The organism is Serratia sp. G204Y, from assembly GCF_051172435.1.
In the GTDB taxonomy this organism is placed as follows: domain Bacteria; phylum Pseudomonadota; class Gammaproteobacteria; order Enterobacterales; family Enterobacteriaceae; genus Serratia; species Serratia sarumanii.
In genome coordinates this window covers 165,779-223,449 of sequence record NZ_JBPIZA010000005.1, presented here as the reverse complement: position 1 = coordinate 223,449, position 57,671 = coordinate 165,779, and the positions used below count along the sequence as shown (strand labels likewise).

The 57,671-nt window shown below is 61.7% G+C and carries 48 protein-coding genes (2 of these 48 running past the window's edge); 25 read left to right on the top strand and 23 right to left on the bottom strand.

What is annotated here, in order from left to right:
* Both ACSBQQ_RS20675 and ACSBQQ_RS20670 read left to right on the top strand, forming a co-directional pair.
* On the top strand, positions 1 to 660 hold the 3' portion of the coding sequence (locus tag ACSBQQ_RS20675) for an ABC transporter substrate-binding protein (RefSeq protein ID WP_060428887.1). 477 nt of this gene lie to the left of the window's left edge; the window shows 660 of its 1,137 coding nt (coding positions 478-1,137); its start codon lies beyond the left edge, outside the window; the stop codon is at positions 658 to 660.
* Positions 661 to 820: 160 nt separating this feature from the next.
* Positions 821 to 2,944 (top strand): TonB-dependent receptor family protein, encoded by a 2,124-nt coding sequence (locus ACSBQQ_RS20670; protein ID WP_060428885.1) that lies wholly within the window; start codon positions 821 to 823, stop codon positions 2,942 to 2,944.
* Positions 2,945 to 2,971: 27 nt separating this feature from the next.
* On the opposite strand, the gene ACSBQQ_RS20665 is transcribed toward ACSBQQ_RS20670, so the two are convergent.
* Positions 2,972 to 3,868, bottom strand: coding sequence for a LysR family transcriptional regulator (locus ACSBQQ_RS20665; protein WP_025304273.1), 897 nt, complete (start codon positions 3,866 to 3,868; stop codon positions 2,972 to 2,974).
* Positions 3,869 to 4,140: 272 nt separating this feature from the next.
* Here ACSBQQ_RS20665 and ACSBQQ_RS20660 point away from each other — a divergent pair, with 272 nt between their 5' ends.
* The 8 genes from ACSBQQ_RS20660 to ACSBQQ_RS20625 all read left to right on the top strand — a co-directional run bounded on the left by ACSBQQ_RS20660 (position 4,141) and on the right by ACSBQQ_RS20625 (position 15,148).
* Positions 4,141 to 5,457 carry a M20 family metallo-hydrolase gene (locus tag ACSBQQ_RS20660; protein ID WP_033649088.1) on the top strand — a complete coding sequence of 439 codons (1,317 nt, stop codon included), beginning with the start codon at positions 4,141 to 4,143 and terminating at the stop codon, positions 5,455 to 5,457.
* Entirely contained in the window at positions 5,454 to 6,905 is a 1,452-nt protein-coding gene (locus tag ACSBQQ_RS20655; protein WP_060428883.1) for a M20 family metallopeptidase, read from the top strand. The genes ACSBQQ_RS20660 and ACSBQQ_RS20655 overlap by 4 nt, the downstream gene beginning before the upstream one ends.
* A 100-nt stretch (positions 6,906 to 7,005) precedes the next feature.
* Positions 7,006 to 8,532, top strand: a complete 1,527-nt coding sequence (gene abgT / locus ACSBQQ_RS20650; protein WP_060428881.1) for a p-aminobenzoyl-glutamate transporter — start codon at positions 7,006 to 7,008, stop codon at positions 8,530 to 8,532.
* Positions 8,533 to 8,710: 178 nt separating this feature from the next.
* Positions 8,711 to 9,637, top strand: coding sequence for an aminoimidazole riboside kinase (locus ACSBQQ_RS20645; RefSeq protein ID WP_060428879.1), 927 nt, complete (start codon positions 8,711 to 8,713; stop codon positions 9,635 to 9,637).
* Between the two features lie 193 nt (positions 9,638 to 9,830).
* Positions 9,831 to 11,240 (top strand): carbohydrate porin, encoded by a 1,410-nt coding sequence (locus ACSBQQ_RS20640; protein WP_060428908.1) that lies wholly within the window; start codon positions 9,831 to 9,833, stop codon positions 11,238 to 11,240.
* Between the two features lie 63 nt (positions 11,241 to 11,303).
* Positions 11,304 to 12,674 carry a sucrose-specific PTS transporter subunit IIBC gene (locus ACSBQQ_RS20635; RefSeq protein ID WP_033649084.1) on the top strand — a complete coding sequence of 457 codons (1,371 nt, stop codon included), beginning with the start codon at positions 11,304 to 11,306 and terminating at the stop codon, positions 12,672 to 12,674.
* Positions 12,674 to 14,083: a sucrose-6-phosphate hydrolase gene (locus tag ACSBQQ_RS20630; protein WP_060388263.1), complete on the top strand. Its 1,410-nt coding sequence runs from the start codon at positions 12,674 to 12,676 to the stop codon at positions 14,081 to 14,083. The genes ACSBQQ_RS20635 and ACSBQQ_RS20630 overlap by 1 nt, the downstream gene beginning before the upstream one ends.
* Positions 14,084 to 14,104: 21 nt before the next feature.
* Positions 14,105 to 15,148, top strand: coding sequence for a LacI family DNA-binding transcriptional regulator (locus tag ACSBQQ_RS20625; protein WP_039567170.1), 1,044 nt, complete (start codon positions 14,105 to 14,107; stop codon positions 15,146 to 15,148).
* Between the two features lie 55 nt (positions 15,149 to 15,203).
* Here the strand turns inward: ACSBQQ_RS20625 and exbD are convergent, their stop codons facing one another.
* Entirely contained in the window at positions 15,204 to 15,626 is a 423-nt protein-coding gene (gene exbD, locus ACSBQQ_RS20620) for a TonB system transport protein ExbD (RefSeq protein WP_004937307.1), read from the bottom strand.
* A gap of 3 nt (positions 15,627 to 15,629) precedes the next feature.
* Positions 15,630 to 16,607: a tol-pal system-associated acyl-CoA thioesterase gene (exbB, locus tag ACSBQQ_RS20615; protein ID WP_072264955.1), complete on the bottom strand. Its 978-nt coding sequence runs from the start codon at positions 16,605 to 16,607 to the stop codon at positions 15,630 to 15,632.
* A gap of 431 nt (positions 16,608 to 17,038) precedes the next feature.
* Between exbB and metC the strand changes: the two genes are divergently transcribed.
* Both metC and ACSBQQ_RS20605 read left to right on the top strand, forming a co-directional pair.
* Positions 17,039 to 18,250, top strand: coding sequence for a cystathionine beta-lyase (gene metC, locus ACSBQQ_RS20610; RefSeq protein WP_033649082.1), 1,212 nt, complete (start codon positions 17,039 to 17,041; stop codon positions 18,248 to 18,250).
* Between the two features lie 130 nt (positions 18,251 to 18,380).
* Complete coding sequence (locus ACSBQQ_RS20605) at positions 18,381 to 19,043, top strand: DedA family protein (RefSeq protein ID WP_033636044.1); 663 nt, start codon at positions 18,381 to 18,383, stop codon at positions 19,041 to 19,043.
* Positions 19,044 to 19,110: 67 nt separating this feature from the next.
* Here the strand turns inward: ACSBQQ_RS20605 and ACSBQQ_RS20600 are convergent, their stop codons facing one another.
* On the bottom strand, positions 19,111 to 19,998 hold the full coding sequence (locus ACSBQQ_RS20600; RefSeq protein ID WP_194243347.1) for an AraC family transcriptional regulator: 888 nt from the start codon (positions 19,996 to 19,998) through the stop codon (positions 19,111 to 19,113).
* Between the two features lie 226 nt (positions 19,999 to 20,224).
* Between ACSBQQ_RS20600 and yqhD the strand changes: the two genes are divergently transcribed.
* The 3 genes from yqhD (at position 20,225) to ACSBQQ_RS20585 (ending at position 23,248) form a co-directional block, all read left to right on the top strand.
* A complete protein-coding gene (yqhD, locus tag ACSBQQ_RS20595; protein WP_060419750.1) occupies positions 20,225 to 21,388 on the top strand; it encodes an alcohol dehydrogenase in 1,164 nt (387 codons plus the stop codon).
* A 287-nt stretch (positions 21,389 to 21,675) separates the two neighbouring features.
* On the top strand, positions 21,676 to 22,500 hold the full coding sequence (dkgA, locus tag ACSBQQ_RS20590; protein ID WP_060428876.1) for a 2,5-didehydrogluconate reductase DkgA: 825 nt from the start codon (positions 21,676 to 21,678) through the stop codon (positions 22,498 to 22,500).
* Positions 22,501 to 22,642: 142 nt separating this feature from the next.
* A complete protein-coding gene (locus ACSBQQ_RS20585) occupies positions 22,643 to 23,248 on the top strand; it encodes a transglycosylase SLT domain-containing protein (RefSeq protein ID WP_033649078.1) in 606 nt (201 codons plus the stop codon).
* Between the two features lie 63 nt (positions 23,249 to 23,311).
* Here ACSBQQ_RS20585 and ACSBQQ_RS20580 read toward each other — a convergent pair whose 3' ends face one another.
* Both ACSBQQ_RS20580 and ACSBQQ_RS20575 read right to left on the bottom strand, forming a co-directional pair.
* A complete protein-coding gene (locus ACSBQQ_RS20580) occupies positions 23,312 to 25,480 on the bottom strand; it encodes a YgiQ family radical SAM protein (RefSeq protein WP_060428874.1) in 2,169 nt (722 codons plus the stop codon).
* An 80-nt stretch (positions 25,481 to 25,560) separates the two neighbouring features.
* A complete protein-coding gene (locus ACSBQQ_RS20575; RefSeq protein WP_033636050.1) occupies positions 25,561 to 26,295 on the bottom strand; it encodes a GntR family transcriptional regulator in 735 nt (244 codons plus the stop codon).
* A gap of 658 nt (positions 26,296 to 26,953) precedes the next feature.
* Here ACSBQQ_RS20575 and ACSBQQ_RS20570 point away from each other — a divergent pair.
* The gene (locus ACSBQQ_RS20570; RefSeq protein ID WP_039569297.1) at positions 26,954 to 28,351 is read left to right on the top strand and encodes a purine-cytosine permease family protein; all 1,398 of its coding nucleotides are present in this window, start codon (positions 26,954 to 26,956) and stop codon (positions 28,349 to 28,351) included.
* The gene (locus tag ACSBQQ_RS20565; RefSeq protein ID WP_039569299.1) at positions 28,348 to 29,280 is read left to right on the top strand and encodes a PfkB family carbohydrate kinase; all 933 of its coding nucleotides are present in this window, start codon (positions 28,348 to 28,350) and stop codon (positions 29,278 to 29,280) included. Before ACSBQQ_RS20570 ends, ACSBQQ_RS20565 begins: the two co-directional genes overlap by 4 nt.
* A 33-nt stretch (positions 29,281 to 29,313) precedes the next feature.
* Here the strand turns inward: ACSBQQ_RS20565 and ACSBQQ_RS20560 are convergent, their stop codons facing one another.
* Together ACSBQQ_RS20560 and xapA are read right to left on the bottom strand one after the other, a co-directional pair.
* Positions 29,314 to 30,564: a nucleoside permease gene (locus ACSBQQ_RS20560; RefSeq protein ID WP_033636053.1), complete on the bottom strand. Its 1,251-nt coding sequence runs from the start codon at positions 30,562 to 30,564 to the stop codon at positions 29,314 to 29,316.
* Between the two features lie 81 nt (positions 30,565 to 30,645).
* The gene (gene xapA, locus ACSBQQ_RS20555) at positions 30,646 to 31,467 is read right to left on the bottom strand and encodes a xanthosine phosphorylase (protein ID WP_041036721.1); all 822 of its coding nucleotides are present in this window, start codon (positions 31,465 to 31,467) and stop codon (positions 30,646 to 30,648) included.
* 137 nt (positions 31,468 to 31,604) lie between these two features.
* Here xapA and ACSBQQ_RS20550 point away from each other — a divergent pair, with 137 nt between their 5' ends.
* Entirely contained in the window at positions 31,605 to 32,516 is a 912-nt protein-coding gene (locus ACSBQQ_RS20550) for a LysR family transcriptional regulator (protein ID WP_033654828.1), read from the top strand.
* Positions 32,517 to 32,533: 17 nt separating this feature from the next.
* On the opposite strand, the gene ftsP is transcribed toward ACSBQQ_RS20550, so the two are convergent.
* The 3 genes from ftsP to parC form a co-directional block, all read right to left on the bottom strand.
* Entirely contained in the window at positions 32,534 to 33,949 is a 1,416-nt protein-coding gene (ftsP, locus tag ACSBQQ_RS20545) for a cell division protein FtsP (protein ID WP_039569305.1), read from the bottom strand.
* A 132-nt stretch (positions 33,950 to 34,081) separates the two neighbouring features.
* Positions 34,082 to 34,816 (bottom strand): 1-acylglycerol-3-phosphate O-acyltransferase, encoded by a 735-nt coding sequence (locus tag ACSBQQ_RS20540; protein WP_004937266.1) that lies wholly within the window; start codon positions 34,814 to 34,816, stop codon positions 34,082 to 34,084.
* A 246-nt stretch (positions 34,817 to 35,062) separates the two neighbouring features.
* Positions 35,063 to 37,336: a DNA topoisomerase IV subunit A gene (gene parC / locus ACSBQQ_RS20535; RefSeq protein ID WP_060428872.1), complete on the bottom strand. Its 2,274-nt coding sequence runs from the start codon at positions 37,334 to 37,336 to the stop codon at positions 35,063 to 35,065.
* A gap of 315 nt (positions 37,337 to 37,651) precedes the next feature.
* Between parC and ACSBQQ_RS20530 the strand changes: the two genes are divergently transcribed.
* Complete coding sequence (locus ACSBQQ_RS20530; RefSeq protein WP_060428870.1) at positions 37,652 to 38,233, top strand: NAD(P)H-dependent oxidoreductase; 582 nt, start codon at positions 37,652 to 37,654, stop codon at positions 38,231 to 38,233.
* Between the two features lie 33 nt (positions 38,234 to 38,266).
* Positions 38,267 to 38,575: a putative quinol monooxygenase gene (locus tag ACSBQQ_RS20525; protein ID WP_033638602.1), complete on the top strand. Its 309-nt coding sequence runs from the start codon at positions 38,267 to 38,269 to the stop codon at positions 38,573 to 38,575.
* Between the two features lie 5 nt (positions 38,576 to 38,580).
* On the opposite strand, the gene ACSBQQ_RS20520 is transcribed toward ACSBQQ_RS20525, so the two are convergent.
* From ACSBQQ_RS20520 to nudF, 6 genes are all read right to left on the bottom strand, one after another.
* Complete coding sequence (locus ACSBQQ_RS20520) at positions 38,581 to 39,495, bottom strand: LysR substrate-binding domain-containing protein (RefSeq protein ID WP_060428868.1); 915 nt, start codon at positions 39,493 to 39,495, stop codon at positions 38,581 to 38,583.
* An 83-nt stretch (positions 39,496 to 39,578) separates the two neighbouring features.
* Positions 39,579 to 41,474, bottom strand: a complete 1,896-nt coding sequence (gene parE, locus ACSBQQ_RS20515; protein WP_025304305.1) for a DNA topoisomerase IV subunit B — start codon at positions 41,472 to 41,474, stop codon at positions 39,579 to 39,581.
* Positions 41,475 to 41,520: 46 nt separating this feature from the next.
* Positions 41,521 to 42,105: an esterase YqiA gene (gene yqiA, locus ACSBQQ_RS20510; RefSeq protein ID WP_015379081.1), complete on the bottom strand. Its 585-nt coding sequence runs from the start codon at positions 42,103 to 42,105 to the stop codon at positions 41,521 to 41,523.
* Positions 42,105 to 42,932: a 3',5'-cyclic-AMP phosphodiesterase gene (cpdA, locus tag ACSBQQ_RS20505; protein WP_033636061.1), complete on the bottom strand. Its 828-nt coding sequence runs from the start codon at positions 42,930 to 42,932 to the stop codon at positions 42,105 to 42,107. Before cpdA ends, yqiA begins: the two co-directional genes overlap by 1 nt.
* A 27-nt stretch (positions 42,933 to 42,959) precedes the next feature.
* Positions 42,960 to 43,385, bottom strand: coding sequence for a DUF1249 family protein (locus ACSBQQ_RS20500; protein WP_004937244.1), 426 nt, complete (start codon positions 43,383 to 43,385; stop codon positions 42,960 to 42,962).
* Positions 43,385 to 44,017: an ADP-ribose diphosphatase gene (gene nudF, locus ACSBQQ_RS20495; RefSeq protein ID WP_060428866.1), complete on the bottom strand. Its 633-nt coding sequence runs from the start codon at positions 44,015 to 44,017 to the stop codon at positions 43,385 to 43,387. The genes ACSBQQ_RS20500 and nudF overlap by 1 nt, the downstream gene beginning before the upstream one ends.
* A 347-nt stretch (positions 44,018 to 44,364) precedes the next feature.
* Here nudF and hasF point away from each other — a divergent pair, with 347 nt between their 5' ends.
* Positions 44,365 to 45,882 (top strand): multidrug efflux transporter outer membrane subunit HasF, encoded by a 1,518-nt coding sequence (gene hasF / locus ACSBQQ_RS20490; RefSeq protein ID WP_033649067.1) that lies wholly within the window; start codon positions 44,365 to 44,367, stop codon positions 45,880 to 45,882.
* Positions 45,883 to 46,032: 150 nt separating this feature from the next.
* Complete coding sequence (gene dhaR / locus ACSBQQ_RS20485; RefSeq protein WP_033649066.1) at positions 46,033 to 47,982, top strand: dihydroxyacetone kinase operon transcriptional regulator DhaR; 1,950 nt, start codon at positions 46,033 to 46,035, stop codon at positions 47,980 to 47,982.
* A gap of 4 nt (positions 47,983 to 47,986) precedes the next feature.
* On the opposite strand, the gene dhaM is transcribed toward dhaR, so the two are convergent.
* Genes dhaM through ACSBQQ_RS20465 form a run of 4 tightly spaced genes read right to left on the bottom strand, consistent with a single transcriptional unit; the run spans position 47,987 to position 52,293 of the window.
* Positions 47,987 to 49,417, bottom strand: a complete 1,431-nt coding sequence (gene dhaM / locus ACSBQQ_RS20480) for a dihydroxyacetone kinase phosphoryl donor subunit DhaM (RefSeq protein ID WP_039569326.1) — start codon at positions 49,415 to 49,417, stop codon at positions 47,987 to 47,989.
* An 11-nt stretch (positions 49,418 to 49,428) separates the two neighbouring features.
* Positions 49,429 to 50,061: a dihydroxyacetone kinase subunit DhaL gene (dhaL, locus tag ACSBQQ_RS20475; RefSeq protein ID WP_033636066.1), complete on the bottom strand. Its 633-nt coding sequence runs from the start codon at positions 50,059 to 50,061 to the stop codon at positions 49,429 to 49,431.
* Between the two features lie 9 nt (positions 50,062 to 50,070).
* Positions 50,071 to 51,141, bottom strand: coding sequence for a dihydroxyacetone kinase subunit DhaK (gene dhaK / locus ACSBQQ_RS20470; protein WP_033649064.1), 1,071 nt, complete (start codon positions 51,139 to 51,141; stop codon positions 50,071 to 50,073).
* 51 nt (positions 51,142 to 51,192) lie between these two features.
* Complete coding sequence (locus ACSBQQ_RS20465; RefSeq protein ID WP_033649063.1) at positions 51,193 to 52,293, bottom strand: glycerol dehydrogenase; 1,101 nt, start codon at positions 52,291 to 52,293, stop codon at positions 51,193 to 51,195.
* Positions 52,294 to 52,646: 353 nt separating this feature from the next.
* Between ACSBQQ_RS20465 and ACSBQQ_RS20460 the strand changes: the two genes are divergently transcribed.
* A complete protein-coding gene (locus tag ACSBQQ_RS20460) occupies positions 52,647 to 53,309 on the top strand; it encodes a DUF1190 family protein (protein WP_015379087.1) in 663 nt (220 codons plus the stop codon).
* Between the two features lie 3 nt (positions 53,310 to 53,312).
* Complete coding sequence (locus tag ACSBQQ_RS20455) at positions 53,313 to 54,473, top strand: glutathionylspermidine synthase family protein (RefSeq protein ID WP_033649062.1); 1,161 nt, start codon at positions 53,313 to 53,315, stop codon at positions 54,471 to 54,473.
* Positions 54,474 to 54,520: 47 nt separating this feature from the next.
* Here ACSBQQ_RS20455 and ygiD read toward each other — a convergent pair whose 3' ends face one another.
* Positions 54,521 to 55,303 carry a 4,5-DOPA dioxygenase extradiol gene (ygiD, locus tag ACSBQQ_RS20450; protein ID WP_033649061.1) on the bottom strand — a complete coding sequence of 261 codons (783 nt, stop codon included), beginning with the start codon at positions 55,301 to 55,303 and terminating at the stop codon, positions 54,521 to 54,523.
* Positions 55,304 to 55,626: 323 nt separating this feature from the next.
* On the opposite strand from ygiD, the gene ACSBQQ_RS20445 reads away from it, so the two are divergent.
* The gene (locus tag ACSBQQ_RS20445) at positions 55,627 to 57,159 is read left to right on the top strand and encodes an alkaline phosphatase (protein ID WP_043148023.1); all 1,533 of its coding nucleotides are present in this window, start codon (positions 55,627 to 55,629) and stop codon (positions 57,157 to 57,159) included.
* Between the two features lie 53 nt (positions 57,160 to 57,212).
* On the opposite strand, the gene ribB is transcribed toward ACSBQQ_RS20445, so the two are convergent.
* Positions 57,213 to 57,671 carry the 3' portion of a 3,4-dihydroxy-2-butanone-4-phosphate synthase gene (gene ribB / locus ACSBQQ_RS20440; RefSeq protein ID WP_033636071.1) on the bottom strand. 195 nt of this gene lie beyond the right edge of the window, so the window shows 459 of its 654 coding nt (coding positions 196-654); the start codon falls outside the window, past its right edge; it ends in the stop codon at positions 57,213 to 57,215.

Here is a 57,671-nt window from a genome sequence, read left to right as displayed (position 1 = left end):
ACCAACACCGTCGCCAGCATGGCGCTGTTGGGTAAAGTGTTTGACGAGCAGCCCAACGCCGACGCCTTTATTCGCCTCTATCAGCAGCGCCTCGAGCTGGTGCGCCAGCGCGTCGCCACGCTGAAACCGGAGCAGCGCCCCAGCGTCTTCATCGAGCGCAGCGCCGGCATCAAAGGCGAGCAGTGCTGCAACACCTTCGGCAAAGGCAGCTTCGGGCAGTTCATCGATACCGCCGGCGGCAACAATATCGGCAGCAAGCTGTTTTCAGACATGGGCGGTGAAGTGAACGTCGAGCAGGTGATCAGCAGCAACCCGGATTTCTATCTGCTGACCGGCGCCGACTGGAGCCGCGGGCATCGCGGCACGCTGGCGGTGCCGCTGGGTTACGCTACCGATATGGCCACCAGCCAAAAGAAACTGGCGCATTTGCTGGATCGCACCGGCATTAACGTGCTGAAAGCGGTGAAAGAAAAACGCGTGATGGCGATTTACCATCAATTTTACGACACGCCGCTCAACTTTATCGCGGTTGAGGCGATCGCCAAATTCCTGCACCCGACGCTGTTTAAAGATATTGATCCGCAAGCGGATATCGAAATGGTGCATCAGAAATTCACCGCGCTGGATTACAGCGGCGTCTTCTGGCTTACGCCGCAATAACCCCCGCCAGGGCCCGCCAGCCGGGCCCTGTTTCCCGCATTCATTATTTAGTTACCCACTTAACTATCCCGTAACAATTCTATTTACTTGCCAATAATTATCATTAAGATTGTCTTTTCTAAAAAAACACATCCGGGTCTGAAACTCTTAAGGCATTATTATGTCACCTCTTTTTCGGCTTTCCCTGCTGACGGCTGCCATCGCCGTCGCGTTCCCTGTCCTTGCTACTGATAATTCATCTCAGAACGATACCGATACCGTGACCGTCGTCGGCAACTGGCTGGACAACCCTGATACCAGTTCGGTGCTGCTCAACCATCCGGGCGCGCGTTCCATCGTCACCCAGCAGCAGATGCACGAACAGGGCGACCAAACCATCGCCGACAGCCTGCGCGGCGTACCCGGCGTGCAGGTGCGCGACAGCAACGGCACCGGCGGCAGCGACATCTCGCTCAACGTCGGCGTGCGCGGCCTGACTTCGCGTCTTTCTCCGCGCTCCACCATTTTGATGGACGGCGTCCCGCTGGCGGTCGCGCCTTACGGCCAGCCGCAGCTGTCGATGGCCCCGCTGTCTATCGGTAATCTGCAATCGGTGGACGTGGTGCGCGGCGGCGGCGCGGTGCGCTACGGGCCGCAGAACGTCGGCGGCGTGATCAACTTCGTTACCCGAGACATTCCCAAAACGTTTGGCGGCACCGCCAGCGTACAAACCCAGGGCGCCAGCCACGGCGGCCTGAAGACCCTGACCAGCGCCTCCGTGGGCGGCACCGCAGACAACGGCCTCGGCGCCGAGCTGCTCTACTCCGGCCTGCACGGCCAGGGCTACCGCGACAACAACGACAACACCGACATCGACGATTTCATGCTGAAAACGCGTTATGCGTTCAGCGATCGCGACGAGCTGCTGGCCAATTTCCACTACTACGACGCCAAAGCCGGCATGCCGGGCGGGCTGAGTGCCGCGCAATACGCGCAAAACCCGTTCCAATCCACGCGGCCGTGGGACCAGTTCGAAGGCCGCCGCAAGGATATGTCGTTCAAGTATAAACATCAGGAAGACGACAAACAGTTCGAAGTGTTGACCTACTTCACCGACAGTTATCGCGGCAGCAACATCGAATCGGAAGGCACCGGCAAAAACGCGGGCCAGCGGCGCATGGTCTCCTATCCGCGTCACTATTCAACCTGGGCTATCGAACCAAGCTATTCGCAGGTCTTCCGCTTCTGGGATATGGCGCACGAGATCACCCTCGGTTACCGTTACCTGAATGAAACCATGGACGAAAAGGCGTCGCGTTCGGCCTGGTATAACCCGGCGGATATCGGCTCGACGCCGGAGACCCCGGACTATTACCAGCACACCTCCGGCGGCACCGCGGCCAACGCGTTCTATATCGACGACACCATCAACGTCGGCAACTGGACGGTCACGCCGGGCCTGCGTTATGAAAGCATCCGCACCCACGTGGACGATGCCTTCAACAACATCAGCCGCGAGAAAAGCTACAGCGAACCGCTGCCGTCCTTGAACGTGATGTACCACCTGTCCGATTCCTGGAAGCTGTTCGCCAACGCCAACACCTCGTTCGGCAGCATGCAGTATTTCCAGCTGACCAAAGGCGGCAACGGCAACCAGCCGGCGCCGGGGCTGACGGCAGAGAAAGCGCATACCTATGAATTCGGCACCCGCTACGACGATACCGTGGTCAAAGCCGAAGCCACGCTGTTCTATATCGACTTCGATAATCAGCTGCAATACATCAGCAACGACGTGGGCTGGACCAATATGGGCGCCACCAAGCACAAAGGTATCGAGCTGGCGCTCAGCTACGATCTCAGCGAGCTGAACCGGGCGCTCGACGGCGCCAGCGTCTATACCAGCTATACCTACACCAAGGCCAGCACCGATAAGGGCGACTTCGCCGGTAAAGACCTGCCGTTCTACTCGCGCCAGGTCTATACCGTCGGCACGCGCTACGCCACCGGCAGCTGGGTATGGAATCTGGACGGCTACGCGCAGTCCAAACAGCATTCGCCGGGCACCGGGCCGGAGTACGTCACGCAGGAAAGCGCCGATGGTCAGTTCGGCGATATCGCCGGCTACATGGTGTGGAATATGCGCGGGGAATATAACTTCGGGCCTCAGCTGTCGAACCTGACGCTGGGCGCCGGGGTGAAAAACCTGTTCGATCAGCGTTACTTCACCCGCTCCAACGACAATAACTTCGGCAAGTACGTCGGCGAACCGCGCACCTTCTTCGTGCAGGGGGCGATCGCCTTCTGATACCGAGGCCCCGCCGGGGCCTCGGTATCACCGACAGTAAAGGCGAAACAGGCGCGCCAGGTGCGCGCCCATCGGCGTCAAAGTGGTGTCCTTGCGTTGGATAAGATAAAACGTCGCTTTCGGCAGACTCTCTTCCAGCTCGAGCGGCACCAAATGCTTGCCCAGAATCGGATCCGAAATCACGTCCACCGACAGAATGCTAACAAAATCGCTCTGCGCCACCAGGCTGGTACAAGCCATAAAGGTCTCGCAGGTCACGCTGATCGACGGCGCCATGCCCAAGTCCCCGAACAGATCGTGCAATAACCGGTAATAACTGCCTTTCGGTGTCGGCATGGTCCAGTCGCAGTGCTGCAGCTGTTTCAGCGAGGTCGCCCCCTCCATCGGATGCCCTTTGCGCACCACCACCCGATACTCTTTTTCCATCAGCCGTTCGTACTGCAACTCGTTGTCGAGGCTGCTGGGATAGTAGGTATTGACGGTAAAATCCAGCTCGCCCTGGCGCAGTTCAGGGATCATCGACACCAGCTGCCCCTCGACGATGCGCACCTTCACGTTGGGATACTCACGATGAAACTGCGTGACCACCTGCGGCATCACGGTGCGCGCAATGCTGCCACCAACGCCGATATTCACCGTGCCGCCCGCCAACCCCAGCCGCTGCTGGATATCTTCCTGCGCCACCCGCAGCTCTTCAAGGATCAGGCTGGCATGCTGGAAAAAGTTATCGCCGCAGTCGGTCAAGACCACACCCTGGCTACGGCGAATAAACAGCTTGGCGCCCAGCACCTCTTCCAGCTCCTGAATGGCCTTGGTCAGTGCAGGCTGGGAAAGGCGTGAGGTGCGGCTGGCGGCGCGGATGCTGCCCTGGCGGCTAACGTCCACAAATGCACGCAATTGGTGCAATTTTATCGAGGCTGGCATAGGCGAAAGGCGATAACCGTTATTTATCAATAGCAAGATATTGGCATCTTATTTAGCCAGATTCCATTGTGTACATTCGGAAAAAACATAATAAATAACCAAATTCTTATTTCGCTTAATTAAGCGCATTTTCTGCGCCAATAAGCGCCATTCACGGCAGTTAGTAACCAAATACACCTTTTTCTTTGCAATAGCTTCACCGTCTGATTTCAGTTCAGAGCATAACTGCTGCCTGGAGCGATCCAGCGCGCGATAACTTATGAGATATCACTATGACTAATTCGCTTTCGATGTTGGTGGCCGATTTGTACCCGCAATTGCAGGCCTGGCGCCGCGACTTCCATCGCTATGCCGAGTCCGGCTGGTTTGAGTTCCGTACCGCTACCCTGGTGGCGGAAGAACTCGATCGGCTGGGTTATCGCCTGCAGCTGGGCCGCGAGGTCATCAAGGCAGAGTCTCGCATGGGGCTGCCTTCGTCCGATGAGCTGGAAGCGCAGGAACAGCGCGCCCGCAATCAGGGGGCGTTGGAAAAATGGTTGCCGCACTTTTCCGGCGGCTTCGCCGGCATCGTCGCAACGCTCGATACCGGCCGCCCCGGCCCAACCATCGCCTACCGCGTGGATATGGACGCCCTCGATCTCAACGAGTTGCTGGAACCCGAACACCTGCCGTTCCGTGAAGGCTTCGCCTCTTGCAACAGCGGCATGATGCATGCATGCGGTCATGACGGCCATACCACCATCGGCCTAGGGCTGGCGCACGTCTTCAAAAGCCTGGAGCCCCAGCTTAGCGGCACCGTCAAACTGATCTTCCAGCCGGCGGAAGAAGGCACCCGCGGCGCAAAATCGATGGTGGAGGCCGGCGTGGTGGACGACGTCGATTTCTTCACCGCGGTGCATATCGGCACCGGCGTGCCGGCCGGTGAGCTGGTGTGCGGCAGCGACAGCTTTATGGCCACCAGCAAGCTGGACGTCACCTTCCGCGGCGTCGCCTCCCACGCCGGCGCCAGGCCGGAAGACGGTCGCAACGCTCTGCTGGCAGCGGCCCAGGCTGCGCTGGGGCTTTACGCCATCCCGCGCCACAGCGAAGGCAGCTCGCGCATCAATGTCGGCGTGCTGCAGGCCGGCACCGGCCGCAACGTGATCGCCGATCGGGCGTTTATGAAGGTGGAAACACGCGGCGCCACCAATGAGATCAACGCGTTCGTCTATCAGCAGGCGCTGAACGCCATCGAAGGCGCAGCCAAGATGCACGGCGTCGCCTGCGACATCGCGCTGATGGGCGCTGCGCAGAGCAGCAAACCGACCCAACCGTGGGTGGATTACATCCGCCACCAGGCACAGCAGGTAACCGAGCTGACCTCGGTGGTCGATCGCCGCGAACAGGCTGCGGGTTCAGAAGACGCCACCTACATGATGGAGCGGGTGAAATCCCGCGGCGGCCAGGCCTCATACGTCATTTTCGGCACCGAGCTGAGCGCCGGGCACCATAACGAAAAATTCGACTTCAACGAGCAGGTGATGGCGGTGGCGGTGAAAACGCTGGCGTCGCTGGCGCTGAACCTGCCGACATTCGGGAGCGAAGCATGAGCAACTCAGCACTGCAGGCATTTATCGACGACTACATTGACCAGCGCCGGCTCCGCTTCAGCGCGCTGAGCGACGCGATTTGGGACCACCCGGAAACGCGCTTCAACGAGACCTATTCCGCCACGTTACTGGCCGATGCGCTGGAGCAGGAAGGCTTCTCGGTCGAGCGTGGCGTAGGCGACATCGAGACGGCGTTTATCGCCAGCTACGGCAGCGGCCACCCGGTCATCGCGCTGCTGGGCGAGTACGACGCGCTGGCCGGGCTGAGCCAGCAGGCGGGCTGCGCCACGCCGCAGCCACTGGTGGAAAACGGCAACGGCCATGGCTGTGGCCACAACCTGCTGGGCACCGCGGCGCTGGCGGGCGCCTTCGCCGCCAAGGCGTGGATGCAGCAAAACCGGCTGACCGGCACCCTGCGCTTCTACGGTTGTCCGGGCGAAGAAGGCGGCTCCGGCAAAACCTTTATGGTGCGCGAAGGCCTGTTTGACGACGTCGACGCCGCCCTCACCTGGCACCCGGAAGGCTTCAGCGGCATGTTCAATACCAGTACGCTGGCCAACATTCAGGCGGCGTTTCACTTCAAGGGCGTCGCCGCCCATGCCGCCAACTCGCCGCACCTGGGGCGCAGCGCGCTGGACGCGGTGACGCTGATGAATACCGGCGCCAACTTCCTGCGCGAACATATCGTGCAAGAAGCGCGGCTGCACTACGCGGTCACCAGCACCGGCGGCAGCTCCCCCAACGTGGTACAGGCCGACGCCGAGGTGTTGTACCTGATCCGCGCGCCGCAGCTCGACCAGGCGCAGGACATTTACCAACGGGTGATTAACATCGCCAAGGGCGCAGCGCTGATGACTGACACCCAGATGGAGGTGCGCTTCGACAAAGCCTGCTCCAACTATGTGCCGAACCGCAGCCTGGAACACGCGATGTATCAAAACCTGTGTGATTTCGGTCTGCCCGAGTACAGCGACGCCGAACGCCGCTTCGCCGAGGAAATCCGCCAGACGCTGAGCCGCGACGATCTGCGCAACGCCAAACTCAACATTGCCCGCACCGGCGGCGCGGCCGGACGCGAGTGGGTGCAGCATTTGGGAGATAAGGTGCTGATGGACGAGGTCGCTCCTTATGTGGAATCCGACGACCTGCTGTACGGTTCTACCGACGTTGGCGACGTAAGCTGGGTGGCGCCGACTGCACAATGCTTTAGCCCCTGTTTCGCACTCGGCACCCCTCTGCACACCTGGCAACTGGTGGCGCAGGGCCGCACCGCTATCGCCCATAAGGGCATGTGCCTGGCCGGCAAGGTGATGGCGGCGACCGCCATCGATCTGCTGAGCGACAGCGCTCTGCTGGCGCGCTGCCGCAGCGAGTTTGAACGCCGGCGCGCCGAACAGCCGTACCGCTGCCCAATCCCGCAGGGGGTGAAACCCTCCCCATTGAAATAGCATGAACAGACAGGGCCCGGAGAACCGGGCCACTAAGCATAATTATAAATAAATCAAATAATAACAATCACACAACAGAGCAAACACAGAGGGTAAAATCATGAGTGAGGCCACAACGCCAATCAATAAAAGCCCCGGACGCGTTTTTTACTGGGTGGAACGCATCGGCAATAAGATCCCCAATCCGTTTTTACTGTTCGTCTATTTGATCCTGGTGCTTATGCTGGCCACCGCGCTGTTTTCCTGGCTCGACGTGGCGGTGAAAAATCCGGCCACCGGCAAGCTCATCAAGGTGAATAACCTGATGAGCGTGGCGGGCATGCAGTGGATATTTCCCAACATCATCCATAACTTCAGCAGCTTTGCGCCGCTGGGGGCTATTTTGGCGCTGGTGATAGGCGCCGGCCTGGCGGAAAAGGTCGGCCTGCTGCAGGCGCTGATGTATAAAATGGCCTCACGCGTCAGCGCCCGCTACGCCAGTTATATGGTGCTGTTTATCGCCTTCTTCAGCCATATCTCGTCGGACGCCGCGCTGGTGGTGATGCCGCCCCTTGGCGCGCTGATGTTTGTGGCGGTGGGCCGCCACCCGATAGCCGGACTGCTGGCGGCGATCGCCGGCGTCGCCTCCGGCTTTACCGCCAACCTGTTGATCGTCACCACCGACGTATTGCTTTCCGGCATCAGTACCGAAGCCACCAAAGCGGTGGATGGCGCGGTTCACGTTAGCGTAATCGACAACTGGTACTTTATGGCCACCTCCGTGATCGTGCTGACCATCGCCGGCGCGCTGCTCACCGACAAGTTTATCGAGCCCCGCCTGCCGAAGTGGCAAGGCGGCGCCGAAGACAAAATCGCAGCGCTGACCCCGTTGCAAAACCGGGGACTGATGATGAGCGGCATCGCCGCGCTGGTGTTTATCGCCATCATCGCCGCTCTGGTGGTGCCGGAGGCCGCGCCGCTGCGTGACCCGAACACCGGTTCGGTGATCCCTTCTCCGTTCATCAAGGGCATTGTGCCGATCATCATCCTGTTCTTCTTCACCGTCGCCATTACCTATGGCGTGGTCACCAAACAGATCCGGCGGCCGGATGACATTCCCCACCACTTGCTCGATCCGATGAAAAGCATGGCGGGTTTTATCGTGATGGTGTTTCCGCTGTCGCAGTTCGTGGCGTTCTTTAACTGGAGCAACATGGGCAAGTTTATGGCCGTCGGCCTGACCGATATGCTGGAAGCCGCCGGCATGAGTGGCGCGCCGGCATTTCTCGGCCTGATGTTCCTCTCCGCCTTCCTGTGCATGTTCATCGCCAGCGGCTCGGCGATCTGGTCAATTTTGGCGCCGATCTTCGTGCCGATGTTTATGCTGCTCGGTTTCCACCCGGCGTTCGCCCAGATGATCTTTCGCATCGCCGACTCTGCGGTGCTGCCGCTGGCGCCGATGTCGCCGTTCCTGCCGCTGTTCCTCGGCTTCCTGCAGCGCTACCGCAAAGACGCGCAGCTCGGCACTTATTACGTGCTGATCCTGCCCTATCCTGTGGTGTTCTTCAGCGTGTGGATTTTGCTGCTGCTGGTCTGGTATGCGCTTGGGTTGCCAATCGGCCCGGGCGTGTATCCGAAACTGGGCTAAACCGCCCCGCGACCTCGCCCCCGAGCCGGCTCGCGGGGCGGGTTCTCTTCCCCCGATCCCCGAAAAAAATTGATCTTCCTCACCCTCCCAACGCCCCAGCGCATTATTTCATTGCCTTGCTAAACCGGTTCTTCTATTTTAGCACCCCATCTGACAAGGACAAAAACAGGGATTAAGCATGATGAATCGCGTATGGGTACTGGGCGACGCCGTGATCGACCTGGTGCCGGAAAATGCCAACGGTTATCTCAAATGCCCCGGCGGCGCGCCGGCTAACGTGGCGGTGGGTATCGCCCGGCTCGGTGGCGACAGCGCTTTTATCGGGCGAGTGGGGCAAGACAGCTTCGGCGCCTTTTTGCAGCGGGTGCTGAGCGATGAAGGGGTGGATATCGGCCATATGCGGCCGGATCCCGAACACCACACCTCCACGGTCGTGGTGGATCTCGATCTGCAGGGTGAGCGCTCATTCACGTTTATGGTGCAGCCCAGCGCCGATCTGTTTTTGCAGCCCAACGATCTGCCGGCTTTCCAACGGGGCGAATGGCTGCACCTCTGCTCCATCGCGCTCTCGCAGGAGCCCAGCCGCAGCGCGGCCTTTACCGCGATGGAGCGCATTCGGGCGGCCGGTGGCCGGGTCAGTTTCGATCCCAACATCCGCGAAGAGGTCTGGCGCCAGCCGGAAGCGCTGCGCCCCTGCCTGCAAAAAGCGCTGCTGCTGGCGGACGTGGTGAAACTGTCGCGCGAAGAGCTGGCTTTCATCAGCCATCTTGACGATCTGGAGAACGCCATTCGCTGGATGATGCAAACCTATCCGCTGCGCCTGCTGCTGGTGACGCTGGGCGGCGACGGCGTCTGCGTACACGATGGGCAGCGTCTGCGCCATTTCCACGCGCCATCGATCGTGCCGGTCGATACCACCGGCGCCGGCGACGCCTTCGTCGCCGGGCTGTTAGCGGCGCTGGCGCGCCTTCACGAATTGCCGCAGGAAGCGCAATGGCCGGCGGTTATCGCCCAGGCCCAGGCCTGCGGCGCGCTGGCCACCACCGCCAAAGGCGCCATGACCGCCCTGCCCCGCGCCGACGAGCTGGCCGCTTTCCTGCGTTGATCTTCAGCATTCACGGCGATCCGCAGGTTCGCCGTGCTTTTACCCACGATTTGCGCGCTCGATCACAATAGCTGAATCGGGTTAGCTAACTGAGTTGCCAGCTCGCTTCGCTCTCGTTATCTTTCGCCATGAAAAACCGGTTTAGCAATTTAGCAAACAATAATAACAACCCTTACCCGGATGATAGACGATGATGAAAAAACTCAGCTATTTGGCGATAACAACAGGGCTTTTCCTCTCCGCTTCCAGCGCAGCGGCCTCGGGCAGCGGCAGCATCGAGGCGCGTCTCAACGCGCTGGAACAACGTCTGGCGCAGGCGGAACGGCGCGCCGCACAGGCTGAAACCCGCGCGACGGCGGCGGAACGTCGGGCGCAACAGCTGGAACAACGCACCACCAACACCGAACGGCAAACCGCGCAGATTGCACAGCATGCCGCCACGCCGGAAACGCCGGTTGCCAACTCCAGCGTGCTGAAACTTAGCGGATTCAATGACCTGAAGCTGTACGGGGATGTGGAGTTCAATCTGGACGGCGCCAGCCGCAGCGGCCAACTGACGTCGCTGAAAGGCAGCGACCACAAGGACTGGAAGCCCGGCAACAAAGAACGTTGGGATATCAACGGCCGTATTCTGGTCGGGTTGGACGGCTACCGCCGCAATCAGGACGGCAACTTCTCCGGCTTCAGCGTGCAGCCGCTGGCGGACATGACCGGCAAAATGAACCTGGACGACGCCGCCTTCTTCTTCGGCAATGAAAAGAACTGGCAAACCAAAATCGGCCGCTTTGAAGCCTACGACATGTTCCCGCTGAATCAGGACACCTTCATTCAATACTCCGGCAATACCGCCAACGATCTGTACGCCGACGGCTTCGGCTATATCTACATGATGAAAGAGGGCCGCGGCCGCAGCAGCAGCGGCGGCAACCTGATGCTGAGCAAATACGCCGGTGATGTCTATTTCGAACTGAACACGCTGGTGGAGGACGGCACTTCGCTGTTCCAGGACAACAGCTACCACGGCAACGCCCTGGACAATAAGAAAAACGTCGCCTATTTACGGCCGGTGATCGCCTGGAAAAAAGACGCCTTCAGCATCGCGGCGGCGATGGAAAGCAACGTGGTGAATAACGCCTACGGCTATCGGGACAGCCAGGGCCGTTTCGTCGATCAGTCCAAGCGCAACGGCTACGGCATGACGATGAGCTGGAACAACAGCGCCGCCGATCCGGACAGCGGCGTGGTGGCCAACCTGAGCACCGCCTATCTGGATGCCTCAGGCGAGCAAGACTTCACCGCCGGCGTCAACGTGCTGTGGCGGCGCTTCGAACTGGGTTATATCTATGCTCATAACAATATCAAAGAGTTCAATACCGCCGGGATCGCCGCCGATATCCACAACCCGCTCAGCGAACCGGGCAACTACGACATCCACACCGTTCACGCGTCGTATCAGATACCTAACATTATGAATATGAAGAATTTCAATTTGTATTTGGGCGCCTATGTGTCGCTGCTGGAAGCCAACGCCGACAACAAGATAGCCAACGGCGACAGCGATCAACGTTACGGCATGCGCGCCAGATTCAAGTATTTCTTCTGACATCGATTCACGTCGCTGCGCCGCAAACGGCGCGGCGGCATTTTTATTTAGCAAGGGGACAACATGGACATTACCGCAACCGCCAACGCGCTGTTGCCGCTGCTCGGCGGTAAAGAAAACATCGCCAGCGCCGCCCACTGCGCCACGCGCCTGCGCCTGGTGCTGGTGGACGACAGCAAGGTGGACAAAGAGGCCATCGGCAAACTGGACGGCGTCAAAGGCTGCTTCAGCAACGCCGGTCAGATCCAGGTGATCTTCGGCACCGGGCTGGTCAACAAGGTGCATGCGGAATTCATCAAGGCGGCGGGCGTCAGCGAATCCAGCAAGGCCGAAGCCGCCGATATTGCGGCGAAAAAGCTCAACCCGCTGCAGCGCATCGCCCGCCTGCTGTCGAACATCTTCGTGCCGATCATTCCGGCGATCGTCGCTTCCGGCCTGCTGATGGGGCTGCTCGGCATGGTGAAAACCTACGGCTGGGCCGATGCCAACAGCGCGCTGTTCATCATGCTGGATATGTTCAGCTCGGCGGCGTTCATTATCCTGCCGATTCTGATCGGCTTCACCGCCGCACGCGAATTCGGCGGCAATCCCTACCTGGGCGCCACGCTCGGCGGCATTTTGACGCATCCGGCGCTGACCAACGCCTGGGGCGTCGCCGGAGGGTTCCACACCATGAACTTCTTCGGTCTGGACATCGCCATGATCGGCTATCAGGGCACCGTGTTCCCGGTGCTGCTGACGGTGTGGTTCATGAGCGTGCTGGAAAAACGGCTGCGCAAGGTGATCCCCAACGCGCTCGATCTGATCCTGACGCCGTTCCTGACGGTGGTCATCTCAGGCTTTGTCGCTCTGCTGTTTATCGGCCCCGCCGGCCGCGCGCTGGGCGACGGCATCTCCTTCGTGCTCAGCACGCTGATTGCCCATGCGGGCTGGTTCGCCGGGCTGCTGTTCGGCGGTCTCTATTCCGCTATCGTCATCACCGGCATTCACCACAGTTTCCATGCGGTAGAGGCCGGGCTGCTCGGCAATCCCAATATCGGCGTCAACTTCCTGCTGCCGATCTGGTCGATGGCCAACATCGCGCAGGGCGGCGCCTGCCTGGCGGTGTATTTCAAAACCCGCGACGCCAAAATCAAAGCCATCGCGGTGCCGTCGGCCTTTTCCGCCATGCTCGGCATCACCGAAGCGGCGCTGTTCGGCATCAACCTGCGCTTCGTGAAGCCTTTCCTGGCGGCGCTGGCGGGCGGCGCGCTCGGCGGCGCCTGGGTGGTGGCCAACCACGTCGGCATGAATGCGGTCGGGCTGACGGCGATCCCCGGCATGGCGATCGTGCAGGCCAGTTCGCTGGTCAGCTATATCATCGGCCTGGCGATCGCTTTTGGCAGCGCCTTCGCGCTCTCCCTGCTGCTGAAATATAAAACGGACGCGCAATGATGGAAGAACTCAGCTTAATCAAACAGGCGCTGCGGGCGGTCATGAACGGCCAGCCACGCGCGCTGCGCGATCCGCACCGCCCGGCCTGGCATCTGGCGCCCAGCGTTGGCCTGCTGAACGATCCCAATGGCTTTATCCAGCACAATGGCGTTTATCACCTGTTCTATCAGTGGAACCCGCTGGGCTGCGATCATCGCAACAAGTGCTGGGGACACTGGCAATCGACCGATTTATTGCGTTGGGAACATCAGCCGATCGCTCTGGCGCCGGGCGCCTGTTACGACAGCCACGGCTGTTACTCCGGCTCGGCGGTGGTGGCGGAAGACAAAATCACGCTGATCTACACCGGCAACGTGAAATTCCCCGACGGCTCGCGCACCGCTTACCAATGCCTGGCTCAGGAAAGCGATCGGGGCGAATACCGCAAACTCGGGCCGGTGCTGCCGCTGCCGGAGGGCTACAGCGGCCACGTACGCGATCCGAAAGTGTGGCGTCATCAGGATGCCTGGTACATGGTGCTCGGCGCGCGTGACTTGCAGGATCGCGGCAAGGTGCTGCTGCTGCGTTCCTGCGATCTGCGCGACTGGCAAGCGCTGGGGGAGATCGCCGGTTCCGGCCTGAACGACCTGGGTGAATTCGGCTACATGTGGGAGTGCCCGGATCTGTTCTCGCTGGACGGCGACGACGTGTTGATCTGCTGCCCGCAGGGGCTGGCGCCGCAGCCGGAACGCTATCTCAACCGTTATCAGGCCGGCTATCTGCTCGGTAAGCTGGATTACCGGCAGGCGGCCTTCAGCCACGGCGAATTTCGCGAGCTGGACGCCGGCTTCGAGTTCTACGCGCCCCAGACGACGCAGGCGGAAGATGGCCGCCGCCTGCTGTTCGGCTGGATGGGCGTGCCCGAGCAAGATGAAGAAGCCCACCCGACGCGCCGTTACGGCTGGATCCACACCATGACCTGCCCGCGCGAGCTGTCGCTGCAGCATGGCCGCCTCTACCAGCGCCCGGCGCGCGAGCTGCAACAGCTGCGCGGCGAGCGGGCTGGCTGGCAAGGCCACGCCGATGACGCCCCCGCCTATGCGCTGGGCGCCGCGGAGCTGCAGCTGACGCCGCAGGGCGCGTTCAGCGCCGCCTTTGGCGACGCCATGACGCTGAGCTGGGACGGCGAACGGCTGCAGCTGACGCGTGCTTCCCTGGCCGACGGTAGGCCGGAGCACCGTTACTGGCACGGCCCGGTCACGCATCTGCAGCTGCTGTTCGATCGTTCCAGCGTGGAGATTTTCATCAACCACGGCGAGGCGGTGATGAGCGCGCGCTACTTCCCGGCAGCTGAACCGCAATTGCGGCTGAACGGGAGCGCGCCGCTGGCGTTGGAATACTGGCCGCTGACGCCATGCATGCTAGAATGACGCATCCTCCGATGACTTCAGATGGCGTCAGTGAAAAAAAATAAACGCATTACCATCAGTGACATCGCCACGCTGGCCGGGGTGTCGAAATCGACCGCCAGCCTGGTGCTGAACGGCCGCAGCAAGGAATACCGGGTGTCCGACGACACCCGCGATCGCATTCTGGCGCTGGCGCACGAACACCATTATCAGCCCAGCATCCACGCCCGCTCTTTGCGCTCCAACCGCAGCCACACGCTGGGGCTGGTGGTGCCGGAGATGACCAACTACGGCTTTGCGGTGATCTCGCGCGAGCTGGAAACGCTGTGCCGCGAGGCCGGTCTGCAGCTGTTGATCGCCTGTACCGATGAAAACCCAGCGCAGGAGATGATGGCGGTGAACAGTCTGGTGCAGCGGCAGGTCGACGGCCTGATCGTCGCTTCCAGCCAGCTGAACGACGCGGAATACCAGAAGATCAACGCCGGGCTGCCGGTGGTGCAGATGGATCGCCTGATCGCCGGTTCCGAACTGCCGCTGGTGATCACCGATTCGGTCAATTCGACCGCCGACCTGGTGGAGAAGGTCGCGCGCCAGCATCCGGATGAGATCTATTTTCTCGGCGGGCAGCCGCGCATTTCACCGACTCGCGATCGGCTAGCCGGCTTCCAGCTTGGCCTGGAGCGCGCCGGCGTATCGTGCAAACCGGAATGGATCATCAACGGCAGCTATCACCCCAGCTCGGGTTACGAGATGTTCGCTCAGCTGTGCGCGCAGCTGGGGCGTCCGCCCCAAGCGCTGTTCACCGCCGCCTGCGGCCTGTTGGAAGGGGTATTGCGTTATCTGACTCAGCATCAGCTGATGGAAAGCGACATCCACCTGTGCAGCTTCGACGATCACTACCTGTTCGATTGCATGACGTTGAAGATAGACACGGTGGCGCAGGACTGCCGGGCGCTGGCGCAACATAGCTTCAGCCAGGTCACCGCGCTCATCGACGAGCGGCCGCTGGAACAGAACGCGCTTTATCTGCCGGGCCGTATCCACTGGCGCCATGCCGGTTCGCGGGCGTTGTTGGCCGGGGAGTGATATTTCTGAATCAATAAAAAAGGGCGCCTGAGCGCCCTTTATCGTTTTTCTGCCGCTACTTGGCGGCGCCTTCCATGCCCACCAGCCCCACTTTCAGGTAGCCGGCTTTACGCAGGGTGTCCATCACGCTCATCAGCGTTTCATAGTCCACGCTCTTGTCCGCCTGGAAGAAGATGGTGGTTTCTTTGTTGGCCTGAGTGCGTTGATCCAGCACCGAAGTCAGCTGATCGGCATTCACCGGCTGATCGCCAACGTAGAGCTGCTTGTCGGCCTTCACCGACAGGAACACCGGTTTTTCCGGCCGCGGCTGCGGTTTGGCGGAAGAAGCCGGCAGATCGACGCGGATATCTACCGTTGCCAGCGGCGCGGCCACCATAAAGATGATCAACAGCACCAACATGACGTCGATAAACGGCGTCACGTTGATTTCATGCAGTTCGCCGCTGTCGTCCAGATCTTCATTTAAGCGCATCGCCATGACTCACCCCGCCCGCAGTTGGTGTGCGTGCTGTGAGCGCTTGGCTTCCGCCGTCGCGGCCAGATCCAGATCGCGGCCCTGCAGCAGCAAGACCTGCGCCGCCACGTCGCCTACCTGGGCGCGATGGCCGCTGATGACGCGGGCAAAGATGTTGTAGATAACGACGGCAGGGATCGCCGCGACCAGGCCCAGCGCGGTCGCCAGCAGCGCTTCCGCGATGCCCGGCGCCACGACCGCCAGGTTGGTGGTCTGCGAATGGGCGATGCCGATGAAGCTGTTCATGATGCCCCACACGGTGCCGAACAGGCCGACGAACGGCGAGATGGCGCCGATGGTGGCCAGGAAACCGTTGCCGCGGCCCATGTTGCGGCTGTAGGCCGCCACGCGGCGCTCGAGGCGGAAGCCGGTACGCTCTTTGATGCCGTTGTTGTCGCTGGACTCTGCGGACAGCTCCAGCTCATTTTGCGCGTCGTTCAGCAAGACAGCGCTGACGCTCTGCGAGCCGAAGTTTTGCGCCAGCTCGGAAGCTTCATCCAGCGAGCGCGCGTCGGCCAGCGCCAGCTGTTCGCGGCGCAGGCGGCGTTTGGCGCGCAGCAATTCACTGCCTTTGGAGAACAGAATGGTCCAGGTCACGATCGAGGCCAGCACCAGGCCGATCATTACCGCTTTCACCACCGCGTCGGCGTGCTGATACATGCCCCAAACGGACAGATCCATGCCGCGGGTTTCCGGTGGCTGGATCGTTGGCGCCGGGTTCACCGGCGTGATGCTCTCCGGCGCGGCGGCTGCAGGTGCAGGCGCGGTGGTCGGCGCAACGCTTTCGGTAACGGCCGGATTGGCCGCCGGCGCCGCCTGCGCGCTGCCGGCCAGCCCCACGACCAACACCATTGAAGCCATCAGGCTGCGGCCAAAGGCCTTGCCCCACTGCGCCCGGCCCTGGCCGAACGATCCTTGATTTAAATTCTTGCCAGCCGTTTTCACGCTGTGCCTCCACCCATTACCGATCAAAATTAAGGAATAATTCAGCGTGCGATCATATCAAACCAACCGGGGATTGATAGTAGTTCTCATTATTATTTACCAAATAAACGAGAAAATTTTAGCCAACCCCGCGGCAAAGCGCCAATCCGCGTCCGTTCACCGCCAAACGCCCCTTTTATGGGGTTATTTCGTTACTTTTCCCCCACAACGGCGCAACAAGGCCACGCTGCCGAACGGCATCTCGACCGATGAATGGGCTTCTCTCTCGCCGCTCGGCAGAAGGATGAGGCGAGAAATGCGCGGTCGGCAGCCAATTATAGCCGTTTCTGTATCTGGAAGTTAAAACGTCTGGATGGCTATATTAACTCATGATAACGTAAGGGCTATCGCAAACCGGCACGTGCAGAGCAACCAGAGGTGAGCCAGGTACCATGACGTCAAAACATATCGAAACCACGCTGATCGGCGCCGGCCGCGGCAAGCGCTACACCCAGGGCTCCGTCAATCCCGTCACGCAACGCGCCTCTTCTTTGGTCTTCGACTCCGTCGCCGCCAAAAAACACGCCACCGCGCAACGCGCCCACGGAGAACTGTTTTACGGCCGACGCGGCACCCTGACCCACTTCGCGCTGCAGGATGCGATGGTGGAGCTGGAGGGCGGCGCCGGCTGCGTGCTGTACCCCTGCGGCGCGGCGGCGGTAGCCAATGCGATCCTGTCGTTCGTCGGCGCCGGCGATCACCTGCTGGTCACCGGCTCGGCGTACGAACCGACCCAGGATTTCTGCACCCATATCCTCGGCCGCATGAACGTCAGCACCACCTATTTCGATCCATTAATTGGCGCCGATATCGCCACGCTGATCCAGCCCAATACCCGCGTGGTGTTCCTGGAATCCCCCGGCTCCATCACCCTGGAAGTGCAGGATATCCCGGCGATGGTGCAGGCCATCCGCGCCGTGGCGCCGGAGGTGGTGATCATGATCGACAACACCTGGGCGGCGGGCGTGCTGTTCAAGGCGCTGGATTTCGACATCGACATTTCGATTCAGGCCGGCACCAAATACCTGATCGGCCATTCCGATTACATGCTCGGCACCGCCGTCGCCAACGCGCGCTGTTGGGATCGGCTGCGCGAGTACTCCTACCTGATGGGGCAGATGGTGGATGCCGACACCGCCTACATGGCGAGCCGCGGCCTGCGCACCCTGAGCGTGCGCCTGAAGCAGCACGAGCGCAGCAGCATCGAAGTCGCCCACTGGCTGGCGGCACGGCCGGAGGTGGCGACGGTCAATCACCCGGCCCTGCCCAGCTGCAAGGGCCACGAGTTCTACCGCCGCGACTTCAGCGGCTGCAACGGGCTGTTCTCCTTCGTGCTGAAAGAGCGGCTGGATGATGCGCAGCTGGCCGCCTACCTGGACAACTTCAGCCATTTCAGCATGGCCTACTCCTGGGGCGGCTTCGAGTCGCTGATCCTGGCCAACCAGCCGGAAGAGCTGGAAGCGATCCGTCCGGCGGGCGGCGTCGATTTCTCCGGCACGCTGGTGCGCCTGCACATCGGCCTGGAGAACGTCGAAGACCTGATCGCCGATCTGGCGGCCGGCTTCGATCGCCTCAACGGCGTGCGCCAAGACGGATTCCGGTAATTTTCTTCGCCTTGTTTAATGTCGGCTTAAGCTATTAGCGGTACACTAATCGGGTAACTGTCAGATACGGTAACCGCCGCATCCTGGAGAACGTGACCCCGGGCGCAACCGGCATGCAACAGGACATAAAATGGATGTATTACGAGAGATTATTCATGCGCTTTGGCAGCAGGACTTTATCGCCCTCGCCGATCCAAGCGTAATTTGGGTGGTTTACGCCGTACTTTTCACCACCCTGTTTTTGGAAAACGGACTGCTGCCCGCCTCCTTCCTCCCCGGCGACAGCCTGCTGCTGCTGTCGGGCGCGCTGATCGCCAAAGGCGTGATGGGCTTTGCCCCCACCCTGCTGATTCTGACCGCCGCCGCCGGCCTCGGCTGCTGGCTGAGCTATATCCAGGGCCGCTGGCTGGGCCACACCGGCCTGGTGAAGAGCTGGCTGCTGCAGCTGCCGGCGCAGTACCACCAGCGCGCGCACAACCTGTTCAATCGCCACGGGCTGACGGCGCTGCTGATCGGCCGCTTCCTCGGCTTCGTGCGCACGCTGCTGCCGACCATGGCCGGCATTTCCGGGCTCAACAGCTCGCGCTTCCAGGTGTTCAACTGGCTGAGCGCGGCGATCTGGGTCTGTGCGCTGGTGGGCCTCGGCTACGCTTTCAGTCAAATCCCTCTGGTAAAACGCTACGAAAGCCAGGTGATGACCGGCCTGATGCTGCTGCCGCTGCTGCTGCTGTTCGTCGGCCTGCTGGGCGCCATGCTGGTGATCTGGCGCAAAAAGCGCGCTTCCTCTTCCTAAATCCGGCGCGCTACAGCGCCTTCTCGACCAGCGCCCGGCAAGATCGCACTGCCCCCGTAAACGCGGCTCAGCCCTCCAGCAGCAGCGGGTTGGCCTCGCGCAGCCGGGCGACTTCATCGCTCGGCGTCATGCCGAACAGCCGCTTGAATTCACGGCTGAACTGCGACGCGCTCTCGTAGCCGACGCGGATCGCCGCGGTGCTGGCCTTCAGGCCGTCATGCACCATCAGCAGGCGCGCCTTATGCAGCCGGTACGACTTCACGTACTGCAGCGGCGAGGTGTTGGTCACCGCTTTGAAATTGTGGTGGAACGCCGAGACGCTCATGTTGACCTCGCCGGCCAACTGCTCGACGTTGAGGTTGTCGGCATACTGATGTTCGATGCGCCGCAGCGCCTTGGCGATCTGGCTGAAGTGGGTATGGCGATTGACCAACTCCTGCAGCGACGCGCCGCAGGTGCCGCGCAGCACGTAGTAAAGGATCTCGCGCACGATCTGCGGCCCCAGCACCCGGGCGTCGAGCGGCTTGGCCATCACGTCCAGCAGGCGTTCGGTGGCGCACAGCAGCGCTTCCGTCAGCTCGGCCAGGTTCACCCCGTTGCTCTCCGCCCGCGGTTGCATCAGGTAGTCGTCGTCGCCGATGTCGATCAGCAAATCCTGCAGCATTTGGGTATCGATATTGACCGCCAATCCAACCAGCGGCAGTTCCGGGCTGGCGAAGGTTTCGCATTCGAACGGCAGCGGCACCGTCATCAGCAGGTAGTTGCGCGGATCGTACTGGAACACCTTACTGCCGCAATAGCCGACCTTGTGCCCCTGAAAGATGATGACGATCCCCGGTTCGTACATCACCGGTTGGCGCGGGCAGTGGCGATCGACATACAGGATCTTCACCCGCGGCACCGGCGACGGCGTGTAGCCGTTGCCGGTGGCGATAGCCATCGCCTGGCGCGCCATGCGGCTGCGCTGCGCATCGATTTCAATCACGGAAACACCCTCTTACAGTCAGAACGATTCGGCATAAATCATAATTTAGAATTCACCATTCCTACAGAGGATTGTAGAAATAGGCAAGAACCAAACAGGAATGTGCATTGTGCGCTGCCGGCAGGTTGCTGACAATACGGGCCAGAAACCTTTGCGCCGCGTTGGCGCCCGCCTGACAGAAAGAGAGAAATCAACCATGCAAAACTTCATTCTGCATACCCCAACCAAAATCCTGTTCGGCAAGGACCAAATTGCCGAAGTGGCCGGCCAGATCCCGGCGGACGCACGCATCCTGATCACCTACGGTGGCGGCAGCGTGAAGAAAAACGGCGTGCTGGATCAGGTGTATAGCGCGCTGGCCGGCCGCGACGTGCGGGAGTTCTCCGGCATCGAGCCGAACCCGACCTACGAAACGCTGATGAAAGCGGTCGAGGTGGTGAAGGCGGAAAACATCGATTTCCTGCTGGCGGTCGGCGGCGGGTCGGTGGTTGACGGCACCAAGTTCATCGCCGCCGCCGCCCGTTATACCGCCAACGGCGACGCCTGGCATATCCTGCAGACCGTCGGCAGCCACATCGCCGACGCGGTGCCGATGGGCTGCGTGCTGACGCTGCCGGCCACCGGCTCCGAATCCAACAGCGGCGCGGTGATCACCCGTAAAAGCAGCGGCGACAAGCAGCACTTCTTCTCGCCGCTGGTGCAGCCGCGCTTCGCCGTGCTGGATCCGGTGGTGACCTATTCGCTGCCGCCGCGCCAGATCGCCAATGGCGTGGTCGACGCCTTCGTACACACCCTGGAGCAGTATCTGACCTACCCGGTCGACGCCAAGGTGCAGGATCGCTTCGCCGAAGGCCTGCTGCTGACCCTGCTGGAGGACGGCCCGCGCGCGCTGGCCGAACCGGAAAACTATGCGGTGCGCGCCAACGTGATGTGGAGCGCCACCATGGCGCTGAACGGCCTGATCGGCGCCGGGGTGCCGCAGGACTGGGCAACCCACATGCTGGGCCACGAGCTGACCGCCATGCACGATCTCGACCACGCGCAAACGCTGGCCATCGTGCTGCCGGCGCTGCTGCACGAGAAGAAAACGCAGAAGCGCGCAAAACTGCTGCAGTACGCTGACCGCGTTTGGGGCCTGCGCGAAGGCAGCGAAGACAGCCGCATCGACGGCGCCATCGCCGCCACTCGCGCCTTCTTCGAGCAGATGGGCGTACCGACCCGCATGGCGGATTATCAGCTCGACGGCAGCAGCATTCCGGCGCTGCTCGACAAGCTGCATCAGCACGGCATGACCGCCCTGGGCGAGCATCAGGACATCACCCTGGACGTCAGCCGCCGCATTTACGAAGCGGCGCGTTAATCGCAAAACGGCGATTTTTTGCTAGGCTTTAGTCTCCGCCAGCCATTTTTCGCCGCATCCGGCGCCCGGCCGATCACCGGGCGCCGTCAGGCGCCTCAGCGCGCCGCCGATCGTTTCGCACCACCCGTCTTACCGCTCATTCGCAGGGAGAGCGGCGAGAAGATCGCCCTCCCGCCACCGCTGAAATTAGGCTGGCAAACCCGGCAACCGCCCACTTTGCCAACTAGAATTTATCTATAGCCATTTCGGTGCCGCAGGCGCCGCAATCCGTACACAAGGAGATGCGCATGACAACGCAACAACCCATCATCAAACTCCACGATGGTAATCTGATGCCGCAGTTGGGTCTCGGCGTTTGGCAGGCGAGTATTGAAGAGACCACCCGCGCGGTGAGCAAAGCGCTGGAGATCGGTTACCGCTCCATCGACACCGCCGCGATCTACAAGAACGAGGAAGGCGTCGGCGCCGCGCTGCAGTCCAGCTCGCTGCCGCGCAGCGACCTGTTCATCACCACCAAGCTGTGGAACGACGATCAGGGCGATCCGCTGGCGGCGCTGGAAACCAGTTTGGAAAAACTCAAGCTGGACTATGTGGATCTGTACCTGATCCACTGGCCGCGCCCGCAGCAGGATCAATACGTCTCCGCCTGGCGCGAACTGATCAACCTGCGCGATCAAGGCCTGGTGAAAAGCATCGGCGTATGCAACTTCCATACGCCGCACCTGCAGCGCCTGCTGGATGAAACCAACGTGGCGCCGGTCGTCAACCAGATAGAGCTGCATCCGCTGCTGCAACAGCGCCAGCTGCGCGCCTGGAACGCCACGCACCACATCGCCACCGAATCCTGGAGCCCGCTGGCGCAGGGCGGTGAAGGGGTGTTCGACCAGCCGCTGATCAAGGCGCTGGCCGAAAAATACGAGAAAACCCCGGCGCAGATCGTGGTGCGCTGGCACTTGGACAGCGGCCTTATCGTGATCCCGAAATCGGTCACGCCGTCGCGCATCCGCGAAAACTTCGAGGTGTTTGATTTCAAACTCGATAAGGACGAACTGGGCGAGATCGCCAAGCTGGACGTCGGCAACCGCCTCGGGCCGGATCCGGATACCCTGTAATTCCTCCCCAAGCCCTCTCCCGCCGGAGGGGGCTTTTCCTTTCCGCACATTGCTCCCTTGCGCCGCCTGACGTTATGATGACGACGCCGGAGGCTCCGCCCGCCGGTTAATACCGTTAAAAAACAGACAAGCACGGAGCACCATGAAATTCTCTTTCTCACACGGGTCACGGCTGGGCATGCTTTGCATCATGCTGGTGCTGGCGGGTTGCGCCGGCAAGAAACAGCGCGTCAGCTACGATCGCCACGCCTTCGACAGCGCCATTAAAGACGCCGCCAGCGAATACGGCGTAGACGCCAAGCTGATCACCGCCATGATCCAGGTGGAGTCCGGTTTCAACCCCGCCGCAGTGAGCAGATCCAATGCGATCGGCCTGATGCAGCTGAAAGCCGATACCGCCGGCTGCGACGCCTATCGTTACAAAGGCAAACGCGGTTGCCCGGACGATGACGATCTGCTGGATCCCGACACCAATATCGATCTCGGCGCCGCCTATCTGGCCACCTTGCAAAAACAACAGCTTAAAGGGATCGCCAATCCCGTTACGCTGCGCTACGCCACCATCATCGCCTACGTCAACGGCACCGGCGCGCTGCTGCGCACCTTCTCCAGCAACCGCCAGCAGGCCATCGCGATGATCAACAACCTGTCGCCGGAAGCCTTTAACTGGCACGTGCGCAAATACCATCCCGCTCCGCAGGCGCCGCGCCATTTGATGAAAGTGGAAGCCGCCTACGATCGGCTGTGATGAGTAAAAGTAAAAAGGAGAACCCGAGGGTTCTCCTTTTTGTTTGCGCCCGCGGCGTGGCCGTTACGGCTTGGCTTTGCGAATCGGTTTGCGCGGCGGCCGGTTGGACGGCGTGCGCTGCCGATTGATATCGGTATGTTTGGTCAGCGCCGGCCGGGTATGGCGCTGCAGGCGTTTCGCTTCGCGCTGCTCGTCGATGCTCGGCGCCGGCACCAGACACTCGCGGCGGCTGCCGATCAGGTGCTTCAGCCCCATCTCTTCCAGCGCGGCGCGGATCAGCGCCCAGTTGGCCGGATCGTGGTAACGCAGCAGCGCCTTGTGCAGGCGGCGCTGGCGATCGCCGCGCGGCACCACCACGTCTTCGCTCTTGTACCCCACCTTGCTCAGCGGGTTTTTGCCGCTGTAATACATGGTGGTGGAATTGGCCATCGGCGAAGGATAGAAGTTCTGCACCTGATCGAGGCGGAAACGGTTCTTCTTCAGCCACAGCGCCAGGTTCACCATGTCTTCGTCGCGGGTGCCCGGATGCGACGAGATGAAGTACGGGATCAGGTACTGCTCTTTGCCCGCCTGCTTCGAATAGTGATCAAACAGCTGCTTGAAGCGATCGTAGCTGCCCATGCCCGGCTTCATCATCTTCGACAGCGGCCCTTCTTCGGTGTGCTCCGGCGCGATCTTCAGGTAGCCGCCGACGTGGTGGGTCGCCAGCTCCTTGATATAACGCGGATCTTCCACCGCCAGATCGTAACGTACCCCGGAGGCGATCAGGATCTTCTTGATGCCCTCCAGCGAACGCGCGCGGCGATACAGCTTGATGGTCGGCTCGTGGTTGGTGTCCATGTAGGTGCAGATCTCCGGATACACGCACGAGGCGCGGCGGCAGGTCTGCTCGGCGCGCGGGTTGGTGCAGCGCAGCATATACATGTTGGCGGTCGGGCCGCCGAGATCGGAGATCACGCCGGTAAAGCCCGGCACCTTGTCGCGGATCTCTTCGATTTCGCGAACGATCGAATCTTCCGAACGGCTCTGGATGATGCGCCCTTCATGCTCGGTGATCGAACAGAACGAGCAGCCGCCGTAGCAGCCGCGCATGATATTCACCGAGAAACGGATCATGTCATAGGCCGGAATGCGATCCTGGCCGTAGGACGGGTGCGGCACGCGCTGATAAGGCAGCGCGAAGACGCTGTCCATCTCCGGCGTGGTCAGCGGGATCGCCGGCGGGTTGATCCACACGTAGCGGTCGCCGTGTTTCTGCATCAGCGCACGGGCGCAGCCCGGGTTGGTTTCATGGTGCAGAATGCGCGAGGTGTGCGCATACAGCACCTTGTCGCCCTTCACTTTCTCGAAGGACGGCAGCAGCACATAGGTCTTCTCCCACGGCTTCGGCTTGGCGGCGCGCACGGTGACAGGCTTGGCTTCCGGCTCTTTCGGCTTGGCGCCGTCGGCGCACGGCAGATCGTCGCCGTACGGGTTCGGGATAGCTTCGATGCGGCCCGGCTTGTCGAGGCGGGTGGAATCCACGCCGCTCCAGCCCGGCAGCGCTTCTTTGCGCATTACGGCGGTATTGCGAATATCGTGGATGTCGCCAATCTTCTCACCGGCGGCCAGGCGATGCGCCACTTCCACCAGCGGGCGTTCACCGTTGCCGTAGATCAGCATGTCGGCCTTGGAATCCACCAGCACCGAGCGGCGCACGCTATCCGACCAGTAATCGTAGTGGGCGATGCGGCGCAGGCTGGCTTCGATGCCGCCCAGCACGATCGGCACGTCTTTGTAGGCTTCTTTACAGCGCTGGCTGTAGACCAGGGTGGCGCGATCCGGGCGTTTGCCGCCGACGTTGCCGGCGGTGTAAGCATCGTCGTGGCGCAGTTTGCGATCGGCGGTATAACGGTTGATCATCGAGTCCATGTTGCCGGCGGTGATGCCGAAGAACAGGTTCGGTTTCCCCAATCGCATGAAGTCTTCTTTGTTGCTCCAGTCCGGCTGCGCGATGATGCCGACGCGGAAGCCCTGCGCTTCCAGCATGCGGCCGATGATCGCCATGCCGAAGCTCGGGTGATCGACATAGGCGTCGCCGCTGATGATGATCACATCGCAGCTGTCCCAGCCCAGTTGATCCATCTCTGCTCGCGACATCGGTAAAAACGGCGCGGTGCCAAAACATTCCGCCCAATAAGGCTTATAGGAAAACAGTTCACGATCGGGTTGGATCAGGCTGGTGGTGCTCATTCTGCTGCTCTTTTTACAGGTTAATTAATCGCCGGGCGGCGATTATACGCACTAGCTGCAAAAAGAGCATGGTTATTTCGCTAACCGTTCACTTCGAATTCATAAACGTCGCTGCGGCACAAGATATCGCTGAACTCCAGCGCCTCACCCTGGGCATTGCGGCTGGTCTGGGTGATGTGCAACAACGGCGCGCCGCACGGCACGTTGAGCAGCTCGGCAACCTCGTCGCTGCAGGATACCGCCTTCAGCAGAAAGTGTTTATCTTCAGGCACGATGCCGCGCGATTGCCATAACGCATACAGCGAATGTTCCAGCTGCCCCGGTTCGGGCAGGAAGCGCGGCGGAATATAGGTGGTTTCCAGCGAGACCGGGCTGCCGTTCAGCAAGCGCAAACGCCGCAGTTTGACCACCTCATCTCCTTCCGCCAGCCCCAGCGCCGCCGCGGCCTTGGCCGGCGCGCCGACCCGGGTGCGCAGCAGCCATCGATTGCTGACGCTGCTGCCGTGGCGCAGCGCCTGAGCGGTGAAACCGCTGTCCTTATCGAGGGAATAGCCAATGTGCATCGCCACGCGGGTGCCAACGCCCTGCTGTCGCAAAATCAGCCCCTTCTCCTCCAGCAGTTTCATCGCCTTGCTGACGGTGACGCGCGACAGCGCCAGGCCTTCCGCCATCTGCCGTTCGGGCGGCAAAAACGCCTCTGCTGCCAGCACCTGCTGCCTGATCGCGGTTTCTATCGCCATCGCCAGCTGAATATAACGCGGCGCTACCGCCCCCTGCGCCAGATGGCCACGCAGCCAGGCCATAAAATCCGTCATTCGCCCGCCCTCTTACCTATGCCATTTGTCTGGATTTCGTTTTTTATCCTATCGCCGCTCCGGCGATAAGCCCCTCACCTTAACTAAAATATCGCTAATGTTTTCAGAGTGGCATCACAATTTTTGCCTAATGGACTTTCATTGGATCTAGATCGCGCGTAATCTGTGCTTATTGATGTTGATACATCAATCGCACCAACACCAGGGACCCACTTTAAAAACAATAAAAAACCCGCTGCCAGCCCTAAAGGATACCCTTGATGGCCGGTAGCGGGGATATACTGTCAGCACAAACGGCCGAGAATAAGCAACGTAGCTAATGGATAGCTTGCTCACTGCTCATAGCCACATCACAGGATCCCCTCGCGGTGGGCGCAACGGATCGATGTCGGCAAATAGAAACGTTCCCGCTTCGCCAAACCCCGCTGCAGACCCACTCTTTGACTACACTCATTGGCGCCGTGCGGCCGACGTGCCTCACCCGATAAGGCGGATACCGCCCTCACTTTGACAGACCCGGCGGTATCAGCCGCTACACACTGCGCGGAATCGGCGTCTTCACCGACAACGGAATAGCCGGCGTCAACCGCGCCAACGGAATCGATTTTCAGTCAACTGCGGCGGCCCTCGCGGCCCTGCGCTACAGGGATCACTTGCTATGACCGATATCAATCGCAATGAAGCATGGAAGGTAGAAAGCACCGGTATCGATCGGGTGCCGGACGCGGAACAGACCGGCAAGCCCATCGAGCTGTTTTGGATCTGGTCGGCAGCCAATATCGGCATTCTCGGCGTGGTGTACGGCGCCATTATCGTCGGCTTCGGCTTATCCTTCCTGCAATCGGTACTCGCCGCGCTGGTCGGCGTCGCCAGCTTCGTGCTGGTCGGCCTCACCAGCTTCGCCGGCAAGCGCGGGCGCACCTCTACGCTGACGCTCTCGCGGGTGATTTTCGGCCTGAAGGGCAACGTGGCGCCCACCCTGTTCAGTTGGATCAACCTGATGGGCTGGGAAGCAGTCAATGTGATCACCGGCACCCTGACGCTGGCGGCGCTGTTCGAGGCCTTCGGGTTGGGTAGCAGCCACCTGCTGACCGCGCTCAGCCTGCTGCTGTTCGGCGGGCTCACTGTCGTCGTCAGCCTGCTGGGGCAAAATACCGTGGTCTGGATGCAAAGCTGGTTCAGCCGCATCTTCGGCACCATGACGCTGATCGTGGTGCTCTATATCCTGTCCAACACCGAGTGGAGCCAGGTGCTGGCGCTGCCTTCCGGCAGCTGGTTGACCGGCTTCCTGCCGGCGGTATCGGTGATTGCCGCCGGCACCGGCATCAGTTGGGCGATCGCCGGCGCCGATTACAGCCGCTATCAAAGCCCGAGCTCGTCGAGCAAAAGCATTTTCGCCGCGGTGATGGGCGGCGCCTGTTTGCCGCTGATGCTGCTGATGCTGGCCGGTATCCTGCTTTCCGTGCAGCTGCCCGATCTGGCCAGCGCCGCCAACCCCATCGCGCTGATAGGCTCGGTGCTGCCCGCCTGGATGGCCATTCCTTATCTGCTGGCCGCCACCGCCGGCATCGTCACCATCGCGGTGCTCAGCCTGTATTCCGCCAGCCTTAACCTGCTGACCATCGGCGTGCAGGTCAAGCAGTGGCTGGCGGTATCGATCGACGCGGTGGTGGTGTTGGGTATCGCCCTGTATGTGCTGTTCATCTCCGGAGATTTCATGGGGCCGTTCATCTCCTTCCTGGTGTTCTGCGGCGTCTTCCTGGCGGCCTGGGAGGCGATTTTCCTGCTCGATTACCTGTGCCTGCGCCGCCGCCACGGGTATGATGGCAACGCTTTGTACGGCCTGCATGGCCAGAACCGCGGCGTGCGCAAAGCCCCGCTGTTCTGCTGGTTCCTCGGCGCCCTGTGCGGCCTGCTGGTCACCAAAACCGGTTTTATCGACGGCCCGCTGGCCAAAGGCCTGTTCGCCGATTCCAGCCTGGGGCTGTTTGTGTCGTTCGCGGTGAGTCTGATCGCTTACGGTCTGTACCTGACCCAACGCAGAGAACATCAATGAGTGAGTGGGAAGCTGTAACACCTGTCCTGGTGATTGGGGGCGCGGTCGGCGATCTGGTGATGACGCTGCCGCGCCTGCCGACCAGCGGCGAAGATATCGAAGCCCAGCCGCAGGCGCGGCAAATCGGCGGCTGCGCGTTCAACGTGGCGCGCGCGCTGGTGCGCCTGGAAACGCCGGTGATTAACGGCATGCCGGTTGGCAACGGCGAATGGGGCGCGGCTGCCGAAGCCGCCATGGGCGAGCTGGGGCTGGAGGTGCTGCTGCGCCACGGCCAGATGGACAACGGCTGGTGCCTGGCGCTGGTGGAGCCAAACGGTGAACGCACCTTCATCACGGTTTCCGGCTGCGAAAGCCAATGGAATAAAGCGCAGCTGGCGACGCTGCCGCTGACGGAGCACACCCTGATCTACGCCAGCGGCTACGAGCTGGCGGGCGAAAGCGGCGAGGCGCTGCGCGAGTGGCTGACGCGCATGCCGTTCGACCAACCGCGCCTGATCGATCCCGGCCCGCGCATCGCTCAGCTCAGCGAAGATTTCTTCGCCATGCTCAGCGACAGCCACACCCTATTGACACTCAACCGCGACGAAGTGGCCGCGCTGTGCGGCGGCGGCGACGCCGTGGAGGCCGCGCAGCGCTATGCCGCCGCCCGTAACCTGACGCTGATTTGCCGCCTGGATCGCGACGGCGCGTGGATCTGCGACGGCCGCACGCCGCCGCTGCACGTGCCCGCCTATCCGGTAGACGTCGTCGACACCATCGGCGCGGGCGATGCCCACTGCGCCGGTTTGCTGGCGGGCCTGTCCGCCGGCTGGCCGCTGCCGCAGGCGGTCGATCTGGCCAACCGGGTCGCCGCTTGCGTGGTGGCCAGCCTCGGCGCCGCCAATCCGCCGGACCGGCAGCAGTTGCAACAGCGCTTCCCGCAGGCCTGACGTTTCAGGGCGCAGCCAGCGGCGCCCCCAGTCTTACTGCGCCGCTACCGCACTCTCTTGCGGCGGGTGGCGGTAGTTGAAGCTCAACGCGAACACGATCCCCAACACCAGCGTATACAGCGCAAACACCAGCCAGATGCTCTGCCAGTCTTTCACGCCGTCATGGCTGAAGAAGTCCACCACCTCGCCGCTGGCGAGCGCCCCCAGATAGGCGCCCAAACCGTTCACCATGGTCATGAACAGCCCCTGCGCGCTGGCGCGGATGCGGCGATCGGCCTCTTTCTCGACGAAGATGGCGCCGGAGATATTAAAGAAGTCGAACGCACAGCCGTAGACGATCATCGACAGCAGCAGCAGAACGAAACCAAAGCCGACCGGCGTGCCATAGGCCAGGAACAGGAAGCGCAGCGTCCAGGCCGCCATGCTGATCAGCATCACCTGCTTGATGCCGTAACGGCGCAGGAAGAAGGGAATGGTGAGGATAAAGAACACTTCGGAGATCTGCGACAGCGACAGCAGCACCGCCGGATACCGGACGCTGAGGCTGTCCTGATACAGCGGGTTGAGCGACAGATCGTGCAGGAACGGGTTGCCGAAGGTATTGGTTATCTGCAGCGCCGCGCCAAGCAACATGGCGAACAGGAAAAACAGCGCCATGCGCCGCTGGCGGAACAGCACCAGCGCATCCAGCCCCAGCACGCTCACCCAGCTCTTCGACTCGGCCGCGCGGTTGGTCGGGCAGCGCGGCAGCGTCAGTGAATAAGCGGACAGCAGCAGCGACGCCGCAGAAGCCAGATACAACTGCAGATTGCTGAGCTCGATTCGGCTGAAGCCGACCAGCCACATCGCCAGAATGAACCCCACCGTGCCGTACACCCGCACCGGCGGAAAGTCCTTCACCGTGTCAAAGCCGTGCTTTTCGAGACAAAAATAGGAAATGGCGTTGGAGAGCGCGATGGTCGGCATATAGACCATGGCGTTGAACAGCATCACCCAGAACATCAGCATCGGTTGCTCGACCTGCGCCGCGCAGTACAGCGCCAGCGCCCCGAGCAGGTGACAAAGCGCATACAGGTAGTTGGCCTTCATCCACCGATCGGCGATGATGCCCGCCAGCCCCGGCATGATCAGCGCGGCGATGCCTTTGGCGCTGTAAACCATCCCCACCTGCATGCCGCTGAAATGCAGCGTGTTGATCATGTAGGAGCCCAGCGTCACCAACCAGGCACCCCAGATAAAGAACTGCAGGAAAATCATGACCTTCAATCTTGCTTTTATCGCCATCGCCATCACCTTGTTATTATGCTTTCAACGATGATTGGTGCGGCGGGCCCCCTGCAGCCCGCCGCCGGTTTGCCTGCGGTGTTACAGCGTTTTGAACAGCTCGCGGATCAGGCGCATGAAATCGTCCGCCGCCAGCGCCGCGCAGCTGAGCGTTTGTTCATGGGAGAGCGGCGTATCCGACAGCCCTTCGGCGTAGTTGGTCATCGCGGACACCACCAGCACCTTGAGGCCGCAGTGGCGCGCCGTCAGGACTTCCGGCACGATCGACATGCCCACCACGTCGCAGCCCAGGGTCTGCATCATGCGGATTTCCGCCGGCGTTTCGAAATTCGGCCCGGTGTAGGCGGCGAACACCCCTTCCGCCAGCGGAATGCCCGCGCTTTCGGCCACCGCCGCCAGCCGGGCGCGCAGATCGCGATCGTAGGCGTTCGCCAGGCTGAAGAAGCGCGGCCCGAAGCGCTCGTCGTTGGCGCCGACCAGCGGCGATTCCGGCATGAAGTTGATGTGATCGGTGATGGCCACCAGGCTGCCCGGCGCCACCGAGCGGCGCAGCGAACCGGCGGCGTTGGTCGCCAGCAGGAATTCACAGCCCAGCAGTTTGAAGGTGCGCACTGCGGTGGTCATCACCTGCATGCCGCGCCCTTCATAGAAATGACCGCGCCCTTTCATGCACAATACCGGCACGCCTTCCAGCTTGCCGGCGACCAACTGCCCGGCATGGCCGGCGACGCCGCTCACCGGGAAGCCCGGCAGCTCCGCGTAGTCGATGGTGACGGTTTCGGTCATCACCTCCGCCAGGGCGCCGAGTCCGGAGCCGAGAATCAAGGCCGCTTTCGGCTGAAAACCCGGCAGGCGTGCGCGGACGACATCGGCGCAGGTAAAAGCATCTTCTTGATTAAACATCGTATTCTCTCTTTCAGCGGGGGATAATAATCCCCATAGTAGAGAGCGAGGCGCGGCCGAGACCAATACATTCTTGGCGGCCGATTTATTCCATTTACCTATAAGTTGAGCTGCGTCACAAGGAGGCGATACCCCGGATGAACCAGCCCCATGCCCTGCCCGATCCCGGCCGGATTAACTTCCGCCTGCTGCACTATTTCCGCGTGGTGGCGGAAGAGATGAACTTCACCCAGGCGGCGCGGCGGCTGAATATGTCACAGCCGCCGCTCAGCAAGCACATCAAGGAGCTGGAAAGCCAGCTCGGCGTGGTGCTGTTCAAACGCACCACCCGCTCCATGACGCTGACGCCGGCCGGCCGCACGCTGCTGCGCAACGTCGAGCGGCTGCTGGATCAGGCCGACAGCGCGCTGCATCAGGTGCAACAGATGGGGCGCGGCGAAGGCGGCCACATGGTGGTCGGCATGGTCGGCACCTCGGCCTGGGGCGGCCTGATCGCGGCGCTGCGGCGGTTCAGCGAGCAAAACGCCGGCGTCACCTGGTCGTTGAACGAGCTGACGCCCAGCCAGCAAATCGCCGCGCTGCAAAAGCGGCATATCGATATCGGGGTCTGGCGAGAGGCGCAGCAGCAGACGCTGCCGGGGTTGACCTGCCAACGCTTGGCGAGCGAGAGCATCGCCGTGGTGCTGCCGCTCGATCATCCGCTGGCGCAGCAGGAAAGCATCCCGTTGGCGGCGCTGCAGAACGACAGTTTCATCGTGCTGCCGCCGCACGAGGCCAGCCTGGGGCTGTATCTGCACAATCTGTGCCTGCAGCAGGGATTTTTGCCGGACGTCGCTTATCAGGTCAACGAACCGCAAACCCTGCTGGCGCTGGTGGCGGAGGGCTGCGGCATTACGCTGCTGCCGGACAGCTACGGCCGCATCCCGTGGCCCGGCGTCCGCTTTTGCTCGCTGCAGCAGGCGCCGCCGGCGGATCTGTACGCGGTTTACCGCGCCGACAGCGTCACGCCGGTCGTAGAGGCCTTTCTGGAGATGCTGCGGGCGCCGTAAGCGGCCCGCAGCGCAGATTACATCGTCGGCTGCACCATCAGCTGGCCGGCGGTGCCGCGATCGGCCATCTCCAGCGTCTGGCTGTAATACAGGAACGGGAAGTGTTCGGAGGTAGGTTGGTTGAAATACACCAGCAGCTCGACGTCGCCATCGACCCAAACGGTGTCCTTCCAGCCGCGATCTTCCGCCATCGGCTGCGCGCCGTTGACGCGTTTGATCAGGAACTGCACGCCCTGAATATGGAACGACTGCGGCGTATCCGCATGAATGTTCCAGCGTTCCCAGGTGCCTTGCTGCGCCTGCACGTCGATGCGGTTCATGTCCCAAATCGCGCCGTTGATGCCGACGCCGCCGTCGCCCAGGCGGAAATCGCGGGTGCGGCTGGCGCTGCCGTCCAACAGCTGATCCGCCAGCAGGCGCATCGGCAGGTTGTCGGTCACCAGCGGCAGTAGGCCGGTCGGGCGCAGCGTCAGCACCTGGGTGGACACCAGAATGCTCGACGGCTCGAACAGGCCGCGCAGGCGATCCATGATGCCCGCCGCTTCACCGGCGGTGATGGTCACCTCCTCGCCCTTCGACATGTCGATCAGCACTTCCCGGCGTTCGCCCGGCGCCAGCGACAGCTGCTGCACCGCGACCGGCGCGGGCAGGAAGCCCTGATCGCTGGCGATCACGTTGAATGGGCGCCCGTCGCTGAGCTGCAGGGTATAGCGGCGCGCGTTGGAGGCGTTGAGCAGGCGCAAACGCACCCAGCCGCGCGACACCTCGACATACGGATTTTGCACGCCGTTGACCAACAGCGTATCGCCGACGAAACCGCCCTGCGACGGCGCATCGTATTGCGGCGTGCCGAAGTTATCGAAGCGCTTGTCCTGAATGATCAGCGGGAAATCGTCGACGCCGTAGTGGTTGGGCAGCGGCAGCGCTTTGCTGACGGCATCCTCCACCAGCCACAGCCCGGCCAGCCCGTTGTAAACGTGCGGCGCCATGCGGTTCGGCGTATTGGCGTGGTACCAACAGGTGGCCGCCGCCTGACGAATAGGCAGCACCGGCGACCAGTCGACGTTGGGCGACATCATGCGCGGCGCGCCGCCCATCAGCGTGCCCGGCACCTGCAGACCGCTGACGGTCATCGCCACCGGCTCCTGCAGGCGGTTGCTGTAGATCAGTTTGACGTCGTCACCGCTGTAAACCCGCACCGTCGGCCCCAAATACATGCCGTTGATGCCCCATACCGCCGCCTTGCGGTTATCCATAAACGCCCAGTGGGCGCGCTGCAGGGTCAGGAACAGCGGCTGACCGCGGCGAGACTCCAGCAGTGGAGGGATGGGTAATGGGGTCTGCGTTCCGCTCGCCTCTGCCCTCAGCGGCACGGCGCTCGCGCACAGCGCCAGGCCCGATGCCTGTATAAACTGACGTCGACTGAGTGACATATTTTCTCCATGAAAAGCAATAACTAAACCGTGTGCAAAACCCAAACGCCCGCCAATCAAGATTAGCAGGCGCTCAGGCGTTAACGGCGCTGAACGCCAATTAAAAACGTATTCTTTGAAGCCGGTAGACTCTTATTTTTTGGCGGCGTTGCGCTGGGCGACTTCGGCGTCCAATTCGGCGATTTTCGCCTCCATCAGCTCGCGGCAATGCGCCGCCAGCTCGCGCACGTTTTCTTTGCCGTATTTGCTGGTATCCACCGGCGCCAACATCTCGACGATCACGTGACCGTTATTCCAGCGATTAAGATTTATATTACCGCTGGTGGTCGATACGCAGATCGGCACAATCGGCACGCCGGCGGCGATGGCCGCGTGGAACGCGCCGGTTTTAAACGGCATCAACCCGCGACCGCGGCTGCGGGTCCCTTCCGGGAACATCCAGATCGAAATGTCTTTCTTTTTGAACTGCTCCGCCACCTGGGCGATGGTGCCGTGCGCCTTGGCGCGATTATCACGATCTATCAGCAGATTACCGGTCAGCCAATACAGCGGGCCGAAAAACGGGATCCACACCAGACTTTTTTTACCGACGGTCACGGTGCGCGGCTGCACGATATTCGAGGCCGTCACCATGTCGTAGTTATTTTGGTGGTTGGCGATATAGATGCAGTTGCCGTTGTTGGCCGCATCGGCCGGCACGCGGGTTTCAACCTTGATGCCGAACAGCGTCGACAGGCGGCCGAAAAGGTGGCCGAAGGTCGCCACATGGCGGGGATTGCGCGGGCTGAACAAGCAATAAACAGAACCGAAAATACACACCAGAATACAGAAAAGAGTGGCGAGAACGGCACGCAAAATCAATAACATAACAACCTCATTAGCACACTGCCAACGCAGTTTACTTCGCTGCGCAGATTCCTTTACTCATTATTTGCCGGCCAGGCGATAAGCACGCCGATGTCGCCTGCCTTTCTCGCTATTTTCCCGCCAGCCGGCAATACGCACAATAATTTTATGCGCAGAAATGTTAACTATTTGGAAAATAAACGCCAGCAAAAATAAATAAGGCGGCCACAGCATGCTGCGACCGCCCGTTAACGCTAGCGCCAACGCTTACTCTTCGCTGTCGCCGCCCGACGCCCGCACCGGCGCATCCACTTCAACGCGATCGATACGCTGCAGGCCGCGCGGCAGCTGGGTGCCCTTGCGACCGCGCTCTGCACGGAACTTCTGCAGATCTTCCGGCCGCAGCGTCAGCTTGCGTTTGCCGACGTGCAGCGTGACGGACGCCTGCGGCGGCAGCACGAACAGCCAGGCCAGCTTGTCTTCACCGGCCGCCGCCTGGGCTGCCGGAATGGAGACGATCTTGTTGCCTTTGCCCTTCGACAGCTGCGGCAGATCGGCAACCGGGAACATCAGCATGCGCCCGGCGGCGGTGATCGACAGCAGCATGTCGTCTGCGCCGTGGATCTCCATCGGCGGCAGCGCTCTGGCGTTGTCCGGCAGCGTGATCATCACCTTGCCGGCGCGGTTGCGCGCCACCAGATCGTTAAAGGTACAGACGAAGCCGTAACCGGCGTCGGACGCCATCAGCAGCTTCTGATCGTCGGCCGCCATCAGCACCTGCTCAATGGTGGCGCCCGGCGGCGGCGTCAGCTTGCCGGTCAACGGCTCGCCCTGCCCGCGCGCCGACGGCAGCGTCATCGGATCGAGCGCATAGCTGCGCCCGGTAGAGTCGATGAACACCACCGGCTGGTTGCTCTTGCCGCGCGCCGCGCCGCGGAAACTGTCGCCGGCCTTGTAGCTCAACCCGGTCGGATCGATGTCGTGGCCCTTGGCGCTGCGCACCCAGCCCATTTCCGACAGCACGATGGTCACCGGCTCGGACGGCACGAAGTCGTGCTCGCTCATCGCCTTGGCTTCCGCACGCTCGGTCAGCGGCGAACGGCGATCGTCGCCGTAGGTCTGCGCGTCGGCCTGGATCTCTTTCTTAATCAGCGTGTTCAGTTTGCGCTCGGACGCCAGCAGCGCCTGCAACTGATCGCGCTCTTTCGCCAGCTCATCCTGCTCGCCGCGGATCTTGACCTCTTCCAGCTTGGCCAGGTGACGCAGTTTCAGCTCGAGGATCGCTTCCGCCTGGGTGTCGGAGATGCCGAAACGCTGCATCAGCACCGGCTTCGGTTCATCCTCGCTGCGGATGATGTGGATCACCTCGTCGATGTTGAGGAACGCCACCAGCAAACCCTCGAGGATATGCAGGCGTTTCAGCACTTTCTCGAGGCGGTAGTTCAGGCGGCGGCGCACCGTGTCGCGACGGTAGGCCAGCCATTCGGTGAGGATCTCCACCAGCCCTTTGACCTGCGGGCGGTTATCCAGACCGATCATGTTCATGTTGATGCGGTAGCTGCGTTCCAGATCGGTGGTGGCGAACAGGTGGTTCATCACCTGTTCCAGATCGATACGGTTGGAGCGCGGCACGATCACCAGACGCGTCGGGTTTTCATGGTCGGACTCATCGCGCAGATCTTCGACCATCGGCAGCTTCTTGGCGCGCATCTGGCTGGCGATCTGCTCCAGCACCTTGGCGCCGGACACCTGGTGCGGCAAGGCGGTGATCACCGCGCTGCCGTCTTCTTTCTTCCACACGGCGCGCATGCGCACCGAGCCGCGGCCACTCTGGTAAATTTTGCGGATTTCATCGCGCGGGGTGATGATCTCGGCTTCGGTCGGGAAGTCCGGCCCCTGCACGAATTCGAGCAGGTCATCGAGCGAGGCGCCCGGCTTGTCGAGCAGCGCCACCGCCGCCGCCGCGACTTCGCGCACGTTGTGCGGCGGAATGTCGGTCGCCATGCCGACGGCGATGCCGGTGGTGCCGTTCAGCAGGATATTCGGCAGGCGCGCCGGCAACATCTTCGGCTCTTGCAGCGTACCGTCAAAGTTCGGGATCCAGTCGACGGTGCCCTGCCCCAGCTCGGCCAGCAGCACTTCGGCGTATTTGGAGAGGCGCGATTCGGTATAACGCATCGCCGCAAACGACTTGGGATCGTCCGGCGCCCCCCAGTTCCCCTGGCCGTCCACCAGCGGATAGCGGTACGAGAACGGCTGCGCCATCAGCACCATGGCTTCATAACACGCGCTGTCACCGTGCGGGTGGTATTTACCCAGCACGTCGCCCACGGTACGGGCGGATTTCTTGAATTTGGCGCTGTTGTTCAGCCCCAGCTCAGACATGGCGTAGATGATGCGGCGTTGTACCGGTTTCAAGCCGTCGCCAATGTACGGCAACGCCCGATCCATGATGACGTACATGGAATAGTTCAGATAGGCGTTTTCAGTGAATGTGTGCAGCGGTAAACGCTCTACACCGTCATGAGTCAGATCACTCATTACTCAATTATCCTCAGACCGTGGCTTGGCAATCCCTGGACGACAATAAGGCATCGCTTGTCGATTCTGCCCGCGATAGTAACCCATCTGCGGGGTGGCTGTCACAGTTGGCGCAAGGATCGCCGGCCGAAGGCGCTGTCGCCGGAGCGTTTAGGCAAAATTCCACCGTGATTGTTGATTAAGAATCAACACTGTTGTGCCTGCCGTCACGTTTTTACTTGCCTGGCCAACGATTACACTCTCGTTCAGCAAGCTGTTTTTGCGCACCGCAGCGGAAAACGGCATCTATCTTAACTCTGACGGGAGCCGCAAAAGATGAGCAATATCCTGATTATCAACGCTAAAAAGCAATTCGGCCATTCCAACGGCGAACTCAACCAAACCCTGAGCGACGTGGCGGAAAGCTTCCTGCGCGATCTGCAGCACGATGTGCAGGTCACGGTGGTCGACGACGGCTATGACATCGAGGCCGAGGTGCAGAAATACCTGTGGGCCGATGCGGTCATCTATCAGATGCCGGGTTGGTGGATGGGCGAGCCGTGGATCCTGAAAAAATACATCGACGAAGTGTTCACCGCCGGCCACGGCAGCCTGTACGCCAGCGATGGCCGCACCCGCTCCGACGCCGGCAAGAAGTACGGCTCCGGCGGCCTGATTCAGGGCAAAAAATACCTGCTGAGCCTGACCTGGAACGCCCCGCTCGAAGCCTTCACCGATCCGAACCAGTTCTTCCACGGCGTCGGCGTCGACGGCGTTTACCTGCACTTCCACAAGGCCAACCAGTTCCTGGGGATGGAAGCCTTGCCGACCTTTATCTGCAATGACGTGATAAAACAACCGGATATCGAAACGGACATCGCACGTTATCGCGAGCATCTGGCGGGAATTTTTGCTTAACTGGCAGCGAAGGACTTAACCAACGAGGTAATGATGATCACCGTAATCGCAGAAATCAAAGTCAAACCCGGCCACCGCGCCACCGTGTTACAAGCCATTGAAAAACTGGTGCCACTGGTGCTGGCGGAAGAAGGCTGCGGCGAATACACGCCGATGGTAGACAGCCACACGCAGGCCCCCTGGCAGAAACTGTCGCCGGATTCGGTGTTTATGCTGGAAAAATGGCAAAGCCAGGCGCATCTGGAAAAACACCTGCAGATCGACCATATGCTCAAGCACCGCGAGACCATCAAGGACTACGTGCTGGGTACCGAGATCTACGTGCTGGAAAACGCGCTGTAATCCCCTCAGAGGCCCTCTGCGGCCTCTGGCGGTTCTCCCTCAAGGCGGGCGCTGACGTAGTCGAGAAAACAGGTGAGGCGCGCTGCCAGCTGGGCGTCGTGGTAATACACCGCGTGGATCGGTTGACGCACGTCCAGCGTCTCCCGCACCAACAGCGGCACCAGCCTGCCCGCTTCCCGATCGCGTCGCGTCATAAAGTCCGCCAGTTGGACAATGCCCGCCCCGCGCAGCGCCAATTCACGCAGCGTCTCCCCGCTGGAGGCCGAGATCGTCGGTTCGATGGCGAAATGCCGCGCCTGCCGGTGACGCAGCGGCCACTGGTTCAGCGACTCCGGATAGGTGAATCCCAACAGGCAATGGCGGTGCAGATCTTCCACGCCGCGCGGTTCGCCATGCCGTTGCAGGTAATCCGGGCTGGCGAGAATGCGCAACCGGCTGTTGCCCAGCAGGCGCGCGTGCAGCGTAGAGTCGCGCAGCGCGCCGATGCGGATCGCGATGTCGGCGCGTTTCTCCAGCAGGTCGATATTGCGATCGTCGGTGTCCAGCTCCAGCTCAATCTGCGGATAACGGCGGCGGAACTCCGCCACCATCGGCACCAGCACGTGCGCCATGAAAGGGGCGGCGGCGTTGACCCGCAGCCGACCGGCGGGCAGCCGGCGCCGCAGCGCCATGAGTTCTTCGGCCTGATCCACCGAACGGAGGATTTCGCGCGCAGGCGCCAGGAAGCTCTGCCCTTCTTCGGTCAGGCTCAGGCGACGCGTGGTGCGGCGCAAGAGCGTAGCGTCGAGCTTCGTTTCCAGACGGCTGAGTGCGCGGCTGACGCCGGAGGTGGTTTGGCCGAGCCGTTCGGCGGCGGCGGTGACCGAACCGCTGTCGACCACCGCCGTGAACGCCAGCAGCTCTTCAAGGGTGATCTTCACGCGGTTCGCCCCAGGTTGACGGGCGCCGCATGCAACGCCCTGCGGGAAAGCAGGCCCGGCGTTTCACCGGGCCAGGGTCAGGCTCAGACCGCCAGTTCGGCCATGTCGCCCTTGTCTTGCAGCCAGTTGCGGCGATCTTCCGAACGCTTCTTGGCCAACAGCATGTCCATCACCGCCAGCGTCTGATCGACGTCATCCTCTGCCACCGTCAGTTGCACCAGACGGCGAGTGTTCGGATCGAGGGTGGTTTCGCGCAGCTGCAGCGGGTTCATCTCGCCCAGCCCTTTAAAGCGCTGTACGTTCGGCTTGCCCTTCTTGCGCTTCAGCTGTTCCAGCACGCCGGCTTTCTCTTCTTCATCCAGCGCGTAGAACACCTCTTTACCGAGATCGATACGGTACAGCGGCGGCATGGCGACATAGACATGGCCGCCTTTCACCAGCGAACGGAAGTGGCGCACGAACAGCGCGCACAGCAGCGTGGCGATGTGCAGGCCGTCGGAGTCCGCATCCGCCAGGATGCAGATTTTGCCGTAGCGCAGCTGGCTGAGATCTTCGCTGTCCGGATCGATGCCGATCGCCACGGAAATGTCGTGCACTTCCTGCGAGGCGAGCACTTCGTCCGAGGAGACTTCCCAAGTATTCAGGATCTTGCCCTTGAGCGGCATGATCGCCTGATATTCACGATCCCGCGCCTGCTTGGCCGATCCGCCCGCCGAGTCCCCTTCCACCAGGAACAGTTCGGTCATGGCCAGATCCTGCGAGGTGCAGTCCGCCAGCTTGCCCGGCAGCGCCGGCCCGCTGGTCAGCTTCTTGCGCACCACTTTCTTGGCGGCGCGCAGACGGCGCTGGGCGCTGGAGATCGCCAGCTCGGCCAGCTGTTCCGCCGCCTGAACGTTCTGGTTCAGCCACAGGCTGAAGGCGTCTTTCACCACGCCGGAAACGAAGGCCGCGCACTGGCGCGAGGAGAGACGCTCTTTGGTCTGCCCGGCGAACTGCGGATCCTGCATCTTCACCGACAGCACGTAGGCGCAGCGATCCCAGATATCCTCCGCCGACAGCTTCACGCCGCGCGGCAGGATGTTGCGGAATTCGCAGAACTCGCGCATCGCGTCCAGCAGCCCCTGACGCAGGCCGTTGACGTGGGTACCGCCCTGCATGGTCGGGATCAGGTTGACGTAGCTTTCGGTCAGCAGCTCGCCGCCTTCCGGCAGCCACAGCAGCGCCCAGTCCACCGCTTCGGTATCACCGGCGAAATTGCCGACGAACGGCGCTTCCGGCAGGGTAATCAGGCCGTTGACCGCTTCCATCAGGTAGTCGGTCAGACCGTCCTGGTAGCACCAGCGCTGTTCGGTGTTGTTCACCTTGTCGATGAAATAGATCTCGACGCCGGGGCACAGCACCGCCTTGGCTTTCAGCAGGTGAGTCAGGCGCGATACCGAGAAACGCGGGCTGTCGAAGAACTGTTCGTCCGGCCAGAAGTGCACGCTGGTGCCGGTGTTGCGTTTGCCGCAGGTACCGGTCACCGTCAGATCCTGCACCTTGTCGCCGTTTTCGAAGGCGATGCCGTAGACGTTGCCGTCGCGGCGCACGTTGACTTCCACCCGTTTCGACAGGGCGTTGACCACCGAGATGCCAACGCCGTGCAGGCCGCCGGAGAACTGGTAGTTTTTATTCGAGAATTTACCGCCGGCGTGCAGCCGGCACAGGATCAACTCAACCGCCGGCACGCCCTCTTCCGGGTGGATGTCCACCGGCATGCCGCGGCCGTCGTCGATCACTTCCAGCGACTGATCGGCGTGCAGAATCACGTCGATACGCTTGGCGTGACCAGCCAACGCTTCGTCGACGCTATTATCGATCACCTCTTGGCCGAGGTGGTTTGGGCGCGTCGTGTCGGTATACATGCCGGGACGACGGCGCACTGGTTCTAGACCGCTGAGTACTTCAATGGCATCAGCGTTATAGCTGGATTGAGTCATCGTTGATTATTTTTTCGTGGTTAAAGGGAGGTGCCGGAACGGTCCGTCAGACCGCGTTTAGCCCTAAAAAATCCACAATCTGGGGGAAGTAGTGCTCGAAACCGACGAAGGCGTGGTTTCCACCCGACTCCACCGTTTGCCGACACGCGGTGTAATACGCCACTGCCTGGCCGTAATCGAGAATTTCATCGCCCGTTTGCTGCAGCAGCCAGATTAAATCCGGCGACTCCAAGGGATCGATCTGCATCACTTTCAGATCGTAAACGTGACGAGACTCTAACACATATTGCTGGCCGGTGTAGGGGTTCTCGTTGGCGCCGAGATAGTCGACCAGCAGCTCAAACGGCTTGACCGCCGGGTTGACCACCACCGCCGGCAGCGAAAAACACTGCGACAGCCAGGTGGCGTAATAGCCGCCGAGCGAAGAGCCGACCAGCCCGAGCGTTTGGCCGGCGCGCTCCAGCACCAGATTCTCCAGCATCTCGGCGGCCTCCGCCGGAAAAGCCGGCAGCTGCGGCACCAGCATCTCGATATCGGGATGGTGCTCGGCCAGCCAGGCCTTGAAGGCCACCGCCTTGGCCGACTGCGGCGAACTGTTGAAACCGTGCAGGTAGAGCAGTGTCGAAGGCATCAGTATCCATCCGAGTCCATATCGGGGCGGAAATCGTCGTTTTCCAGGCGGAACACCTGCGTCTCGACGCGGCCGTCCGGCAGCAGATCGAGGTAGCGCCAGCCGGGGGAGACGTCGTCAATGGTGAAGTTCGTGCAGTGCGGCTTGAATTGCACGCAGGTGGACGGCGTCGCCAACAGGCGTCGGCCCTGCCATTCCAGATCCAGATCCTGGTGAATGTGCCCGCACACCACGGTATTCACTTTCGGATAACGCAGCAGGATCGCGCCCAGCATATGCGGGTTGCGCAGGCTGTGCTGATCGAGCCAGGTGCAGCCGGACGGCAGCGGATGATGGTGCAGCAGCAACAGCGTATAGCGCTCGGGGTGAGCCTGCAGGCAGCGCTCCATCCACTCGAGCTGGTATTCGCTCAATTCGCCGTGCGGCACGCCGAACACCTGGCTGTCCAGCATCAGCACCTGCCAGCTGTCGCCCAGCAGCACCTGTTTGGAAGGCGCGATGCCGGCGGCGGCCAACGCATCGACCATCGCCGGTTGAAAATCATGGTTGCCCGGCAGCCACACGCAGGGAGCCGGCAATTGCGCGATGCCGGCGGCGAAGTGGCGGTAGGCCTCTTGCGAATGATCCTGCGCCAAATCTCCCGTGGCGACGATCAAATCGACGTCGCGGCGCTGCGCCTGGATGGCGTCCAGCACCGCGTGATAGCTGCGATAGGTATTGATGCCGAGCAACGTCTCGTGTTCGCCGGCAAAAAGGTGGGTATCTGTTATTTGTAGAATCCTGACCGCGGCCCCACTCGCCACGGGCAGTTTAAACAGGCTTTCCAAATGGTGTCCTTTGTTATTTCAGTCTGTCTAACAAACCGGAACCGCCATCGCTCCATGCGCCAAACAGTAGCGCAGCCAATCAGCAAGAAACTGGTTAATTTGATGCTTTTCGTCGCGTTGATGCAACTTTTTATTAGGATAATCATAACGCGCTTTAAAGCGATAGATCTGCTGACTGGAACACACTTCCGCAACCATGGCGTCATGGTACAGCCGCACCGTCATCGCGGGCAGGCTCCAGTAGCTGACCGCCGGAAAAATCTGCTCGATCTCCACCAGCGACGTGTAACGCGTGGACTCAACGATGGTCAAACGATAGCCGGCGCCGTTCACCTGATAAGTCACCGTTTCGCCCGCTTCGTCGTTGCGCGGCAGCAAGCGGCGCAATTGCGCGAAGTTGGTTTCGCACAATCTCATCATTTCGGGGAAATCAGGGGTATAGCGCTGTTTCATTAGTTGGCCCACTCTTTTCTCAACGATTCATGGTGCAACGCCAGCCATTGCAATGCAATCACTGATGCGGCGTTATCGATCGCGCCCTCCTCCACCCAGCGGTAAGCCTGCTCACGGCTGACCACGTGGACGCGGATATCTTCATGTTCTTCCGCCAGGCCGTGAATGCCCTCGGCGGTGCCGGCGTCCACCTCGCCGACCATGATCGACAGACGTTCGCTGGTGCCGCCGGGGCTGGCCAGGTAGCTCAGCACCGGCTTGCAGCGCCCGACCACCACGCCGGCCTCCTCCTGCGCTTCGCGGCGGCACACGTCCTCGACGCTTTCGCCGGTCTCGATCATACCCGCCACCATTTCCAGCAGCCAGGGCGAATAGCTGGTATCAACCGCGGCGATGCGCAGTTGTTCAATCAGCACAACCTCGTCGCGCACCGGATCGTAGGGCAGCAGCACCGCCGCATGGCCGCGTTCAAAAATTTCACGCGTGATTTCAGGGCTCATTTCGCCATTGAACAACCGATGGCGAAACCGGTATAAATTGAGTGAAAAAAAACCACGGTACAGCGTCTCGCGTGCAATAATTTCTACATCTTTTTTCTCGAAAGTAACGGGCGACGGCTGCGAACGGTTCATGCGCGAATTCTCCTGCTTGAGTATGCCGATAAAATAATCGGTTTTGATGACAGAAACAGCGGGACTCTCCGCCGCGGCTTTATGTTAGGCTGTTTTCCGCCGCCGGATGCGGCACGTTTGTGCGCTCGCAGGTAATAGCGGGAAACAATCCGGATTGTCAGCCATAATATCAGCTGCAGTCGACCCAGGCAGTACGCCAAGGTAAATGGGCGGTCTGAAAGGTAAAAGTTACGTGAGATGGCACATTCAGCCACCTGATGCGTACCCCAGACTCTGCTAGAATCGGCAACTATTTCGTCTATCGTCAGCGCTAACATAGCAATATTGCTGCACAACAAGGAATGCAAATGAAGAAACTGCTCCCCCTTCTTATCGGACTGAGCCTGGGCGGCTTCAGTGCAATGAGCCAGGCAGAGAACCTGCTGCAGGTCTACAAACAGGCCAGGGAAAGTAACCCGGATCTGCGCAAAAGTGCTGCTGACCGCGACGCCGCATTCGAAAAGATCAATGAAGCGCGCAGCCCGTTGCTGCCGCAGCTCGGTTTAACCGCAGGTTACGATTACACCAACGGTTATCGTGACAGCAATGGCGTTAACAGTAACGTGACCAGCGGTTCGTTGGCGCTGACGCAAACTATTTTCGACATGTCGAAATGGCGCCAGCTGACGCTGCAGGAAAAGACCGCCGGCATCTCCGACGTCACCTTCCAGACCGCTGAGCAGCAGCTGATTCTCAACACCGCCACCGCCTACTTCAACGTGCTGAAGGCGATCGACACGCTGTCCTATACCCAGGCGCAGAAAGATGCGGTATACCGCACGCTGGATCAAACCACCCAGCGCTTCAACGTGGGCCTGGTGGCGATCACCGACGTGCAGAACGCCCGCTCGAACTATGACACCGTGCTGGCGGCGGAAGTCTCCGCCCGCAACGATCTGGATAACGCGCTGGAAACGCTGCGCCAGGTGACCGGGGCCTTCTACCCGGAGCTGGCCTCGTTGAATACCGATCGCTTCAGTACCCAGCGCCCGGAAGCGGTGAACAACCTGCTGAAAGAAGCGGAAGCGCGCAACCTGAGCCTGCTGTCCGCCCGTCTGAGCCAGGACCTGGCGCGCGAGCAAATCCGCGCAGCCCAAACCGGCTATATGCCGACGATTGACGTCAGCGCATCAACCGGCATCAGCAATACCAAATACAACGGCTCCAACACCGGCGGCGCGAATGCCGCACGCTACAGCGACTCCGATGCGGGCCAAAATAAGGTCGGCATCAGCTTCAACCTGCCGCTGTACAGCGGCGGCGCGACCAACTCACAGGTCAAGCAAGCGCAGTACGGCTTCGTCGGCGCCAGCGAGCAGTTGGAAAGCTCACACCGCAGCGTGGTGCAGACCGTGCGTTCGTCGTTCAACAACGTTAACGCCTCGATCAGCAGCATCAACGCCTACAAACAGGCGGTGATCTCCGCGCAAAGCTCCCTGGACGCGATGGAAGCCGGTTATCAGGTCGGTACCCGCACCATCGTCGACGTGCTGGACGCCACCACCACCCTGTATAACGCCAAACGTCAGCTGTCCGACGCGCGTTATACCTATCTGATCAACCAGTTGAACATCAAGTCGGCGCTCGGCACGCTGAACCAGAACGATTTGCTGCTGCTGAACGGCGCATTGGGCAAACCGGTGTCGACCGCACCTGACGCCGTGGCGCCGCAGAATCGCGCGCAGGACGCCTATGCAGACGGCTATCAGGACAATGCGCCGATGCAGCAAACCGCGGCGCCGGTACCGGCGGCCACTCGCGCATCCGCGCCGGCCGTGACCACCAGCCAACCGGCTCGCAACAGCGGCAACCCATTCCGCAACTGATGCGCGCACATTGATAAACACGGGGTCCGGCCTGCGCCGCGCCCCGTTTTTTTTGCCTCGATTTCACCACTTCTGCCCGCCGTCTCACAGCCGCCGCCACGTCAGGTGGTATCATCGTCACTCTCGTTTTTGCAGTCTGGATGAGGTTCGATGGACAACGATTCACGCTGGCAGCGCTTGATTAACGACGGCGAACTGCCGCCGCCGCTGCGCCCGGCACAGGCGGTTTACGCCTCCTGGCTGCGCTGCCGCAGCCTGATGCAGCCCGACGTCTGGCAAGCACCGCACCGCGCTCAGGGCGCCACCTTCGAATCGATTTGCCGCCGCAAGAACGATCTGCTGACGCTCGGCCAGGCGGCGCTGGAAGACGCCTGCGAGTACATGGAGCCACGTCGTTGTCTGTTGATGATCCTCGACGAAAGCGGCTGCATGCTGTGGCGCTGCGGCGACGCCCAAACCTGGGAACATTTACAGCAACTGGGGTTCGCCCCCGGCGCTTACTGGGCCGAAGGGCAGATCGGCACCAACGCCCCGGCGCTGGCAGCGACGGAAGGCCACCCGGTGCGGGTGAGCGGCGGGGAGCACGTGCGCCGGGCGCTGCACGGCTGGTCGTTCTGCGCTACGCCGGTCTACGACAACAGCGGCCGCCAGCGCGGTTCGATCGCGCTGGGCTGTCTGTTGGCCGACTGCGCCGCCGGCGATCTGTCGCTGACGCTGGCCATCGCCCGCGAAATCGGCAACTCGCTGAACGCCGACGGCCTGCTGGCGGAATCCAACCGCCATCTGAATCAGCTTTACGGCCTGCTGGACGGCGTGGACGACGGCGTTATGGCCTGGGATCACCGCGGCTATCTGCAATACATCAACCAGCGCGCCGCCGCCCTGCTGAAGCTGGACGAGCAGCAGAGCCAGGGCAAACCGCTGGCGCAGCTGCTGACGCTGCCCGCCCTGCTCAAGCGCGCTATCGCCGACCGGCAGCCGCTGCAACACGTCGAAGTCACCTTCGAAAGCCAGCGGCAGTTTATCGCCGCCCTGCTGACGCTAAAGCCGATTTTCGACGGCGATCGCTGCAGTTTCATCGCCCTGCTGCACCCGCTCGAGCGGCTGCGCCAGTATGTCAGCAGCCAGTTGGGGCGCGTCAGCCACAGCTTCGAGCAAATGCCCTCCGCCTCGCTGGAGATGCGGCGGCTGATCCGTTACGGGCAGCAGGCGGCCAAGGGCCAGCATCCAATCCTGCTGCGCGGGGAGGAAGGGGTTGGCAAAGAGCGGCTCAGCCAGGCTATCCACAACGCCGGCGAACGCGCCGCCGGGCCGTATATCGCCCTCAACTGCCAGCTGCTGCCGCAGGCGCAGGGGCTGCGTGAACTGCTGGGCAGCGACGCCAACGAAGAAGAGGCGGGCCAGCTGAGTAAATTCGAATTGGCCAACGGCGGCACGCTGTACCTCGAACAGATCGAATACCTGCCGGCGGAGATGCAATCGGCATTGCTGCAGGTGCTGAAAACCGGCGTGGTGATCCGCCTCAATTCCAGCCGGGTGATCCCGGTCGATGTCCGAGTCATCGCCGGCAGCGCCGCCGATCTGCCGCTGCTGGTGCAGCAAAACCGCTTCCGCCGCCAGCTGTTTTACAGCCTGCAGGCGTTCGAGATCCAGATCCCGCCGCTGCGCCAGCGGCTGAGCGATATTCCGCTGCTGGTCAAACACCATCTGCGCACGCTGGAGCAGCATTTTCAGTGTCGCTTTCGGGTGGATGACGAAGTGATGGCCCAGCTGGCGCTCTACCTGTGGCCGGGCAACGATTTGGAACTGAAAGGGGTGGTGGAGCGCGCGGCAATGATCTGCCACGGCCACCACATCCAATTGGCGGATCTGCCGGCGCACCTGCTCGGCCAGCCGTCGCTGCTGGAAAGCGATCCGCAGCCCGGCGCGCCGCTGCTGACGCTGACGGACATGGAGCGCCAGGCGATCCTGCGCGCGGCGACCGTCAGCCGCGGCCAGCTGACGGAAATGGCGCAGCTGCTGGGCATCGGCCGCACCACCCTGTGGCGGAAGATCAAACAGCACGGGATCGACATCCGCCAGTTCAAGCTGCGCGCCTGAACGCCTAGTGGCTGAGCTGCAGTACCCCGCGCGCGGCGTCCAGCATCGCCTTCTGCCCGCTGCGGGTTTTGCTCAGGCAATCCTGCATGCCGACCACCATCGGCATGCCCATCGCCTTCGCCAGAATGGCGCTGTGTGACAGGGCATTGCCGCCGCTCAGGCAGATGCCGAGCACCAGCCGCCTGTCGAGCATCACCACCTCCGAAGGCATCAGTTCGTCCATCACCAGTATCGACGGCTCTGCCAGCGCAATCGTCGGTAACGGCAGCCCCTGCAGATGGCACAGCGTGCGGCGCAGCATGTCGCGCACGTCCAGTTCGCGCGCCCGCATGTAGTCGTCATCCAGCTCGCGGTACTCTTCGGCGATCGCCTCCAGCACCTGTCGCCAGGCCTGCTCGGCGTTGCACAACTGCTGCGCGATGCGGGTGTACGCCGCCTGCTGCAGATCCGGATCGTCCAGCAGCATGCTGTGGGCGCCGAAGATCGCCGCCTGCGGCTTGCCGATCAGCGTGCCGGTGCGCTCTGCCAGCCGGTTCAGATCGCTTAGCGTGCGCTGCAGCGCCTCACGCAGGCGTTGCTGTTCGCCCAACACCTCGTCCGCGCCGATTCGTCGATCGACGGTTGGCGGCCAGAAGCTGTGGGCCTGGAACACCGGCCCGCTGGTGACGCTTTCCGCCACCGGAATGCCATGCAGCGAAGGCTGCTGCCGCTCGGAAACCGTCTCGCCGAAATGTTGTTCCGCCAGCGCTTTGAACGCCGCCAGCGCTTCGTCCGCCTGCGCGCCGTCGGCGATCAGGCGAATGGTGTCGCCGTGGCGCACCTGCAGCAGCGCCAACTGATTGAGGCTGCGCGGATCGACGCACTGCCCCTGCTTTTCCAGCACCAGCTCAGCCTTGAACGGCGCCAGCGTCTCGACCAGCCGCGCCGCCGGGCGCGCATGCAGCCCGTGCGGGTTCTGCACCGTCCAGGTTGCGCTTTTGCCCTGCGCTAGCGGCAAAGCCGCGCTTTTTGCGGCCGGCGAGCCTTCGCCCAGCTGCGCCTGTTTGGCCTGCAGCGCGCCCTGCGCCTCCGCCACCACCTGCTCCAGCGAGGCGCCGGAGTTGGCGGCCACCACCGCCGCCAGCGTGCCTTCGACCAGCGGCGCCGCACACAGCCGCACGTTGGCGGCCAAATCCGGGTCCAGCAGATCGAGCGCGGTTTCGGCGCTGAGCAGCGCGCTGCCCAGATCCATCAGCACCAGAACGCCGTCGCCGTCGGCGACCGCTTCGATCGCCTCCATCACTTTGACGGCGTCCGTGCCGATCGGGTGCTGCTCGTCATCCACGCCCGCCGCCAGCGCCAGTTTGCAGCCGTCGCCGCGCATCATCTGCCGCGCCAGTTGCTCAACGCCACGCGCCAGCAACGCGCTGTGCGAAACCACCACGATATTAATCATCTCGCCTCCTGCTAGCTGCCGGCGACCTCGGCCAGCGTTTTCATCATCAACATCACCGAAGTGGCGCCGGGATCCTGGTGGCCGATGCTGCGCTCGCCCAGGTAACTGGCCCGCCCCTTGCGCGCCTGCATGGTAATGGTGCTCTCCACCGCCCGCTCGGCGCTGTCGGCGGCGCGCTGCAGCGCCTCCGCCACGCTCAGGTTCTGCTGCGCGGACTGCCCGAGGCTTTCCACCACCGGCCACCAGACGTCGCACATGGTCTTGTCGCCCGGCTCCGCCTTACCGCGCATCACCACGCCTTCAACCCCCTCTTGCATCATTTGATGCAGCTCCGCCAGATCCAGGCTTTGCTTGGCGTTCGCCGCCTGCGCCGCGCGGATGAAGAAGGTGCCGAACAGCGGGCCGCTGGCGCCGCCCACGCTCGACAGCAGCGTCATGCCGGTGTTTTTCAGAATGAAACCGATATCTTTGTCCGCCACCGACGGCAGCTTTTCCACCACCTTGTTGAAACCGCGATTCATGTTCAAACCGTGGTCGGCATCGCCGATCTCGGTGTCCAGCCGGGTCAGAAAATCGCGCTCCCGGCTGAACACCTCGCCGCAACGCATCAGCCAATCGACAACCTGTTGTTTGGTCAACGCCATGATTCCTCCTCAGCAACCCCAACGCAGCGCAGGCGTTTTCACCGGCGCATCCCACAAGGACAACAGCTCGTCGTCCACGTTCAACAGCGTGATGGACACGCCCTGCATATCGAGCGAAGTGCAGTAAGAGCCCACCAGATTGCGCTCAATGATGATGCCCGCCTCGGCGCAGCGCTCCGCCAGCCGATGGTATACGCCGTACAGCTCCGACAGTGGCGTGGCGCCCAGGTTGTTGACCAGCGCGATCGCTCGATCGCCGCGCGTCAACGGCTGCTTGGTCTGCATCTCGTCGCGCCACTCGCCCTGCTGACGATCCCAGACGCGGATCGTGCGCTGATAGTGGCCGTGGTCGATCAGCGTATGGAACATGTCGTCCACCGCCGCGTTGAGCGTGGTGAACGGACGGCGCGCAATGCCCGGCTCGCCGTGAATGCCGACGCCGAACTCCATTTCGTTCTCCGCCAGGGTAAACGACGGCTTGCCGGCGGCCGGCACGGTGCAAGCCCCCAGCGCGATGCCGATTGAGTGCCCGTGGTTGTTGATGCGATGCCCTAACGTCACCACGCTGTCCAGATCGTCGCCGCGCGCCGCGGCGGCGCCCAGCAGTTTCTCCATCAGCACGGTGTTAGCCACCCCGCGCCGCCCGGCGGTAAACAGGCTGTCTTTGACCGCCACGTCGTCATCCACCAGCACCGTCGCCACCGCGACGCCGCTGTCGTGCAGCAGCTCGGTGGCGGTTTCGAAGTTGAGCACGTCGCCGGTGTAGTTCTTGATCAGCAGCAGCACCCCGGCGCCGCCGTCGATCGCCTGGCCGCACTCGTACATTTTATCCGGCGTCGGCGAGGTGAAAATCTCGCCCGGACAGGCGCCGTCGAGCATCCCTTCGCCGACGAAACCGCAGTGCATCGGCTCATGGCCGCTGCCGCCGCCGGACAGGATCGCCACCTTGCCCGCCACCGGCGCGTCGGCGCGGGTCACGAACAGCGGATCCGCGTGCACCAGCAGCTCGGGATGGGCCTCCGCCAGCCCCTGCAACTGCTCTTCCAACACCGACTCGACCTGATTAATCAGTTTTTTCACGATGGTTTCCTCTGTAAGAACAGGGGCGCGGCGCACCGCGCCCCAACGATATCAATGACGCTGCAGCCAGGCGGCGCCCAGCCGATCCGCCGTCAGGATCGCCGCCTGCACGCCCGCGGGTGTAACCTTGAACGGCATGTTGTGAATGGTTTCGCCGGCTGCGCAGCTGGCTTCGGCCACCGCCATCATCTTCGCCGCCGCATCGCCGGTGACGCCCATCTGCGCCAGCGTGATCGGCAGGCCGATGCCATGACAAAACGCCAGCACGGTTTCAATCTGCGCCATCGGGCTGTTCTGCAGTACCAGCTGCGCCAGGGTGCCGAACGCCACTTTCTCGCCGTGATACAGGTGGTGGCACTCTTCGAGCACGGTAAAACCGTTGTGAATGGCGTGCGCCGCCGCCAGCCCACTGCTCTCGAAGCCGATGCCGCTCAGATAGGTATTGGCCTCAATGATGCGTTCCACCGCTTCCGTCACCACGCCGGCCTCGACCGCCAGTTTGGCTTTCACCCCTTCCGCCAGCAGCGTGTCATAACACAGCCGCGCCAGGCTGAGCGCCGCCAGCGTCGATTTGCCGCCGGCCATGCTGGTGGCCTGGGCGTCGAAGCAGGCCTGCGCCTCGAAATAGGTGGAAAGCGCGTCGCCCATGCCGGCCACCAGCAGACGCACCGGCGCTTTGGCGATGATGGCGCTGTCCATCACCACCATGTCCGGGTTGCGCGGGTAAATCAGGTACTCGGCGAATTCGCCCTGTTCGGTGTAGAGAACCGACAGCGCGCTGGTCGGCGCATCGGTGGAGGCGATGGTGGGAATGAGCACCACCGGCAGCTGTTGGTAGTGCGCCACGGCCTTGGCGGTGTCGAGCGTCTTGCCGCCGCCGACGCCGATCACGCCGCGGCAGCCGTGAGCCTGCAGCTCATGGCCGAGCCGGTCTATCTCCTTGCGGCAGCATTCGCCGTTGAAGCGCGCCGCATGATGTTTCACGCCGTGCTGCTGCAGGCTGCCCATTAGGGTGTCGCCCGCCAGCTGCATCACGAAGTCGTCGGCGATCACCAGGTAATGATCGGCGAGGGATTTGGCGTATTCGCCGACGGCGGCCAGCGCATTGGCGCCCTGAATATATTTGCCTGGTGACTGGATGATTCTCAACATAACCGGATCCTTGTAGGGAGTTGGCGATGGTAACGTTCAGATATCAGGTGATGACGCGCCGACTTCGCCGCCGGCTTGTTGTTGTGCTTCGACTATGAGCGCCCGCCGCCCGCCTGGCGAGCCTCGCGATTTTTGTTCCATTATGGAACATCATCATAGCGACAACGTTTCATGATGAAACGCCAACGCGCGTTTTTTCGCCGCGAAAGCGAACTGGCGCACACCCCAACGTATAACTGCGTAAAGAGTCGATTCTGCGGGCGTTTCAGCTTTAATTTTGACCATGTTTCCCCTATCCTTAGCGCCACTACTGGGAAAGGGCGAAAACAGCCCGCATGATGGGATTGATAACGATGAAACGGACAAAAAACATCAACCAAGAGACGTTCCGCAAATCCTGGCGCAGCTACCGTGTCGCGCCCGTGGCTTTGGCGATCAGCGCCGTCTTTATGCTGGCCGGCTGTGAGAAGAGCGATGAAACGGTCTCCCTGTATCAGAATGCCGATGACTGTTCGCGCGCCAATCCTTCGATGAGCGAGCAGTGCACCACCTCCTACAACAATGCCCTGAAGGAAGCGGCGAAAACCGCGCCGAAATACGCCACCCGCGAAGACTGCGTCGCCGAGTTCGGCGAAGCGCAGTGCACCCAGGCGCCGGCACAGGCCGGCATGGCGGCGGAATCGCAAAGCAGCGGCAGCTTCTGGATGCCGCTGATGGCGGGCTACATGATGGGCCGCCTGATGGGCGGTTCCGGCTTCGCGCAGCAGCCGCTGTTCACCTCCAAGAACGCCGCCAGCCCGGCGAACGGCAAGTTTGTCGACGCCAGCGGCAAGAGCTACGGCCCGGCCACCGCCGGCGGCCGCACCATGACGGTGCCGAAAACCGCCATGGCGCCGAAGCCTGCAGTCACCAACACCGTGACCCGCGGCGGCTTCGGCGAGACCGTAGCCAAGCAGACCAGCATGCAGCGCAGCAGCGCCACCTCCAACTCCGGCTCTCGCAGCATGGGCGGTTGATGCATGAAACGTATTGCTATTACCGAGCGCCCGGACTGGCGTGAAAAAGCAACCGAGTTCGGTTTCCGTTTCCACACCATGTACGGCGAGCCGTACTGGTGTGAAGACGCCTATTACCAGTTCACGCTGGCGCAGATTGAAGAGATCGAAAGCGCCACCGCCGAGCTGCACCAGATGTGTCTGCAGGTGGTGGAAAAAGTGGTCGGCAGCGACGAGCTGATGGCCAAGTTCTGCATCCCGAAACACACTTGGGAGTTCGTGCGCAGTTCGTGGCGCACCAATCAGCCGTCGCTGTATTCGCGTCTCGATCTGGCCTACGACGGTGTCAACCCGCCGAAGCTGCTGGAGAACAACGCCGATACGCCAACCTCGCTGTATGAGGCGGCCTTCTTCCAGTGGCTGTGGCTGGAAGACCAGATCAACGCCGGCAAGTTGGATCCGGAATCGGATCAGTACAACAGCCTGCAGGAGAAGCTGATCGAGCGTTTCGCCGAGCTGAAAGCGCATCACGGCTTCGGCCTGTTACACCTGGCGTGCTGCCAGGACAGCGAAGAAGATCGCGGCACGGTGCAATATCTGCAGGACTGCGCGCAGGAAGCCGGTCTGCCGACCGAGTTCCTGTTCATGGAAGAGATTGGCCTCGGCGAGAAAGGCCAGTTTACCGATCTGCAGGATCAGGTGATCGGCAACCTGTTCAAGCTCTACCCGTGGGAATTCATGCTGCGCGAGATGTTCTCCACCAAGCTGGAAGACGCCGGCGTGCGCTGGCTGGAGCCGGCCTGGAAGAGCATCATCTCCAACAAAGCGCTGCTGCCGCTGCTGTGGGAAATGTTCCCGAACCACCCGAATCTGTTGCCGGCTTATTTCGCGCAAGACGATCATCCGCCGATGGATCATTACGTCACCAAGCCGCTGTTCTCACGCGAAGGCGCGAACATTCAGATCGTCGAAAACGGTCAGGAAGTGGCGCGCGTCGATGGGCCATACGGCGAAGAGGGCATGATCGTGCAGCAGTTCCATCCGCTGCCGAAGTTCGAAGACAGCTACACGCTGATCGGCAGTTGGCTGGTGAACGATCAACCTTGCGGCATTGGCCTGCGCGAAGATCGCGAACTGATCACGCAGGATCTGTCGCGCTTCTATCCGCACACCATCCTCGGCTGATAGCCCCGCCGAGACCAAAACGCCAGTCTCTGACTGGCGTTTTTTCTTTAGCCCACCTGCACCGACAGCATGCTCAGCGCTCCCATTTCGATACCGTCGATCGGCACGCTGATGGCCTCTTTGCCATCCCAGCCGCCAAGCACGTACAGCAACGGCAGATAGTGTTCCGGCGTCGGATTCGACAGCGCTGCCCCCTCATGGCGCATGAAATCCACCAGCGGATGGTTATCGCCCCGATAACGCAGGTTATCCCGGACAAAGTTATTGAACGATTCCGCCCACGGGTAGGCGCTGGTATCGCCCTGCCATTTCACCATGCGCAGGTTGTGCACCACGTTGCCGCTGGCGACGATCATCACCCCCTCATCGCGCAGCGCCGCCAGTTTGCGCCCCAGCTCATAGTGATAGGCCGCCGGCTGCGTGCCGTCGACGCTGAGCTGCACCACCGGGATGTCAGCATTGGGGTACATCTTGATCAACACGCCCCAGGTTCCGTGATCCAACCCCCACTCGCCGAGATCGGCCGTCACCGGCACCGGCGCCAACACTTGCTGCAGCTGCGCAGCCAGCGCGGGAGAGCCCGGCGCCGGATAACGGGTATCAAACAGCGCCTGCGGGAACCCGCCGAAGTCGTGAATGGTTTTGGGTTTTTCCATCGCGGTGACCGCAGTGCCGCGGGTATACCAATGCGCGGAAACCGCCACGATCGCCTTCGGGCGCGGCAATGACTCACCCAACGCACGCCATGCCCGGGTGTAGCGGTTGTCTTCCAGCACGTTCATCGGGCTACCGTGGCCAAGAAACAGTGCCGGCATACGAGAGGTGTTCATAGGGAGATCCTTAGTTCAAATTGTGCTATGCCGCTACATTACGCGCTTTGCCGCGCCAACACAGCCGGATAACCGTGATGAAGATATTCAATAAATTTGAATTAAAAGCGGAGGAATGCGCCGGCAGACAGAAAGATAAAAAATTAATATATTTCAATAGATTAATAAGATCAGTGAATGCCATGACATTACTGCCACACAGATCTAATTTGTGAATAATTTATGTATTTTTTGTTAACACGATCTATACACTCCTCCTCTGCCGACGGGTAGCAGGCAACCCCGCCGCGCGATGGGAATTACGTCTCACCAAGGAGGAATTCATGTTCAGACTCACACTGGCAACCCGCCTGGCGCTTTCCATATCCTTGCTCACCGGCTGGACGGCCACCGCCGGCGCGGCGGACAACGCGCAGCTGACGCAGCGCGAAGATCCTTACTTCCTTCAGGCGCAAGCTCAGCTGCAACAGCGGCTGAAACAGACGCCAAACACCAACCGCGCCAAAAACGTCATTCTGGTGGTCGGCGACGGCATGGGGTTTTCCACCGTGACCGCCGCCCGCATTTTTGAAGGGCAGCAGCGCGGCGTGGACGGCGAATCCAACGTGCTGGCCTGGGAGGCCTTCCCCTATCTGGCGGCGGCCAAAACCTACTCCGCCGACGCCCAAATCACCGACTCCGCGCCCAGCGCGGTGGCGATGACCACCGGCGTCAAAACCATCAACGATCTGATGGGCCTCAACCATACGGCCACCCTCAACAATTGCGAGGATCAGCAAACCAAGACCGTCACCACGCTGTGGGAGATGGCCGCAACGCTCGGCATGGCCACCGGCGCCGTGACGACCGCCACCATCACCCACGCCACGCCGGGCGCGACCTATGCCCATATCGCCAACCGCGATTGGGAATCCGACGCCAAAATGCCGGCAGCGGCTCTGGCCGCAGGCTGCCGCGATATCGCGCGCCAGCTGGTGGAAATGAAGTACGGCGACGGCCTTAACGTGGCAATGGGCGGCGGGCGCGCCAACTTCCTGCCCGATAGCGTGAGCGATCCGGAATACCCCGGCAAGAAAGGCGCCAGAAAGGATGGCCGCGATCTGACGCAGGCCTGGCTGCAACGCTATGGCGAGCGTGGGCAATACGTCTGGAATCAGGCGCAGTTCGACAAAATCGAACCGGGTAAGATCGATCATCTGCTGGCCCTGTTCGAGCCGTCGCACATGAACTTCGAGCACGATCGGCGGCAAGACGCGGCGGGAGAGCCTTCGCTGGCAGAAATGACCGGCAAGGCCATCGATATTCTGGCCAGGAATCCCGAAGGCTATCTGCTGTTGGTGGAGGGCGGACGCATCGATCACGGTAGCCACAACGGTAACGCCTACCGTACGCTGAGCGACGCGGTCGCCCTGAACGAGGCGGTGAAAACCATCGTCGACAAGGTCAACCTGGAGGAAACCCTGGTGATCGTGACCGGCGATCACAGCCACACATTGACCATCGCCGGCTATGCCAAGCGGGGTAATCCTATCCTCGGCATTTCCGTCGGCGTCGACGGCAAACCGCGGCTGGGCAGCGACGGCAAGCCTTACACCACCGTCGGCTTCGCCAATGGCCCCGGCGGCACGATCCCGCTGACCGAACGCCCGACATTGACCATGGAACAGGCCACCGCGCCCGACTTTATTCAGCCGGCGCTGGTGCCGCTGAAAAGCGAGACCCACGGCGGGGAAGATCTCGGCATCTACGCCATCGGCCCCTGGGCCCATCTGTTCCAGGGTACGGTGGAAGAGAACTACACCTTCCACGTGATGAATTACGCCAGCCGCATCGGCGAACGCCTGTCAGAACGGTAGATACAAAAAAGCCGCGTTACGCGGCTTTTTTTATCGTTGAAAGCGACCGGCTATCAGCTGGCCTTTTTCTCGTGCGCCTGGCGGTAGGCCACCAGATCTTCGATGGTCAGCACCACCATGTCGTGCTGTTTGGCGAAGGCGATCACTTCCGGCGCGTGCGCCATGCTGCCATCGTCGTTGGTCAGCTCACACAGCACGCCGGCAGGTTTGAAACCGGCCATGGAAACCAGATCGATGGTCGCTTCGGTGTGGCCGCGACGGCTCAGCACGCCGCCCGGCTGCGCGCGCAGCGGGAACACGTGGCCCGGACGGTTCAGGTCGCTCGGCTTGGCGCTGTCTGCCACCGCCGCACGGATGGTGGTCAGGCGATCGGAAGCGGAAACCCCGGTGGTCACGCCCTGCGCCGCTTCGATGGTCACGGTGAAGGCGGTCTGGAATTGGCTGGAGTTGTTGGTCACCATCATCGGCAGCTCAAGCTGCTGACGGCGTTCTTCGGTGATGCACAGGCACAC

Excerpts from the sequence above, each read along its gene's own strand:
- ACSBQQ_RS20665 (WP_025304273.1), bottom strand. The coding sequence starts at position 3,868 with ATGCCAGCCTCGATAAAATTGCACCAATTGCGTGCATTTGTGGACGTT.
- ACSBQQ_RS20655 (WP_060428883.1), top strand. The coding sequence starts at position 5,454 with ATGAGCAACTCAGCACTGCAGGCATTTATCGACGACTACATTGACCAG.
- ACSBQQ_RS20630 (WP_060388263.1), top strand. The coding sequence starts at position 12,674 with ATGGAAGAACTCAGCTTAATCAAACAGGCGCTGCGGGCGGTCATGAAC.
- ACSBQQ_RS20570 (WP_039569297.1), top strand. The coding sequence starts at position 26,954 with ATGACCGATATCAATCGCAATGAAGCATGGAAGGTAGAAAGCACCGGT.
- ACSBQQ_RS20465 (WP_033649063.1), bottom strand. The coding sequence starts at position 52,293 with ATGTTGAGAATCATCCAGTCACCAGGCAAATATATTCAGGGCGCCAAT.
- ftsP (WP_039569305.1), bottom strand. The coding sequence starts at position 33,949 with ATGTCACTCAGTCGACGTCAGTTTATACAGGCATCGGGCCTGGCGCTG.
- metC (WP_033649082.1), top strand. The coding sequence starts at position 17,039 with ATGACGTCAAAACATATCGAAACCACGCTGATCGGCGCCGGCCGCGGC.
- ACSBQQ_RS20605 (WP_033636044.1), top strand. The coding sequence starts at position 18,381 with ATGGATGTATTACGAGAGATTATTCATGCGCTTTGGCAGCAGGACTTT.
- dkgA (WP_060428876.1), top strand. The coding sequence starts at position 21,676 with ATGACAACGCAACAACCCATCATCAAACTCCACGATGGTAATCTGATG.
- dhaM (WP_039569326.1), bottom strand. The coding sequence starts at position 49,417 with ATGATTAATATCGTGGTGGTTTCGCACAGCGCGTTGCTGGCGCGTGGC.
- yqhD (WP_060419750.1), top strand. The coding sequence starts at position 20,225 with ATGCAAAACTTCATTCTGCATACCCCAACCAAAATCCTGTTCGGCAAG.
- exbD (WP_004937307.1), bottom strand. The coding sequence starts at position 15,626 with ATGGCGATGCGCTTAAATGAAGATCTGGACGACAGCGGCGAACTGCAT.
- yqiA (WP_015379081.1), bottom strand. The coding sequence starts at position 42,105 with ATGCCTTCGACACTGCTCTACCTGCACGGTTTCAACAGTTCGCCGCAG.
- ACSBQQ_RS20575 (WP_033636050.1), bottom strand. The coding sequence starts at position 26,295 with ATGACGGATTTTATGGCCTGGCTGCGTGGCCATCTGGCGCAGGGGGCG.
- ygiD (WP_033649061.1), bottom strand. The coding sequence starts at position 55,303 with ATGAACACCTCTCGTATGCCGGCACTGTTTCTTGGCCACGGTAGCCCG.
- parC (WP_060428872.1), bottom strand. The coding sequence starts at position 37,336 with ATGAGTGATCTGACTCATGACGGTGTAGAGCGTTTACCGCTGCACACA.
- ACSBQQ_RS20560 (WP_033636053.1), bottom strand. The coding sequence starts at position 30,564 with ATGGCGATAAAAGCAAGATTGAAGGTCATGATTTTCCTGCAGTTCTTT.
- dhaR (WP_033649066.1), top strand. The coding sequence starts at position 46,033 with ATGGACAACGATTCACGCTGGCAGCGCTTGATTAACGACGGCGAACTG.
- ACSBQQ_RS20540 (WP_004937266.1), bottom strand. The coding sequence starts at position 34,816 with ATGTTATTGATTTTGCGTGCCGTTCTCGCCACTCTTTTCTGTATTCTG.
- nudF (WP_060428866.1), bottom strand. The coding sequence starts at position 44,017 with ATGAACCGTTCGCAGCCGTCGCCCGTTACTTTCGAGAAAAAAGATGTA.
- ACSBQQ_RS20445 (WP_043148023.1), top strand. The coding sequence starts at position 55,627 with ATGTTCAGACTCACACTGGCAACCCGCCTGGCGCTTTCCATATCCTTG.
- hasF (WP_033649067.1), top strand. The coding sequence starts at position 44,365 with ATGAAGAAACTGCTCCCCCTTCTTATCGGACTGAGCCTGGGCGGCTTC.
- ACSBQQ_RS20585 (WP_033649078.1), top strand. The coding sequence starts at position 22,643 with ATGAAATTCTCTTTCTCACACGGGTCACGGCTGGGCATGCTTTGCATC.
- ACSBQQ_RS20640 (WP_060428908.1), top strand. The coding sequence starts at position 9,831 with ATGAAAAAACTCAGCTATTTGGCGATAACAACAGGGCTTTTCCTCTCC.
- ACSBQQ_RS20460 (WP_015379087.1), top strand. The coding sequence starts at position 52,647 with ATGAAACGGACAAAAAACATCAACCAAGAGACGTTCCGCAAATCCTGG.
- ACSBQQ_RS20500 (WP_004937244.1), bottom strand. The coding sequence starts at position 43,385 with ATGAAACAGCGCTATACCCCTGATTTCCCCGAAATGATGAGATTGTGC.
- ACSBQQ_RS20565 (WP_039569299.1), top strand. The coding sequence starts at position 28,348 with ATGAGTGAGTGGGAAGCTGTAACACCTGTCCTGGTGATTGGGGGCGCG.
- ACSBQQ_RS20625 (WP_039567170.1), top strand. The coding sequence starts at position 14,105 with ATGGCGTCAGTGAAAAAAAATAAACGCATTACCATCAGTGACATCGCC.
- xapA (WP_041036721.1), bottom strand. The coding sequence starts at position 31,467 with ATGTTTAATCAAGAAGATGCTTTTACCTGCGCCGATGTCGTCCGCGCA.
- ACSBQQ_RS20525 (WP_033638602.1), top strand. The coding sequence starts at position 38,267 with ATGATCACCGTAATCGCAGAAATCAAAGTCAAACCCGGCCACCGCGCC.
- ACSBQQ_RS20660 (WP_033649088.1), top strand. The coding sequence starts at position 4,141 with ATGACTAATTCGCTTTCGATGTTGGTGGCCGATTTGTACCCGCAATTG.
- parE (WP_025304305.1), bottom strand. The coding sequence starts at position 41,474 with ATGACTCAATCCAGCTATAACGCTGATGCCATTGAAGTACTCAGCGGT.
- ACSBQQ_RS20645 (WP_060428879.1), top strand. The coding sequence starts at position 8,711 with ATGATGAATCGCGTATGGGTACTGGGCGACGCCGTGATCGACCTGGTG.
- dhaL (WP_033636066.1), bottom strand. The coding sequence starts at position 50,061 with ATGGCGTTGACCAAACAACAGGTTGTCGATTGGCTGATGCGTTGCGGC.
- ACSBQQ_RS20635 (WP_033649084.1), top strand. The coding sequence starts at position 11,304 with ATGGACATTACCGCAACCGCCAACGCGCTGTTGCCGCTGCTCGGCGGT.
- ACSBQQ_RS20550 (WP_033654828.1), top strand. The coding sequence starts at position 31,605 with ATGAACCAGCCCCATGCCCTGCCCGATCCCGGCCGGATTAACTTCCGC.
- ACSBQQ_RS20600 (WP_194243347.1), bottom strand. The coding sequence starts at position 19,998 with ATGGCGCGCCAGGCGATGGCTATCGCCACCGGCAACGGCTACACGCCG.
- ACSBQQ_RS20580 (WP_060428874.1), bottom strand. The coding sequence starts at position 25,480 with ATGAGCACCACCAGCCTGATCCAACCCGATCGTGAACTGTTTTCCTAT.
- ACSBQQ_RS20530 (WP_060428870.1), top strand. The coding sequence starts at position 37,652 with ATGAGCAATATCCTGATTATCAACGCTAAAAAGCAATTCGGCCATTCC.
- ACSBQQ_RS20670 (WP_060428885.1), top strand. The coding sequence starts at position 821 with ATGTCACCTCTTTTTCGGCTTTCCCTGCTGACGGCTGCCATCGCCGTC.
- abgT (WP_060428881.1), top strand. The coding sequence starts at position 7,006 with ATGAGTGAGGCCACAACGCCAATCAATAAAAGCCCCGGACGCGTTTTT.
- ACSBQQ_RS20455 (WP_033649062.1), top strand. The coding sequence starts at position 53,313 with ATGAAACGTATTGCTATTACCGAGCGCCCGGACTGGCGTGAAAAAGCA.